The sequence below is a fragment of the Aquitalea sp. FG25 genome (assembly GCF_057809375.1).
In genome coordinates this window covers 1-57320 of sequence record NZ_JBMDJV010000006.1, presented here as the reverse complement: position 1 = coordinate 57320, position 57320 = coordinate 1, and the positions used below count along the sequence as shown (strand labels likewise).

Below are 57320 nucleotides of genomic sequence, written 5' to 3'. Positions count from 1 at the left end.
CTGGGCCTTGCGCCGGGCGAGCGCATCGGTATCTGGTCACAAAACAATGCCGAATGGGTGCTGACGCAGTTTGCCACTGCCAAGGCCGGGCTGGTGCTGGTGAATATCAACCCAGCGTATCGCCGTGCCGAGCTGGAATATGCGATTAACAAGGTAGGCTGCCGCGCCCTGATTGCCTCACCCAGCTTCAAGAGCAGCAATTACATCGAAATGCTGCAGGATTTGCTGCCGGAACTGGCTGTGAGCCAACCCGGCGAGCTTCGTGCCGCCCGCATGCCCAAGCTGGAATGGGTGATCCGCATGGGCCAGCAGGCCACGCCGGGCATGCTGGGTTTTGCCGAGTTGCTGACCGAACCGACCCCAGCCGAGCGCACTGCCTTGCAGCAGTTGGGAGATAGCCTGCAATTTGATGATGCCATCAATATCCAGTTTACTTCCGGCACCACCGGCAACCCCAAGGGGGCCACGCTTTCCCATCACAATATTCTCAACAATGCCTTCTTTACCGGACAGGCGATGCGCTTTACCTCGGCGGACCGGCTGTGCATCCCGGTGCCGCTCTACCACTGCTTTGGCATGGTGCTGGGCACGCTGACCTGCCTCACGCATGGGGCATGCATGGTGTTTCCTGCGGAAAGCTTCGATGCGCTCAGCGTGCTGCAAACCGTGCAGGAAGAACGCTGTACCGCGCTGCATGGCGTGCCCACCATGTTTATCGGTTTGCTGGACCACCCCCAGTTCGATCAATTCGACTTGTCCAGCCTGCGCACGGGGGTGATGGCGGGCAGCCCTTGCCCTATCGAGGTGATGAAGCGCGTCACCACCCTGATGCACATGGCGCAAGTCACCATTGGCTACGGCATGACCGAAACCAGCCCGCTCAGCTTCCAGAGCAGCGCCGACACGCCACTGGACAAGCGCGTGTCTACCGTGGGGCAAGTGCATCCGCATGTGGAAGTCAAAATTGTCGATAACGATGGCCGTATCGTGGCGCATGGCGAAACCGGCGAGCTGTTGACCCGTGGCTATTCGGTAATGCTGGGCTACTGGGACGACCCGCAGAAAACCGCCGAATCCATCGACAAATCCGGCTGGATGCACAGCGGTGATCTGGCGGTGATGGACGGGCAGGGCTACGTCAATATTGTTGGTCGGGTGAAGGACATGGTGATACGCGGTGGCGAAAACATCTACCCGCGTGAAGTGGAAGAGTTTTTCTACCGTCATCCCAAGATTCAGGAAGTGCAGGTGATTGGCGTGCCGGACGACCGCTTTGGCGAGGAGCTGTGCGCCTGGATCAAGCTGCGCGATGGCGAAACCGCCAGCATCGACGACATGCGTGCCTTTTGTCAGGGGCAGATCGCCCATTACAAAATTCCGCGCTATATAGAGTTCGTCGACAGTTTTCCCATGACCATCACCGGCAAGATCCAGAAGTTTGTCATGCGCCAGCAAATGAAGGAAAAGCTAGGCCTGGCTGACAGCCGCACTGCCTGAATGGCTGCAGATCAACGTTGTATGCAATGGCCCCGGCGAAGCGGGGCTTTTTTCGCTACAATGCGCCCATTCAATCTGACTTCAGGAGTGCACCATGACTGATATCGTATTCAATGACGCCGATCTGGCCCGGCTGGAACAGTTGCTGACGCCCCTGTCGATCAGTGGCAGCACCATGCGCCCGGACGAAGTACAAGGCTTCTTTGCCGCACTGGCCAGCGGGCCGGATGCAGCCGACCGCAGCATGTGGCTAGCCGAAGTGTTGGGCGATGCCCCGGCTTTTGAAAATGCCGAAGAAAAAACCGAGCTGGAAGCCCTGCTGCAAAAGCTGTTTGATGTCACCGCCCATGTGCTGGCCGATGGCCGCGAGCTGGACCTGATCCTGTACGCAGACGAAGACAGTGATGATGATGAAGCCGACTACTGGCCGTGGTGCAATGCCTATCTGTACGCGCTGGATGTGGTGGATACCGACTGGTTTGAAGCGGCCGATGACGAAGGCTTTGAAGACCTGCTGATGCCCATTCTGGTACTGGGCGGCATGTTTGAGGAAGAAGACGGCGAAGACCTGGTTACCTTTACCGACGAGGAAAAGGATGATTGCAAGGAACAGCTGCCCGAAGCCCTGATCTCCGTGTTCAACTACTGGCGCGCCAAGGCGCAGGCACCGGCAACAGTGCGTCGCGAAGGTGACAAGGTAGGCCGTAACGACCCCTGCCCATGTGGAAGCGGCAAGAAGTACAAGGCCTGCTGCGGTAGCAACTGAGTTTTCTGCCAGCCTGCGTGCTGGTGGATGCCATACCTGAAAGCCTCCATCCGGAGGCTTTTTCTTTTACTGCCATGTGGTGGCCATTGTTCAGGATGGATGAAGGTATGAAATGAAATCCTGTTGTTCCGCACTAAGTGGTTCATGCTTGCGCGTCAAGATGCCAAAAGGAGGGAGTGGGATGTTTACCTTGATTGGCAATATTTGCACGATACCCATGTCCAGATAGTCTGTCATGGCGGACTCCGCTAACAGCATCACCGCATTGGTGCGTTGAATCAGTTGCAGCATGGAGTAAACCGAATTGCTCTCGATGATATTGCCGGGCAAGGGTAGTGCGGCTTGCAGCAGATATTGCTCTAATGCCATGCGTGCCGGGCTGCTGGGGGCTTGTAATATCCACGGCCAGTTTCGTAGTAATACCGGCAATTCGATATGTTGCTGTTGTAATAATATATGGTTTTTAGCCACCACCAGTCGCAATATTTCATTGCCCAATGGCCAAAAATTAAAAGCTGCATCTTCAGTTTTCGGGCTGCGCCGGGCAATGGCCAGGTCGATGCGTCCTTGTTCCAGCAAGCTCACCACTTCGTCGCTGGTATCTCCCATCACGCGAATGCACAGGCGTGGTCTTTCCTGTTTCAAACGTGCAATTGCCGCCATGATCCGCTCGGGTGCAGCACCCATGATGGCACCCACTGACAAGTAGCCAAAGCCTTCTTTCTTCTGCAGCTCCAGCGTCTCCACGCAGCCTTCCAGATGATGCAGGCTGCGGGTGGCGAATTTGACCAGCTCCATGCCCAGTGCGGTAGGCAGCATGCCATGCGGCAGACGTTCGAACAGCCGGCAGTCAAACATATCCTCGATTTCCTGCAACATGCGGCTGGCCGCTGGTTGCGACATATACATGCCTTCCGCCGTCCGTTTCATATTCTGGCTGCTACCTAATATCACCAGCATTTGCAAATGCTTGTAACGCAGGCGTTGCAGTAAATGACGGTATTGTGGTGATGATCGGGTGGCTGTTTTATTCATAAGCAAAAGGTATTGCCTGTTAATTAAAAGTAATTGGATGGCTTGGTCAGTATGACGTAGTTTTGCTGTTGCCGCATTTTGCTGTCAGGAAGTAAATGATCTGATATTTATCAAGCTGATTTAAGGGCTTGCTTGTTGGATGGAATTCAGCCTGCTTGTATCGGATTTTTATTATTGGCTTAAATTAATTTCGTAAGATATTCCTGCTAATTCACTCTGGATCTTAGTTATTTCTGATCCGGATAAGTGGGGATATTCAATATCGGAGCAGTGCGCCATGAAGCAAATTCCAGTCATCAAACACGTCCGCGCTTTTACCTTGCGAGGTGGCGGTGCGGATTATCACGATCAGGCCGATGGCCACTGGATTGACGACCACATCGCCACACCCATGTCCAAATACCCTGCCTACCGGCAGAGCCGACGCAGCTTTGGCATCAATGTACTGGGCACGCTGGTGGTGGAAGTTGAGGACAGCGCCGGCAATGTCGGCTTTGCCGTGACTACAGGCGGCGAGCCGGCAGCTTTCATCGTCGAGCGCCATCTGGCGCGTTTCGTGGAAGGGGCCAAAGTCTGCGATATCGAGCGCATCTGGGACCAGATGTACTACGGCACCCTGTTTTACGGACGCAAGGGCCTGGTGCTCAATGCCATCTCCGGGGTGGATCTGGCCTTGTGGGATTTGCTGGGCAAGGTGCGGCAGGAGCCGGTGTACCAGTTGCTGGGCGGTGCGGTGCGGGACGAGCTGCAGTTTTATGCCACAGGTGCACGGCCAGACCTCGCCTGTGAAATGGGATTCATCGGCGGGAAAATGCCGCTGCACCACGGGCCAGCTGAGGGGGAAGACGGCCTGAAAAAAAACCTGGCCTTGCTGGCCAACATGCGCGAGCGGGTAGGCCCGGACTTTTGGCTGATGATCGACTGCTGGATGAGCCTGGACCTGAACTACGCCACCCGTCTGGCACAGGCTGCACAAGAACATGGCCTGAAGTGGATAGAAGAAGCACTGCCGCCAGACGACTACTGGGGCTATGCCGCCTTACGGCAGCAATTGCCTCCCGGCATGTTGTGCAGCACTGGCGAACACGAAGCCACACGCTGGGGTTTTCGCATGCTGCTGGAAATGGGCTGCTGCGACATCATCCAGCCTGATGTCGGATGGTGTGGCGGCATCACCGAGCTACTGAAAATCTCGGCACTGGCCGATGCACATCAGACGCTGGTGATTCCGCATGGCTCCAGCGTGTACAGCTATCACTTTGTCGCCACCCGTCATAACAGCCCGTTTGCCGAATTCCTGATGATGGCGCCGCAGGCCGATCAGGTAGTGCCGATGTTCAGTCCACAGCTGTTACACGAGCCGGTGCCGGAAAACGGCCGCATGCCGGTATCGCGGCTGGATCGTCCCGGCTTCGGCGTGGAGCTCAACCCGGCGTGCGCCTTGCATCGTCCCTACCTGCACACCCCGGGAGGCTGAGATGACGCATGGACAAGCAGTTTGCACCCTGGCTTTTCGCATGAAGTTGTTTCCGGGGCAAGCCGAGGAATATCAACGGCGTCATGCCGCCATCTGGCCGGAACTGCGAACCGCACTGCTGGATGCCGGCATTGTCGAGTACCGCATTTTTCATGATGACAATGATGACGCCTTATTTGCCGTGCTGTACTGCAGCCAGCCCGACAGGCTGGCAGAACTGCCCAGCCTGCCGGTGATGCAGCAATGGTGGGCCTATATGGCCGACATCATGGTGACCCGGTCGGACCTTGCGCCGGTACAGGTAGGCTTGCGCAGCATGTTTGTGCTGAGCATGGGGGAGGGGCCGCCATGCGCATCGTAGACGCCCATTGCCATTTCTGGTGGCTGGAGGGAGAGCAGTACCCCTGGCTGACCCGGCGCAAACCCAATCTGTTGGGTGATTACGCCGCGCTGGCGCGTGACTTCAGCCTGAAAGATCTGCAGCAGCTGGCCGAGCAGGCCGATATCGAGCTGGCGGGCGTGGTGCATATCGAAGCCAATGCGACGAATGCGCTGGAGGAAACCAGTCAACTGGAACGCATGCTCAACGAATCGGGTGAGCACTTCCCCCTTGCGTTGCTGCCCTTTGTTGATTTGTCCAGTCCACAGGCGGCGGATCAGCTTGCTCGGCAACTGGCAGCCTCCACCCGCGTGCGTGGCGTGCGCCAGATTCTGAACGTGCATGCCGACCCGCAGTTCGACTATGTAGGCCGTCACTACTTGCGCGAGGCGCAATGGCAGTGCGGGATGGCCTTGCTGGAGCGCCACGGCCTGATCTTCGAATTGCAAATCTACCCCTCACAAATGCAGGAAGCTGCCGCGCTGGCCAGGCGTTATCCGGCTGTGCGCTTTGCCCTGAACCATGCCGGCATGTATGTGGATCGGCATGCGCCTGCCGGCTGGCGCGCGTGGCGGGATGGCATGCGGGCGTTGGCAGCCTGTCCGAATGTGCAGGTGAAACTGAGCGGCTTTGGCATGCTGGACCACCACTGGACGGAGGACAGTTTGCGGCCGCTGGTGTACGAGGCCATTGACGCTTTTGGCAGCGCTCGCTGCATGTTTGCTTCCAATTTCCCGGTGTGCAGCTTGTACACCTCCTACCGCAGGCTGTGGCAGGCCTATGACAATTTGCTGGCGCAGGCAGCAGCACATGAGCGTCGTGCCATGTTTGCCGACAACGCCTGGCAATTTTACCAATTGGGAGACTAGCCAGATGGCCATCATTCTGTTGGGTCTGTTGTTTCATTTCATCGGCTCGTTTTCTTCCGCCAGTTTCTATCTGCCCTATCGCAGTGTCCGGCAGTGGTCTTGGGAAAACTTCTGGTTGCTGGGCGGCCTGTTTTCCTGGTTGCTGGCGCCCTGGTTGGCCATTTACCTGACCATTCCGGCTTTTGCTTCCATCCTTGAGGCGGCAGACAGCGGGACACTGGGCTGGACTTACTTCTTCGGCGTGTTATGGGGCATTGGTGGCCTCACCTTTGGCCTGGCCATGCGCTATATCGGCCTGTCGCTGGGCATGTCCATCATCATGGGTCTGACATCCGCCCTGGGTGCCTTGATGCCGCCGCTGTTCAATGACCTGTTTGGCCGCGAGGATGGTTTGCGCCTGAGCCAGATGCTGCTCAGCAGCGGCGGGCAGATGGTGCTGCTGGGCGTGCTGGGCTCGCTGATCGGCATCGTGTTGTGCGGGGTGGCCGGCATGCGCAAGGAGCGCGAAGTCGATCTGGCGACCAAGCAAAGTGCGGTTCAGAAATTCAACATGAAAAAGGGCATCGCCGTTGCGCTGGTGTCCGGTTGCCTGAGTGCCTGTTTCAGCTACGGCATCAATGCGGGCAAACCACTGGCGTTGGCCGCAGTGGCGCACGGTGCCAATTCCCTGTTCATGAACAATCTGACCTTTGCCGTCATCATGCTCGGCGGCCTCACCACCAATGCGCTGTGGTGTCTGCACCTGTCCTTGCGCCGTCGCAGCCTGGGCGAGTTCGTCAATCGCAACACGCCATTGCTGCGCAATTACCTGCTGTGCGCGCTGGGCGGCTTGCTGTGGTATCTGCAGTTTTTCTTCTACGGCATGGGCGAGAGCCGCTTGCATAACCCCACCAGCTCCTGGGTGCTGCACATGTCTTTCATCATCCTGATTTCCAATGTATGGGGCGTCTGCCTGGGGGAATGGCGCGGCACTGTGCCGCAAACACGCCGCATCCTGTTGCTGGGCATTGTGGTGATCATTGCCGCCATCGGCCTGGTGGGTTTTGGTAGTGCCAGCCATTAAGGGCGGCTGACAAAACGGGAATGGTCTTTGGGCCTGGCCAGTGCCGGTGGCAAGTGCAGGACCAAGGGATTGCTGTAGCACGTCGGGCTTGTATCGCCGGTATTTCTGAGGAGACAAAGCGATGTTGTTAGCAGGTAAGCGAGTGGTGATTACCGGGGCGTCCCGTGGCATAGGGCGGGCCATTGCACTGGGCTGTGCCCGCCATGGGGCGGATGTGATGCTGGGCCACAGTGACCGCAGCAGTGTGGATGACATCCTGACCCTGCGTCACCAAATTGAGGTCCTAGGGCGCAAGGTGGCTGATCAGGCGGGCGATATTGGCGACCCGGATACTGGTGCTGCGCTGATTGCCATGGCCGTGGAGCGCTTGGGCGGGGTGGATGTCTTCATCAGCAATGCGGGCATTTGTCCTTTCCACGCTTTTCTGGACATGCCGCACGAGACGTATTACCGCACGGTGAATATCAATCTCAACGGTGCCTATTTTGCGGTACAGGCAGCAGCAAGGCAGATGCAGCAGCAGGGTGAAGGCGGTGCCATTATTGCCGTCAGCTCCATCAGTGCGCTGGTGGGTGGTGGCATGCAAACCCACTACACCCCTACCAAAGCCGGTTTGCTATCGCTGATGCAGTCCTGCGCCATTGCCTTGGGGCCGTTTGGCATCCGCTGCAATGCCTTGCTGCCAGGCACCATAGAAACCGACATTAACCGGCAGGATCTGGCCGACCCGCACAAGCGCAGCTATATGCAAAACCGCATCCCGCTGGGGCGGCTGGGGCAACCGGAGGATCTGGTCGGCCCGGCAGTATTCCTGGCATCAGACCTGGCGCGTTACGTCACCGGTGCCAGCCTGCTGGTGGATGGCGGCATGTATGTCAATCTGCAATAGGAGTTGCCCATGCAGCTGCCAAGCAATCATTTCAAATCTGCCTTAAGGCAGATGTCCTCAACTGCACCGTTGTATGGCATCTGGGCCGGGATGGCCTCCGCCTATAGCGCGGAAATCCTGGCTACCACTGGTCATGACTGGATTCTGCTCGATGGCGAACATGCCCCCAATACCGTGCCGACACTGTTGGGACAGCTGCAGGCGCTGGCGGCCTATCCCGTTAATCCGGTGGTGCGGATTCCACATGGCGACCCGGCATTGATCAAGCAAGTGCTGGATATCGGCGCACAAACCCTGATGGTGCCCATGGTGGAGAGCGCAGCGCAGGCTGCCGCCTTGGTGCGGGCCATGCGTTACCCGCCAGCGGGGATACGTGGTGTCGGCGGCGGGCTGATTCGCGCCACCCGCTGGGATGCCGTGGCGGATTATATAGCGCAGGCCGATCAGGCGCTTTGCCTGGTGGTGCAGATCGAATCTTCACTCGGGGTGGAAAACGCGGCGCAGATCGCTGCTGTGGAAGGGGTGGATGCCATCTTTATTGGCCCGGCGGACTTATCCACCAGCATGGGCCACGCGGGTAATGCCAGCCATGTCGACGTCCAGCACAGCATCCGCCACATCATTGACAGCTGCCTGACGCAGGGCAAGGCCTGCGGCATTCTGGCACCTAATGAGCAGGATGCCCGCCGCTATGCCGAGTGGGGTTGCAGCTTCATTGCCGTCAGCATTGATATCCCGCTGCTGCGTCAGGCGGCACTTGCCAGCCTGGCACGTTTCCGCACGTCTCCTTTACCTGCCACCGGCAAGCAAGGCTATTAACTATCCCTCAGCCAGGCCCGTCGGTGGTGTGCGCCCAGCATGGCAACATGATTTTTCAGGAGCATTCCGATGTCTCAAATTCAGCAATTGCGTCATTACATCAATGGCCGTTTTATTGAAGGGGCCGATCATCATGTGGTGAGTAATCCGGCCAATGGCCAGATGCTGGCGCATTCTCCGCAGGCCTCCGCGCAGCTGGTGGCTGATGCCCTGGGCGCAGCCCGTGCCGCCCAGCGTGACTGGGCTGCGCGACCGGCCATCGAGCGTGCCAGTTTTCTGCGCAGTATTGCCACCCTTGTTCGTCAGCAAGTGGATGTGCTGGCTCATACCATTAGCGCAGAGCAAGGCAAAACCCTGGCGCTGGCCAAGGTTGAAGTGCGCTTTACGGCCGATTACCTGGACTACATGGCCGAATGGGCCAGACGCATCGAAGGAGAAGTCATCAGCAGCGACCGGGCAGGCGAGCAGATATTCCTGCTGCGTAAGCCCTTGGGCGTGGTGGCTGGCATCCTGCCCTGGAATTTTCCTTTCTTTCTGATTGCTCGCAAGATGGCGCCGGCCCTGCTGACCGGCAATACCATCGTGATCAAGCCCAGCGAGGAAACGCCGATCAACTGCCATCTGTTCAGCCAGCTGGTCGCGCAGTCAGGCTTGCCAGCCGGGGTGTTCAACGTGCTGTATGGCCGGGGACAGACCGGGGCTGACATGGCTGGCAGCGCGGACGTCGACATGATCAGCTTTACCGGCAGCGTGGCGACCGGCGCACGCATTGCCGCAGCGGCGGCCCCGCATATCACCAAACTGAATCTGGAGCTGGGGGGCAAGGCACCTGCCATCGTACTGGCCGATGCTGATCTCGATCTGGCGGTGAGGGCAATCCATGCCTCACGCATCATCAATACCGGTCAGGTTTGTAATTGTGCCGAGCGGGTCTATGTCGAGCGCAAGGTAGCGGCTGCCTTCATTGATAAGGTGGCCAGCGTCATGGCGGCAACCCGCTATGGCGATCCGCTGGCGGTGGCGGATATCGACATGGGGCCGCTGATCAACCGCCAGGCACTGGAAAGGGTGCAGGCAAAAGTGGCGCAGGCGGTGCAGGATGGTGCGCAGCTGATTACCGGAGGTCAGGTGGCGGATCTGGGGGCCGGCTTCCATTTTCAGCCCACGGTGCTGGCCGGATGCCATGAGCAGATGGACGTCATGCAGCAAGAGATTTTCGGCCCGGTATTGCCCATACAGGTGGTGGACAGTCTGGAGGAGGCGATTGCCCTGGCCAATGACTCTGCCTACGGCCTCACGTCTTCCCTCTACACCCGCGATCTGGCCAAGGCGATGCAGGCAATGCGTGAACTGGATTGCGGCGAAACCTATATCAACCGGGAAAACTTTGAAGCGATGCAAGGTTTCCACGCCGGGGTACGTCAATCCGGCATAGGTGGGGCCGATGGCAAGCATGGCCTGTACGAATACACCCATAGCCATATGGTGTATTTGCAGGCCTGACTTGTATCGGCTGCCTCAGGGCGTGGGGACTTTGTTCCCCGTCGGGACATGCAAAAAGCATGACAGGCCATGAAGGTTTTGATTAGAATGATTAATGAGAGTACGAGCTCTCTTTTTTTCATTCCTTTATTCATAAGCCCGGATTTCCGGGCTTTTTTTTGTTTTCCGGCAGCTGCTTAGCGGTCATTCGGTGCAAAAAAAACGGCCCGTATGGGCCGTTACAAAGGGTAGAGCCAGCAATCAATCAGAAAGCGAAGTGTTCTTCGTCCAGCGACATCAGCGGTGCCGCACCGCCCTTGATCCGCGCCAGCAGGGTATGCACTTCAGGGAAGAGTTTGGCCATGTAGAAGCGACCGGTGGCAATCTTGGCCTGGTAGAAGGCATCATCGCCCTTGCCCAGGCTGGCATGCGCCACTTCAGCCATGCGCGCCCACAGCCAGGCATAGGTCAGGTGGCCGATCAGGCGCAGGTAGTCGGTGGCGGCGGCACCGGCTTCGTCCTTGTTCTGCAGGCTGGCCATGCCCACGCCCATGGTGACCTCGCCCACATCCTTCATCAGCTTGGACAGCGGGGCAATGTAGTCGGCCAGCTTGTCGTTGCCCTCGTTGGCCTGGCAGAACTGGTGAATCTGTTTGGTGAACTTGCGCAGTTTCTGACCTTGATCCAGCAACACCTTACGCCCCAGCAGATCGATGGCCTGGATGCCGTTGGTACCTTCGTAGATTTGCGAGATACGGCAATCACGCACCAGCTGTTCCATGCCCCACTCGCGGATGAAGCCGTGGCCACCCAATACCTGCATGCCCATATTGGCGGCTTCATAGCCATTGTCAGTCATGAAAGCCTTGGCCACCGGGGTTAGCAGCGCTACCAGATCAGCGGCATCCTGGCGGGCTGCGGCATCCGGGTGCTTGTCTTCGATATCCAGTTGCAGGGCGAGCATGGCAGTCAGCGCACGGCCCGCTTCGGTATAGGCCTTCTGAGTCAGCAGCATGCGGCGCACGTCCGGATGCACGATGATGGGGTCGGCCGGCTTGTCCGGGTATTTGTTGCCGGTGAGCGCACGCATTTGCAAGCGCTCGCGGGCATAGGCCAGTGCACCCTGGAACGAGGCTTCGCCAATGCCCAGGCCCTGCATGCCGCAGCCCAGGCGGGCAGCGTTCATCATGGTGAACATGCAGGACAAGCCCTTGTTGGCTTCACCAATCAGATAGCCCTTGGCACCATCCAGATTGATGACGGCGGTGGCATTGGCCTTGATGCCCATCTTGTGTTCCAGGCTGCCGCAGGCTACCGGGTTGCGGCTGCCGTCTGCATGGTATTTCGGCACGATAAACAAGGAGATGCCTTTTACATCCTTGGGTGCATCTGGCAGGCGCGCCAGTACCAGGTGGATGATGTTGTCAGACATGTCATGTTCGCCGGCGGAGATGAAAATCTTGGTGCCGGTAATGCTGTAGCTGCCATCGGCATTGGGTTCGGCACGGGTTTTCAGCAGGCCCAGGTCGGTGCCGCAGTGCGGCTCGGTCAGGCACATGGTGCCGGTCCAGCTGCCATCCACCAAGCGGGGCAGGTAGGTGGCTTTCTGTTCTTCGGTGCCGTGGGCGTGGATGGCGGCATACGCGCCATGCGACAGGCCAGGGTACATCGACCAGGCTACGTTGGAGGAGCACTGCATTTCCATCACCGGGAAGGCCAGCGACTTGGGCATGCCCTGGCCGCCGTAGGCCGGGTCACAGTCCAGCGCCGGAAAGCCCAGCTCGCAATACTGCTTGTAGGCTTCCTTGAAGCCGGGCGGGGTGGTGACCGCCTTGGTGGTGGGGTCGAACTGGCAGCCTTCTTCATCGGCCTGACGATTTAGCGGTGCCAGCTCGCTTTCGCAGAACTGGGCTGCGGCTTCCAGATAGGAAGTAAAAATGTCCTGGGTGGCTTCTTCGTAACCGGGCAGCCCAGGGATGATGTCCTGTACCTTGATCAGTTCGTTGAGCACAAAGTCAAAGTCACGCAGCGGGGCTTTGTATGCGGGCATGAGGTCTCTCCTGTTGGTTGCGCTGCCCGGGTTTTCCGGGTCGAATAGCCATGGGTGGCCGGGCGTTTTTATTGATTTGCTTAATTCAAACGCTTGTTTAAATTATTCTGCGCCGTTTGACAACTTCTTTTGTCCGCTGGCTTCTGCCGGTGTGGCTTTACGACAACGGGAACCAAGTCCTGCCATGCGAACTTTCTTGCGTCGAGCCAGTGATTATCGCCATCAGCTGCTGTATCGCCCCGGACTGGGATGGCTGGGCCGCTGGCTGGATCAGCCTGCCTACTGGACTCTGAATCGCCGCAAGGTGGCGCGCGGAGTGGCCTTGGGCCTGTTTGCCGGATTGCTGCCTGGCCCGCCAAAGCGGCTGTCTACACTGATGTTGGCCTTGTGCTTGAAGGTGAATCTGCCGGCTGCCTTGTTGGCGACGCTGTATAGCAATCCGCTTACCATCCTGCCGATTTATTTTCTGGCGTATTCCTGTGGACTGCTGTTACTGGGCGACCCGGCTGCAGGTACAATGAGCCAGCCTCCAGCATGGGCGGAACAGGACTTGTGGCAGTGGGCACAGCAAGTGCTGAACTGGTTGCTGGCACTGGGGTGGCCGCTGTTGCTGGGCCTGCTGGTGCTTGGCATGACCTTGTCCACGCTGGGTTATGTGGCAGTCATGCTGGGCTGGCGCTGTGCCGTGGTCCGTAACTGGAAAAATAGAAAGGCAGCACGTGGATCTTGTTGAAAAGCAATTGCAGTCGGCTCTGGTGTACGAGGGTGGGTTTCTTCAGGTTCACAAGGACAAGGTGTTGCTGCCGGATGGTGCAGAGGCCAGCCGCGAGTACATTCTGCATCCTGGTGCGGTTGCCATCCTGGCCCTGACGGCAGACCGGCAGCTGGTGATGGAGCGCCAGTACCGCTATCCCGCCGGGCGCGTATTCCTGGAAATTCCGGCAGGCAAGATCGACCCGGATGAAGCCCCGGCGCTGACCGCCAGGCGCGAGCTGCTGGAGGAAACCGGCTATCAGGCTGCCAGCTGGCGTCATCTGGGTACGGCTTACCCCTGCATTGGCTATTCCAACGAGCAGATCAGCTATTACCTGGCTGAGGACCTGGTGGCCGGCGAGCGCCAACTGGATGAAGGAGAATTCCTGGAGGTGCTGACCCTGCCGTTGGAGCAGGTGATGCAGATGGCGCTGAGCGGAGATATCTGCGACAGCAAGTCCATCGTTGGCCTGCATTGGCTGGCAGCGCATCTTGACGGGAGACTACCCGGTGCCACCGTTTGATCCCTATCACGAGCGACGCGGTGCGCGCCGTCTGCAGATGGGCTGCAAGGCCCGCATCAAGTCCCTGCATACCGGCGAAACCCACTACGGCGAGTGCGTTGACCTGTCGGTAGACGGCTTGGCTTTTCGTAGTTCGTTTGTGCCGCAGCATGGCGAGCGCCTGTCTGTCATCGTGCTGGCACCCGCTGTAGGCGGCCTGCCTGGCAAGCCGCTGGAGGCTGAGGTGGAAGTGCGGCGCTGTAACGAGGTCAAACGTGGTCTGGTCTATGAAATTGGTACCCGTATCATCAAGCGCAAAAGTTGAAACAGTTGCTTGCAAATTGATACATAAAAACACCCCCAGTACTTTTAGTCGGGGGTGTTTTTTATGTTATTGATTTGAAAAGAAAAATTTTTACAAATGCAATGTGGAAAATTGGCGTCAGTAAATTTTCTTTAGTCATATTAAGAAAATTCTTCACTAAATTCAGTGGCTTAGTTAATTTGTTTGGCGTTTTCAATTGTTTCGTTGCTTTTGTTCTTGCTCTTCCCTGCATGTGCTATACCCAAAAAAAGAGAATCTGAAAGCCAGTCAGTACTCTAAATTTTGCAAGGGGATAGCGGGTGCACCATGCACGCCGTGCGCACCCCTGCAACCAGCCAGGAGAGAGCCATGCACCCGGATATCTTGAGCCACTACGCCTCCCGTTACGACAAGACGCGTGAAGAGGAATACACCATCCAGGAGTATCTGGAGATCTGCAAGCGCGATCATTCTGCCTATGCCACGGCCTCCGAGCGCATGCTGATGGCCATTGGCGAACCTGAGCTGGTGGATACCCGTCACGATCAGCGCCTGTCGCGCATCTTTTCCAACAAGGTCATCAAGGTTTACCCGGCTTTCCGCGAGTTCTATGGCACCGAAGAGGTGATTGAACAAGTGGTAGCCTATTTCCGCCATGCCGCCCAGGGGCTGGAGGAGAAGAAACAGATTCTCTACCTGCTGGGGCCGGTGGGTGGCGGCAAGTCGTCCATTGCCGAAAAGCTCAAAGAGCTGATGGAGCAAGTGCCGTTTTATTGCCTGAAGGGCAGCCCGCTGAACGAGTCGCCGCTGGGCCTGTTCAATGTGGAAGAAGACGGTGCCATTCTGGAAGAGGAATTCGGCATTCCGCGCCGTTATCTGAAAACCATCCCCAGCCCGTGGGCAGTAAAACGCCTGCATGAGTTCAACGGCGACATCGGCCAGTTCAAGGTGGTAAAACGCTACCCGTCGGTACTGCGGCAGATTGCCGTGGCCAAAACCGAGCCGGGTGACGAAAACAACCAGGACATTTCCTCGCTGGTGGGCAAGGTGGACATCCGCAAACTGGAAAAGTACGCCCAGGACGACCCGGATGCCTACAGCTACTCCGGCGGCCTCTGCCTGGCCAACCAGGGCTTGTTGGAATTCGTGGAAATGTTCAAGGCCCCGATCAAGGTGCTGCACCCGCTGCTGACTGCCACCCAGGAAAGCAATTTCAAGGGTACCGAGGGCTTTGGTGCCATTCCCTTCGATGGCATCGTGCTGGCGCACTCCAATGAGTCGGAGTGGAAACAATTCCGCAACAACAAGAACAATGAGGCCTTCCTCGACCGTATCTATATCGTCAAGGTGCCGTACTGCCTGCGTGTGACCGAAGAGATCAAGATCTACGACAAGCTGATCCGCAACTCTTCACTGGGCCACGCGCCATGCGCACCGGGAACGCTGAAGATGATGGCGCAGTTTGCCATTCTGTCGCGGCTGAAAGAGACAGAAAACTCCAGCTTGTTCAGCAAGATGCAGGTATATGACGGCGATAACCTGAAAGACACCGACCCCAAGGCCAAATCGCTGCAGGAATACCGCGACTACGCCGGAGTGGACGAAGGCATGAACGGGCTTTCCACCCGTTTTGCCTACAAGATCTTGTCCAAGGTGTTCAACTTCGACAATCAGGAAGTGGCCGCCAACCCGGTGCATCTGCTGTATGTGCTGGAACAGCAAGTGGAGCGTGAGCAGTTTCCGGCCGAGCAGGAGCAAAAGTACCTGACCTTCCTGAAGGAGTATCTGGCACCCAAATATGTCGAGTTCATCGGCAAGGAAATCCAGACCGCTTATCTGGAAAGCTACTCCGAGTACGGGCAGAACATTTTCGACCGCTATGTCACCTTCGCCGACTACTGGATTCAAGACCAGGAATACCGCGATCAGGACACCGGCGAAATCTTCGACCGTACCTCGCTCAATGGCGAACTGGAGAAGATAGAAAAACCGGCCGGGATTTCCAATCCCAAGGACTTCCGCAACGAAATCGTCAATTTCGTGCTGCGGGCGCGGGCCAATAACGGTGGCAAGAACCCGACCTGGACCAGCTACGAAAAACTGCGCACGGTGATCGAGAAGAAGATGTTCTCCAATACCGAGGAGCTGTTGCCGGTGATTTCCTTCAATGCCAAGGCCAGTGTCGAAGACGCCAAAAAGCATGAAGACTTCGTCAACCGTATGGTGGAAAAAGGCTACACCGCCAAGCAGGTACGCCTGTTGTGCGAATGGTATCTGCGGGTACGCAAGTCCTCCTGACCATGCAGCGGCAGCCTGGGATTATTCCGGGCTGACCGGCACCGATTTCTGCCCAGCCTGTCTGACACTAGACAGGCTGGCCAGGCCAGGCTTGCCGTGTTTATGCAAACCGGGCCGCAGGAGACAACAGCGAGGTTGCCATGTCCCACATCATAGACAGACGCCTGAATGGCAAGAACAAGTCCGCAGTAAATCGCGAACGCTTCTTGCGCCGTTTCAAGGCGCAGATCAAGGAAGCTGTCTCTCGTGCGGTGAAGGGGCGCAGTATCACCGACATCGAGAGTGGCGAGAAAGTCTCCATCCCGGTCAAGGATATTTCCGAACCGGTATTTCATCACGGCCAGGGAGGGATACGCGAACAGGTTCATCCGGGCAATGAGGAGTTTATTCGTGGAGACCGCATTCCGCGTCCGCAAGGCGGAGGAGGGGGCGGAGGCGGCGGCAAGGCCAGCCAGGATGGCGAGGGCGAGGACGATTTTGTCTTCGAACTGTCGCGCGAAGAATTTCTCAATGTGTTTTTTGATGACCTGGCGCTGCCCAACCTGATCAAGACCCAGCTGATGGGCGTGGAAGAGCTTAAGCAGGTGCGCGCTGGCTACACCAATGACGGCACCCCGGCCAATATCAGCATCGTACGCTCCTTGCGCGGCGCGCTGGCACGGCGTGTGGCCATGGCCGCACCAACGCTGGCCCGGCTGGGCGAGGCCGAAGAGGGGCTGGATGAACTGCTGGAATCCGACGACGAAAGTACGCAGGAAGTGCGCGAGCAGCGCAAGCGCATTCATCTGCTGCGTGAGAAGCTGGCCAGCATTCCCTTTATCGATCCCTTCGACCTGCGCTACAACAACCGCATCCAGCAGCCCAAGCCCACCAGCCAGGCGGTGATGTTCTGCATCATGGACGTGTCCGGGTCCATGGACGAACAGAAAAAGGATATGGCCAAGCGCTTTTTTATCCTGTTGTATCTGTTTTTGCAGCGTAATTACGACAAGATTGAAGTGGTGTTCATCCGTCACCACACCAGTGCGGTGGAGGTAAATGAAGAAGACTTCTTCCACTCGCGGGAAAGTGGCGGCACCGTGGTGTCCTCCGCGCTCAATCTGATGGCCGATATCGTGAAGAAGCGCTACAACAGCAGCGAGTGGAATATCTACGCCGCCCAGGCTTCCGATGGCGATAACTGGGACAGCGATTCGGCCAACTGCGGCCGCATCATGGAAGAACAACTGCTGCCCTATTGCCAGTATTTTGCCTACATCGAAATCACCGAAGGGGAGCCACAAAACCTGTGGTACGAGTACCTCAAGGTCAAGGAACGCCAGCGCCACTTTGCCATGCAGAAAATCCGCTCGGCCTCCGACATTTATCCGGTATTCCGGGAGCTGTTCAAACGCCAGCCAGCCACGCGCGCCTGAATGCCGGGGCGGCCAGCCAAGGGGAAAACAGCATGACACCGATTTCCACTGGGTCTGAATGGACCTTCGACCTGATCGATGAATACGACCGCGAAATCCGCAAGATCGCGGTGGATGAATTCAAGTTGGACGTGTATCCCAACCAACTGGAAGTGATTACTGCCGAGCAGATGATGGACGCTTACTCCTCGGTGGGCATGCCGGTGAATTACCACCACTGGAGCTTCGGCAAGCATTTCGTTTCCACCGAAAAAAGCTACAAGCGTGGCCAGATGGGACTGGCCTACGAAATCGTCATCAATTCCAGCCCCTGCATTGCTTACCTGATGGAAGAAAATTCCATGACCATGCAGGCGCTGGTGATCGCCCATGCAGCGTATGGCCACAACAGCTTCTTCAAGGGCAACTACCTGTTCCGCGCCTGGACCGATGCCTCGGCCATCATCGACTATCTGGTGTTTGCCAAGTCCTATATCAGCAAATGCGAGGAGCGCTATGGCATTGATGCTGTGGAAGAATTGCTGGACTCCTGCCATGCCTTGATGAACTACGGCGTGGATCGCTACAAGCGACCGCAAAAACTGTCACTGGCCGAAGAACAAGCCCGGCAGGAAGAGCGCGAACAGTATCTGCAAATGCAGGTGAACGATCTGTGGCGTACCATCCCGCGCCGCGACAAGGATGATGCCAACCGCGAGCCGCCGCGTTTTCCCGCCGAACCGCAGGAAAACCTGCTGTACTTCATCGAAAAGTCCGCGCCTTTGCTGGAGCCGTGGCAGCGCGAGCTGGTGCGCATCGTGCGCAAGGTGGCACAGTATTTCTACCCGCAACGTCAAACCCAGGTGATGAACGAAGGTTGGGCTACGTTCTGGCACTACACCATCCTCAACCGCCTGTACGAAAAAGGCCTGGTAACTGATGGTTTCATGATGGAGTTTTTACAGAGCCACACCAATGTGGTGTACCAGCCACCGGTGACGGCGCGCTGGTATAACGGCATCAACCCGTATGCACTGGGTTTTGCCATGTATCAGGACATCAAGCGCATCTGCGAGAACCCCACCGAGGAAGACAAGGCCTGGTTCCCGGATTTGGCTGGTACGGACTGGCGTGCATCGCTGGAGTTCGCCATGAAGAACTTCAAGGACGAAAGTTTCATTTCGCAGTATTTGTCCCCCAAGCTCATCCGTGAATTCCGCATGTTTTCCATTCGCGATGATGATCAGGAAGACAAGCTGGAGGTTTCAGCCATTCATGATGAAAACGGCTATCGCGACATCCGCAGCAAGCTGGCCGAGCAGTACAACCTGGGCTCGCGCGAGCCGAATATTCAGGTGTGGTCGGTCAATGTGCGTGGCGACCGTAGCCTGACCTTGCGCCATACCATGCATAACCGCCGCCCGCTGGACGAGGGCAGCGCGCAGGAGGTGCTAAAGCATGTGGGGCGGCTGTGGGGCTTTGATGTGCGTCTGGAGAGTGCGGACGGTGATGGCAGCATCACCCAGCGGTTTGAAGTGAAATCCAGCCTGGAACTGCAACGGCTGTAGCATCCAGCAATCAGGAGAAGAGGGGCCTGTTGCAAAACAGGCCCCGGCAGGTCTTAGCGCAGGCCCAGAACATCCTGCATGTCGAACAGCCCGGCAGGCTTTTCAGCCAGCCACTTGGCAGCACGTACGGCACCATTGGCAAAGGTGGCACGGCTGGAGGCCTTGTGCGTGATTTCCACACGCTCGCCCAAGGCGGCAAACAGCACGGTATGATCGCCCACCACATCGCCTGCCCGTACGGTGGCAAAGCCGATGGTGTTGGGATCGCGTTCGCCGGTTACGCCTTCACGGTCATAAACGGCGCACTGCTTCAGATCACGGCCCAATGCGTCGGCAATCACCTCACCCATGCGCAGGGCAGTACCGGACGGTGCATCCACCTTGAAACGGTGATGGGCTTCGGTGATTTCGATGTCGTAACCTTCGTTCAGCACGCGGGCTGCCATGTCCAGCAGCTTGAAGGTGAGGTTGACACCGACACTGAAGTTGGAGGCAAACACGATGCCGATTTTTTCAGCCGCAGCCTTGATGGCAGCCTTGCCGGCATCATCAAAACCGGTCGTACCGATGATCATCTGCACCGCATGCTGCTGGCACTGTTCCAGATAAGCCAGTGTTGCTTCCGGGCGAGTAAAGTCAATGACCACATCGGCACCGGGCAGGGCGGCAGCGAAGTCGCTGGAAATCTTTACGCCGGTCTGCTGTCCGATGAACAGGCCGGCATCCTGGCCAATGAAATCCGAGCCCGCACGATCCACTGCAGCGTGGAGGCGCGTACCGGGTGTGGCCAGCACCGATTCGATCAGCGTGCGGCCCATACGACCGGCAGCACCAACAATGATGACTTTCAGTTCGCTCATTGTTTCTGGCCTTCCTGCACGACGGGCTGTGCCTGCTGAGCCGGAGCCGAGGCATCAACCGGCAGGATTGCGCGCTCGGCCGGCTGCGCCGAACCTTCCACACGCACCATGGTGTCGCCTTCAAAGAATACGGTCAGCAATTTCTTGTCCACCAGCGTGCCCTGCTTGGTATCCTGATAAGGATAGTCCCAGCGGTTGCTGTGGAAGGCATCGGTCAGCAGCGGTGTACCCAGCAGAAAGCGGACCTGCGAGCGCGTCATGCCGGGTTTGAGTTTAGCCACGGCATCTTCCGTGACATAGTTGCCCTGCTGGATTTCCATTTTATAGGGAGAAATCCAGTGGACGGGATTCATGGAAGTGCAGCCGGAGAGGGCAATGACGGCAGCGATGATCAGGGCGCGCATGAGACTCCGATGAGCTGAGTAATAATTAACTGGTGATGTTAGGCAAAGCCGCAAAAAGGCTTTATCATGCTTCAAAAATCGACCCAATTTATATCACGATGAGCAAAGCCAGTCACCTTAAAGATATCGGCCTGAAGGCTACCGGTCCACGTCTGAAAATTCTCGACCTGTTTGAGATGACAGAAGACCGCCATATGTCTGCCGAAGATGTCTACCGCAAACTGCTGGCCGAAAATATCGACATCGGCCTGGCCACCATTTACCGCGTGCTCACCCAGTTCGAACAGGCGGGCATTCTGGTGCGCCACCATTTCGAGTCCGGCAAGGCTGTTTACGAACTGAACCAGGGCGGCCATCACGATCACATGGTATGTGTGAAGTGCGGCAGCGTAATGGAGTTCTTCGATCCGGAAATCGAAGCACTGCAGGATCGTATCGCCGAGCAGCATGGTTTCCGCATTGCTGAACACGCACTGTACCTGTACGGCGAATGTGTCGAATGCCAGGGCAAGTCCGGCAGTAAATAATGATTCCCTGGCTTGGCCAAGAACTGGTTTTTCCGCCGGTTCGTACCGCACTGGCCGAGCCTGATGGCCTGCTGGCCGCAGGTGGCGACCTGTCGCCTGCCCGCCTGCTGCTGGCTTACTCCCAAGGTATTTTCCCCTGGTTTTCCGAAGGCGAGCCCATTTTGTGGTGGTCGCCATCCCGGCGCATGGTGCTGTTTCCCGAGCAGTTGCATGTTCGGCGCTCACTGGACAAGGTGCTGCGCAATCGCCGTTTCCACGTAAGCATAGACACGGCGTTCCGACAGGTGATTGAGGCATGTGCCGCCCCGCGCGATGGCGAGGCCGGCACCTGGATCATCCCTTCAATGGTCGAGGCATACTGCAGGCTGCATGCGCTTGGTGTGGCGCACTCCTTTGAAGTGTGGATGGATGGCGAACTGGCCGGTGGCCTGTACGGTGTTGGTCTGGGGCGGATGTTCTATGGCGAATCAATGTTTTCGCATCGTACCGATGCCTCCAAGATTGCCTTTGTCCACATGGCACGTCATCTGGCATGTCATGGGGTGGAGATGATCGATTGCCAGATGCACACCCCACATCTGGAAAGCCTGGGCGCAACACTGATTCCAAGAGCCTTATTTCTTGCTAAGCTGAAGCAGAGTACGCTTGAACCCCAGGCGGACAGCATGTGGACCTATCGCTTCGACAATGAGCCATCGTGATGCCCCATCGGCGGTTGCTATCCATTTTTACGCGACTGCACCCTATCCATGTAGCTATCTGGACGACCACCAGGCGCGGTCGCAGGTCGCTATTCCCGCCGAGGCGATTGACGCGGCGGTGTATAGCCAGTTGGTCAAGCTAGGATTCCGTCGTAGTGGCCTGTATACCTATCGTCCCTACTGTGACAGTTGCCAGGCTTGTGTGCCGGTCAGGCTGCCGGTGGCCGATTTTCAGCCTAACCGGAGTCAGCGTCGCAGCTGGAAACGTCTGCAGCAAATGGAAGTCAGGCTGTTGCCGCTGGAGTTCCACGAAGACCATTACCAGCTTTATCACCGCTATCAGCAATCTCGCCATGCCGGTGGTGGCATGGCCGAAGACAATGTGCAGCAGTATTCCGAGTTCATCTTGAAGAGTGGTGTGGAGAGTGTGCTGGCGGAGTTCCGTCTGGAAGGGGCGCTGAAAATGGTCAGCCTGATCGACCGCTTGTCCGATGGCTTGTCTGCGGTCTACACCTTCTACGACCCAGATGATGCCCAAGCTGGCTACGGCGTATTCAATGTAATGTGGCAGATTGAGCTGGCGCGCGTGTGGGAGCTGCCTTATTTGTATCTGGGTTACTGGATTGCTGATTGCCGCAAGATGGCCTACAAATCGCAGTATCGACCCCTGGAGTGCTTGCGTAATGGGCGTTGGGTAAAGATGACGGTAACGCCATAAAGGGGATCAATGCCAAACAGGCTGACCATGGTCAGCCTGTTTGGTTGATGGCGCTGGTAATCTGCAATCAGAAGGGCACGACACGATCGTCGCCGCTGCCCGTCAGCACCCGCACTCGCTGGCCGGCAGCCAGCGGGATATCGGCATCCTGGACGATGGAAATCATGCGTCCACTGCCATCAAGTTTCACGGTGACTTCCAGCGCATTCTTGGTACCCATGCTTCGTTGGGCTGCCTGTGTACCAAAACCGCCAGCCAATGCACCAACGATGCCACCGGCAATGGAGCCACGGCCGCCACCCAGTTCGCTACCTGCCAAGCCACCTAATGCGGCACCGCCCAGAGTCAGCAGTTCGTTGTTTTTGCCTTCCATCTTGACGTTGTTTACCGAAACTACCGTGCCGAGTTCAACGGTTTGTGCGCGGCGCATCTGGCCTTGCGAATAGACTGCAGCCGAGTCTGAGGTGGCGCAGCCGGCCAGCAGGCCGAGTGAAAGGCTGCCCAGCAAGGCCAGGCGGGTCATCTTGTAGAACATGATGGGCTCCTTGTAATCAGTTTCGAGTTTGTTGCTGCAAGTACTGCGCAATGGCTTGGCTACACTGGGAAATCAGCGGCGGGCCTTGATAGATCAGGCCGCTGTACAACTGTACCAGTGTGGCACCGGCTTGCAGTTTTTCCACCGCATCTTCTCCGCTGAGAATGCCGCCTACACCGATGATGGGCAGGCTGCCGTCCAGTTCACGGGCCAGTTTGCGGATCAGTTGCGTAGAGCGCTCGCGTACCGGCGCGCCAGACAGGCCACCAGCCTCGTCCTGCAACGGGTGGCCGGCAATTTCAACGCGTGACAGCGTGGTATTGGTGGCAATCACGCCATCAATTTTGTTGACGGTCAGCAGACGGGCGATGTCGGCAATCTGTTCGTCGTCCAGATCCGGGGCGATTTTCACCGCCAGTGGTACATAGCGGCCATGCTGATCAGCCAGTTGCTGCTGTCGCGTTTTCAGGGCGGCTAGCAGGCGGGACAGCTCATCCCCCTGTTGCAGTTGGCGCAGGTTCTTGGTGTTGGGGGAGGAAATGTTAACGGTGATATAGCTGGCATAGGCATACACCTTGTCCAGGCAGATCAGGTAGTCGTCCACCGCATTTTCGATCGGGGTAACGGCATTTTTACCGATATTGATGCCCAGTACGCCGTTGAAGTGGCAATTGCGCACATTGTCCAACAGTACATCGACACCACGGTTGTTGAAGCCCATGCGGTTGATGATGCCCTGGTGCTCCGGCACGCGGAACAGACGTGGCTTGGGGTTGCCATCTTGTGGGCGTGGCGTGATGGTGCCGATTTCCAGAAAACCGAAGCCCAGTGCCGCCAGCGCATCGATATGATCGCCGTTTTTATCCAGCCCTGCCGCCAGGCCAACTGCATTGGGAAAGGTCAGCCCCATGGCCTTGACCGGTGCGCGTGTTGCTGTCGGTGCTGCCAGCGACAACAGGCGCATCTGGTGTGCCTTGTCCAGCAGGTGCAGGGTGTGTTCGTGGGCAGTTTCTGCGTCAAATCTGAACAGCAGAGGGCGCAGAAGGGGGTAGAGCATCGGTCTCTCCGGAGTGAATATGCCCGCTAGTATAACCGCGCAAGGGGGCTAAACCGAAGTTTTGCCAGTCGGGGAGGGGACGAGCCGACCGGCAACAGGCTGCTCAGCGTATCTGGCAGGCGTCGGCAAAGTCGAAACGTGGTGAGCGTGGGTGCAGTTTCTCCACATCGCCGTAGCCCAGATTGATCAGGAAGTTGGATTTGAACCGTCCGTCCGGGAAAAAAGCCTGATCCACGCCGGCATTGTCAAAGCCTGACATCGGACCGCAGTCCAGTCCCAGCGCGCGCGCCGCCATGATCAGGTAAGCACCTTGCAGGCTGCTGTTGCGTGCGGCAGTGGATTCAATCGCCGCAGCATTGCCTTCAAACCAGCTTTTGGCATCGGCATGCGGGTACAGGCGCGGCAGGTGTTCGTAGAATTGCATATCCTGGGCCACGATTACGCATACCGGTGCGCTGAGGGTTTTTTCCACATTGCCTTCCATCAGGAAGGGGCGCAGCTGTGCCTTGGCTTCGCTGCTCTTGAGGAATACAAAGCGTGCCGGGGAGGCATTGGCACTGGTGGGGCAAAGCTTGAGCAGGTCAAACAGCTGCTGCAGGGTTTCATCACTGATGTCGCGCTGCTGCCAGTGGCTGTGGGTGCGGGCATTGTGAAACAGTTGTGCCAGTGCGGCTGCCGGTAATGGGGTGCTCATGTGGGTGTCCTGTCGTTTGTTGTGGGCTACTTGCCGGCAGGCGCAGCGGCTGCCGGAGCGGGCATCGGGGCCGGGGTGGTGGAGGGCTGCGATGGCAGCACTTCTGCCTCGTTCTGGTCTTCGGCCAGCACGGTGATCGATACGCGGCGGTTGGTGGCGCGGCCATCCGGCGTGGCATTGTCTGCTACCGGCAGGTTTTCACCACGCCCAACAGCAACCAGGCGTGAAGGGCTGATCCCGTTCTCCTGGAACAAGCGCACCACGCTGCCGGCGCGGGCGGCGGACAGCTCCCAGTTGGACGGGTAGGTGCTGGTTTTGATCGGCACGTTGTCGGTAAAGCCTTCCACCCGGATCTGGTTGCCCACCTTGGACAGCAGGGCGGCCATGCCGGCCATGATCTGGCGCGACTGGTCGTTGGGCGAAGCCTGACCTACCGGGAAGAGGGCGGTGTCGCGGATGTCCACGGTAATACCCTTGGGGCTTTGGGTGATATTGACTTGTCCGCCCTTGACCAGTGGATCCATCACCTTGGCCATGTCGGCTGCCAGCGAGCCCAGCTTGGCGTTGGGTTCGACGTGGTGATCCCCGGTGACGGCCTTGGCAATAGGCTTGGTCTGGGGGATTTCTATCATGGTATTGGCCCCGCCGGTGGGCGGGGTGGTGTTGATATTGATGGTGGAGCCACTGCGGAAGGCGTCGACAATGGCCGAGGACAGTACCCGGTACTTGCCCTCATTGACCGAGGAAATGGCATACATCACCACGAAAAAGGCAAACAGCAGGGTGATGAAGTCGGCGTAGGAAACCAGCCAGCGCTCGTGGTTCTCGTGCTCTTCTTCCTGCCGGCGTCTTCTGCGTGCCATTTCGTGCTCCGTGGCGGTATGAGGTGGTCAGAACAGGCGAGTATTGAACAGGCTGCGTACGCCGCCAGCAAACTCCACGCCAATCTTGCGCGCCACGCGGCTGGACAGGTCATCCTGCTGGGTGTAGTCCACTGTTTTTTCTGCCTTGATCACATCGCGGGCTACCGAGCGGGTATTGCCCAGGCCATCAGCCAGCCCCAGCGGAATGCCTTTTTCGCCAATCCATACCATGCCGGAGAACAACTGCGGGTCGTTTTTAAGCCGACTGCCACGACCATCCTTGACGGCCTTGATGAATTGCTGGTGGATGTCATCCAGCAATTGCTGGCGGATGGCGTCCTGTTTGGGATTGACCGGGGAGAAGGGGTCACCCATGGCCTTGTTTTCGCCAGCGGTTTTCAGGCGGCGCTCCACGCCCAGCTTGTCCATCAGGCCGGTAAAGCCAAAGCCGTCAGACAGTACGCCGATGGAGCCGATGATGCTGGCCTTGTCCACAAAGATCTTGTCTGCGGCGGCGGCAATGTAATAGCAACCGGAGGCGCATACCTCTTGCACCGTGACGTAAACCGGAATGGCGGGGTGTAATTTCTTCTGGCGGCGGATTTCATCATAGGCCATGCCGGACAGTACCGGGCTGCCGCCAGGGCTGTTGGCCTCGATGATGATGCCACGGGTGCCACTGTCGCTGTAGGCATCTCCCAGTGCGGCGCTCAGTTTTTCAGCCGTATTGTTTTCGCTGTCGATTACGCCATCCAGGCTGATGACGGCGGTGTGGCCGCTGCCGGTGAGTGCCTCGGCTGATTTGTCTTCATTGCGCAGGAAGGCGGTGGCCAGCAGGCCGACGATAATGCCCAGCCACACCAGACGGAAGAAGATTTTCCAGCGCCGGGCGCGGCGTTGTTCCACCACGGCGGCCATGGCCAGTTTTTCCACCAGTTGACGTTCCCAATTTGGAGTGTCGTTCATTGCAGTTGCCCTGATTGCGGATGTCGGCAGTCTAACAAAATTCAGTCTGGCATGACATTCAGCCATACCTTGCCATCAGCTTCGACCAATGAAAGGGCCTGCAGGCTTTGGCCGCGACAGGGGCCGCCAACGCAGCGGCCATTATTGGGCAGGTAGAGCGCGCCGTGCATGCTGCACACCAGGTATTGGCCGGATAGATCAAAAATATTGCCGTCTTCCAGATCCAGTTCGATCGGGATATGCCGGCAGGCATTCACATAGCCGTAAACCCGGCCCTGATAGCGCAGGGCGATGGCGGATTGCGGCTTGCCGTCCCGGCCTGTGATTTCAAAGCGCACCGCGCGGCCACTATCCAGCAGGGCGGTGCTGTCGCAGATCAGTCTAGCCGTGTCAGCAGCCATTGCTGCAACTCCGCAAAGCTGTGGACGATGGTCTGCGGCTGGCAATCCTGCAGCAGTCCCACGTCGTGCGCGCCATAGCTGACCCCCACGCCATGGGCACGGGCATTCAGGGCCATGTTGAGGTCGTGGCTGGTGTCACCAATCATCACCGTGCGCGCCAGTTCCACACCCAGTTCATCGCTGATTTCCTGCAGCATGGCCGGGTGCGGCTTGGAATGGCATTCGTCCACGGTGCGGGTGGCATCAAACATTGGCCCCAGGCCGGTTTCTGCCAGCAGGCGATTAAGACCTACCCGGCTGTTGCCCGTGGCCACCGCCATGAATACGCCACGCTCGCGCAGCGCGTGCAGACCTTCGCGCACGCCGTCAAACAGCGTTACGCCCTCGTCGCTGCTGCGGTAATGGCGGATAAAGCATTCGGTCAGCGCCTTGTGCTGGGCATCATCGAGGCCGGGGCAGGCCAGATGCAGGGCCTGATCCAGCCGCAGACCAATCACATGACTGGCGGCCTGACGGTCAGGTACGGGCAGTCCCAGCTCGCGGCAGGCATTCTGGATGGAATGGGTGATGTGCGCGGTGGAATCCATCAGCGTGCCGTCCCAATCGAATACCAGCAGGTCGTAGTGGCGTGCCATCAGTTTCTCAGCTTTTTCAGAAAGCCCTCCAGCTCGGCTGGCAGCGGCGCTTCCAGCTTCAACGGCTCGCCGGTGAGCGGGTGGGGCAGCGTCAGGCTGCGGGCATGCAGGAACATGCGTTTCAGGCCGCGCTTGGCCAATTCTTTATTAAAGGCAAAATCGCCGTATTTTTCGTCACCGGCAATCGGGCAGCCGCTAGCCTGCATATGTACGCGGATTTGATGCGTACGGCCGGTGCGCAGATGGGCTTCCACCAGGGTGAAGTCGGCAAAGCGCTCCACCACGCTGAAATTGGTGTGGGCAAACTGGCCATCGTCGCCCTCGGCCACCTTGACGCGACGCTCGCCATCGGCGGTATGGAACTTGAACAAAGGCAGCTTGACGCTTTTGTTGCTCGGGTCCCACGAGCCCAGGCCCAGCGCCAGATAGCGTTTGTCCGGCACATTGGCACGCATCATGTCGTGCAGCTTGACCAAGGCAGAGCGCTTCTTGGCCAGCATCAGCAGGCCGGAGGTTTCCCGGTCCAGCCGGTGTACCAGTTCCAGATACTTCCAGTCCGGGTGCGCCTTGCGCAGTTGCTCGATCACGCCAAACGACACGCCACTGCCACCATGTACGGCCACGCCGGCGGGCTTGTCGATCACCAGCAGGGCATTGTCTTCGTATACCACCGGAAAGCTGCCCGGCGGCACATCATTGACCGGGCGTTCGGCCACGCGAATGGGCGGGATGCGGATCTGGTCGCCAGCCTGGATGCGATAGGACGCGTCGATCCGGCCCTTGTTCACCCGGACTTCGCCCGAGCGCAAGATGCGATAAATATGGCTTTTGGGCACGCCTTTTAGGATGCGTACCAGGAAGTTGTCCAGCCTTTGGCCGGAATCTCCATCGTCCACGTCAAGAAACGTGACGGAGTCTTTGCGAATGTCAGTCATATTGCTTATACTTCGTGCGCTCGACCGCACATTTCAGTGCGATGACAGCGTTCCGGAAAGCCATGGTCACAGGCAGTATTGCCGCGTGATGCTGCTGCGGGAAAGTGAACCGGCCGGCAGGGTGTTGACCCTGACCTGATGCCGCGTCAACCGGCCGCAGCCAAGGTTAACTCGCTCACCAAAAAGCAGCGATGGTAATGCATTTAGTCGCATAACGCACTCACGAGTATTCCATTTCCTGATGCAGAGCCAGTCAGGAGATCTTGCAGCAAAGTTTGACCCGGCACGCAGCCCTCCAGTTTGTCCAGCTCGCCCGCGATGGCGGGCTGGGAGAAAATTTCCGATGCGCTAATGCGCTCAAACCCCCGGGCACGTGTGAATTTAGTCAGGAAGTAGGCTTGATATCTCGGTTGTAATGATCTTTATACCAACACTTCTTTCGGAAAGCGCCCATCAATAGCCTCTGGGCCGTCAAATACTGGCTGCATCCCTTGCGTGAGTGCCGCGCAGGGAACGTTTATGAAACGCATGTTGTTTAATGCAACGCAGGCTGAAGAGCTGCGCGTTGCCATCGTCGACGGGCAAAAGCTGGTCGACCTCGATATCGAAACCGTTGGCAAAGAACAACGTAAAGGGAATATCTACAAGGGCATCATCACCCGTATCGAGCCCTCCCTCGAAGCGTGCTTTGTCGATTACGGCACCGAACGTCACGGCTTTTTGCCGTTCAAGGAAGTTTCCCGCTCCTATTTCCAGGGCTATGACGGCGGTCGTCCGCGTATTCAGGACGTGCTGCGCGAAGGCATGGAAGTGGTTGTTCAGGTAGAAAAGGACGAGCGTGGCAACAAGGGTGCCGCCCTCACCACCTATATCAGCTTGGCTGGCCGCTATCTGGTATTGATGCCCAATAACCCGCGTGGTGGTGGCGTTTCGCGCCGCATCGAGGGTGAAGAGCGTCAGGAGCTGAAAGACCTGCTGGCCCAGCTGGAAGTCCCCAATGGCATGAGCCTGATTGCCCGTACCGCCGGTATTGGCCGCAATCTGGAAGAACTGCAATGGGACATGGGCTATCTGATGCAGCTGTGGCGTGCCATTGAAGGTGCGGCCGGTTCGCAAAGCGCGCCTTTCCTGATTCTGCAGGAAGGCAGCTTGGTGATTCGCGCCATCCGTGATTACTACCATCCGGATATCGGCGAAATCCTGATCGACACCGACGAAATCTACGAACAGGCCCGTCAGTTCATGAGCCACGTGATGCCCAATATGGTGCACCGCGTAAAACTGTACAAAGATCACGTACCGCTGTTCTCCCGCTTCCAGATCGAACACCAGATCGAAACCGCCTTCTCGCGCAGCGTGCAGCTGCCGTCCGGTGGTGCCATCGTGATCGACCACACCGAAGCGCTGGTCTCCATCGACGTCAACTCCGCCCGCTCCACCAAGGGTGCGGACATCGAGGAAACCGCACTGCGTACCAACGTTGAAGCCGCCGAAGAAATCGCCCGCCAGCTGCGTCTGCGCGACCTGGGCGGTTTGATCGTGATCGACTTCATCGACATGGAAAACCCGAAAAACCAGCGTGAAGTGGAAAACAAGCTGCGCGATGTACTGAAGCACGACCGTGCCCGCGTACAAATGGGCAAGCTGTCCCGCTTTGGCCTGCTGGAACTGTCGCGTCAACGCCTGCAACCGTCGCTGGGTGAAACCAGCCACGAGCCTTGCCCGCGTTGCCATGGCATCGGCTTCATCCGTGGTACCGAATCCTCCGCCCTGCACATCCTGCGCATCATCCAGGAAGAGGCAATGAAGGAAAACACCGGTGCGGTACACGCACAGGTGCCGGTAGATGTCGCCACCTTCCTCTTGAACGAGAAGCGTGCCGAAATCCACTCCATCGAAGAACGTCTGGATGTGGATGTGGTGTTGATTCCCAACATCCATCTGGAAACCCCGCACTACAAGATCGCCCGTATCCGTCACGACGATCTGGCCGAGCTGGGTGATGGCCCGAGCTATCTGCGCGTGGAAGTGCAAGAAGAAGACATCATCACCAACTTTGGTCTGGAAAAGCCCAAGGTTGAACGCCAGGAAGCCGCCGTCAAGGGAATCACTCCGCAGCAGCCGGCTCCGGTATCCACTCAGCCTGTCGCTGCAGCCGCCCCAGTCGTGGCCGAGCAGGGCGTGGTCAGCCGCTTCTTTGGCTGGGTGAAGAGCCTGTTTGCCGAGCCGGAAGCAGCACCGCAGGAAACCGAAAAGAAAAAACCAGCCACTGCTGCTGGCCAGCGTGACAGTCAGCGTAACGGCAACCGTCAGCGCAATAACGAACGTCGTCCGGGTAGCCAGGCGCGTCGTGACCATCACGACCGTCGCCAGGGCGAAGAAACCGGCAAGCGTCCGGCCGAAGCACGTGCCGATGGTGAGCGCCAGGATGGCCGTCGCCCGTCGCAACGTGGTGAGCGTGCTGACCGTCAAGAACGTCCAGAGCGTGTAGAGCGCCAGGAACGTGCCGAGCGTCCGGAGCGTGCTGAACGCAGTGAACAGCCGCAGCGCGAGCCGCGTCAGCGTCGTGAGCGCGAGCCGCGTGAAAACCGCGAAGCGCGTGAACAGAATGCCCGCCCGCAGACTGAAGAGCGTAACGAGCAAGCTGCACCGCAAGCCGCTGAAAAGCCGTCCCGCCGCCGCCAACAGACCGAGCGCAACGAGGCTGACAAGCCGGTAGCTGCCGCACAGGAAGAACTGAACCTGAACAGCGCCGAAGGCGTGGAAGCTGCCGCCGAGTCTGCCGAGCAGCAAGAGCGTGGTGAACGTGGTCGTCGTCGTCGTGGCCGTCGTGATCGCCGTCGTGACAACGTCGAAGGTGATAACACCGCTCAAGTGGCTGAAGCCGCCGCAGGCGATGTGACTGCCGAAGTGGCTGTTGCTGGTGTGGCTGCCGCTGCTGCCGTTGCCGTGGCTGCAGAAGCTACTGTTGCAGTGGACGCCGTGGAAGTTACCGTGGCCCCGGTCGAGGTCGCACAAGAAGTTGTTGCTCCGGTGGCTGCACCGGTCGAGACGGTCGCTGTTGAAGCTGCACCCGAACCGGCTGCCCAGGCAGAGCAAGTGGTTGTAGCCGAGCTTGTAGCGCCTGCACCGGTTGTCGCTGCCGAAGCACCTGTTGCTGTCGAGACTGCTGAAGTTGCCGAAGTGGCTGCCCCGCTGGAGCAGGTCAGCACGGTGGTGGAAACCCAGGTTGCAGCAAGCGAAGCGGTCATCGCCGAAGTGGCAGCCGTTGCCGAGGTACCGGCCCAGGCTGAAGTAGTAGCTGCTGCCGTGACTGAGGTGGTGGTTGAGCAGGCTGCTGTCGCAGAAGCGCAGGTCCAGATCCAGACTCAAGTCCAGCCGCAAGCAGAAGCTGCATTGCCGGCCGATCTGGGTGGCCTGGTCATGGTAGCAACCAAGGCTGTCTCTGTAGCGGAGGTTCCGCAGGTGGAAGTGCCGGCTGGCCCGCGCCGTCGTGACGTGGTCCGTCAGGCAGAAGAGCAGCATGTGGCTATCGAGCTGAAGCAAGTGGAAACCCGCAACAACTGATGCATGAATCGCCCCTGCAAAAAACGCTTGCAGGGGCTTGACGATTCGCTCAGGTATTTATAAAATAGCTTTCTCTTTAGGCGATTCCCTGATAGCTCAGTTGGTAGAGCGACGGACTGTTAATCCGCAGGTCGCAGGTTCGAGCCCTGCTCGGGGAGCCAAGCATTCAAAGCCCAGTCAGCAATGACTGGGCTTTTTGCATTGTGCTGTCAGTACCGGCTGTGCTCGTGCACAATCTGTCAGATAACAACAAGTGGCAACTGAAAGGGGTTGGGGTGTCGATCACGCTGAAAAACGTGCGCTATTTTGTTGCCGTGGCTGAAATGGAATCCATTTCCCGTGCGGTGCAGGACTTGAATGTGTCGCAATCGGTGGTGACCGAAGCCATCCGTGCCTTGGAAGATGACCTGGGCGTGCAGCTGTTTACCCGCCACGCGCGTGGCATGAGTCTGACCCATGCCGGTTACCAGTTTCTGCGCCATGCCCACCAGATTCTGGCCTCAGTGCGCCATGCCCGCGAGGCGCTATCTACGCGGCCGGATGCCGTCACCGGCCAGCTTAATATTGGCGTCACCAGCCTGGTATGCGGTTACTTCCTGCCCTATCTGCTGGAGCGTTTTCGCAGCACCTTTCCGCAAGTGGAAGTGCGGGTGGTGGAAGATCAGCGAGATTACATCGAACACTTGCTGGTTAATGGCGAGCTGGATGCAGCCGTGTTAATCGTCTCCAATGTGCAGAACCGTCAGGCGCTGCATACCGAGGTATTGCAGCAATCCAGCTATCGCTTGTGGCTGCCTGCCGGTCATCGCTTGCTGGATGGTGGCATGGTGATGCTGTCCGAGCTGGCGGATCAGCCACTGGTGGCCTTGAAACTGGATGAGCTGGAAGACGTTGCCACTGCCTTGTGGCGGCAAATTGGCCGCAAGCCACAACTGGCGGTGCGCACCGCATCGGTGGAGGCCATGCGCAGCCTGGTGGCTACCGGGGCTGGTCTTGCCATCATGCCGGATGTGCTGTATCGCCCCTGGTCGCTGGAAGGGGACCGGCTGGAGGTGCTGCCCTTGCAGGAGGAGACGCCGACGCTGGAGGTTGGGGTGGTGTGGCGGCGCGGTATGCAGGTTTCTGACAACACGCATAACTTCCTTACCCTGGCCAGAGAATACAGTCGCAGCCACAAACAGACCTTCTCCTGATATCTGTTTAATAGATAATTAATCACTACTGATCGTAAATCTGGATATCTTGCTCAATGTCATCCAGCAGGCTCGGCCTGCTTGGTGGCCAAGTGCCGTTTCTGCTGACCGTCTTATTCCCATCTGCTTGCATCTGGCATGGGCTATCTGTTTTTCCAATTGCTGTCATTGGCCACACTGGCTAGGGACTGTGGTGAACACTGCCTAGAATCGGCTGACACATTCCCAGACGCACAATGCGCAGTCCTTGGAGAAGGAGAAACGTGATGCAAAGCAGCCTGATTCGCCTGACCGCCGCCCTGGTCAGTTCCAGCCTGATTGCCCCCGCCGTGCTGGCCGCACCGCTGACCAGCCTGGGCAAGCCGGAAGGCAAGCTCAATATCATCGCCTGGCCCGGCTATATCGAGCGTGGCCAAAGCGACAAAAACTACGACTGGGTGACCGGCTTTGAAAAAGCCACCGGTTGCCAGGTGAACGTGAAGACTGCGGCGACCTCGGATGAAATGGTGTCGCTGATGAATTCGCCCAATTACGACCTGGTGACGGCATCGGGTGATGCCTCGCTGCGGCTGATTTATGGCAAGAAGGTGCAGGAAATCAATCCGGCGCTGATCCCCAGCTGGAACACGCTGGACCCACGGGTGAAAAACGGCAACTGGTTCACCGTGGCTGGCAAGCCTTATGGCGTTCCCTACCAGTGGGGGGCCAACTTCCTGATGTACAACAGCAAGATCTTCCCCAAAGCGCCGACCAGCTGGTCGGTGGTGTTTGAGCCAGGCAATCTGCCGGACGGTAAGCCCAACAAGGGCCGGGTGCAGGCCTACGACGGTGCTATCTACATTGCCGACGCTGCACTTTATCTGATGCACAAGAACCCCAAGCTGGGCATCAAGGACCCGTATGAGCTGAACGAAGCCCAATACGCCGCCGTGCTGAAGCTGCTGCGCCAGCAAAAGGGCCTGACCCATCGTTACTGGCACGATGTCACGGTACAGATGAACGACTTCAAGAAAGAAGGCGTGGCGGTTTCCAGTGCCTGGGGTTACACCATCAACACCCTGCAGGCCGAGAAATTCCCGGTAGCCGGCACCATTCCGCAGGAAGGGGCCACCGGCTGGGCCGATACCACCATGTTGCATGCCCAGGCGCAGCATCCGGTGTGTGCCTACAAGTGGATGGAATGGTCGCTCAACAAGAACTTGCAATCAGGACTGGCCGAGTGGTTTGGTTCCAACCCGGTGGTGGCCGATGCCTGCAAGACCAAGGCCCCAGGCGGCAGCAACTTCTGCCAGAGCAACGGTTTTGACCGCTTCGGCCAGATCCGCTTCTGGCGCACCCCGGTGGCCAAGTGTGGCCAGGGTAGCTGCGTACCTTATAGCCGCTGGACTGCCGATTACATTGCCATCATGGGCGGTCGCTGACCGCATGCAGAACATGCTGTCTGCCGGTGTGGTGCCGGTGGACAGCCGGGAGCTTTGTTCATGAGCCTTGCCGTCCGTTTTCAACAGGTCAGCCGCCATTATGATGCCGTGCGCGCGGTAGACCAGATCGACCTGGCCATTGCCGAGGGCGAATTCTTTTCCATGCTGGGGCCGTCCGGCTCCGGCAAAACCACCAGTTTGCGGCTGATTGCCGGTTTCGAGCAGCCCAGCAGTGGCTCCATCCAGATATTCGGTCGCGAAGCCGCCGGGCTGCCGCCCAATCTGCGCGACGTGAATACCGTGTTCCAGGACTACGCACTGTTTCCGCACATGAGCGTGCTGGACAACGTAGCCTATGGGCTGATGATCAAGGGTGTGGCCCGCGCCGAGCGTCACCGCCGTGCCGAAGCCATGCTGGAAATGGTCAAGCTGGGGCAGTACGGCAGCCGCCGCCCGTCGGCCCTGTCCGGTGGCCAGCGTCAGCGTGTGGCGCTGGCACGGGCGCTGATTCTGCAGCCGCGTGTACTGCTGCTGGATGAACCGCTGGGCGCGCTGGACCTGAAGCTGCGCGAACAGATGCAGACCGAGCTGAAGGCCCTGCAACGCAAGCTGGGCATTACCTTCATCTATGTCACCCATGATCAGGGCGAGGCCTTGTCGATGTCGGACCGGGTGGCGGTGTTCAACAAGGGCCGTATCGAGCAGATTGCCGCTCCGCAAGAGCTGTACACCCGCCCGGCTACCGCCTTTGTGGCGGACTTTGTCGGCACCTCCAATGTATTCGATGCTGCCTGGGCTGCCAGCCTGACCGGCCAGCAGCAGGCCTTTGCGGTACGACCGGAGCGCATCCGTCCGGCGCAAGACGGCCAGGATGGAGACGGCATCCGCCTGCCCACCCGCCTGCTGGATGTGCAGAACCTGGGGGCAGTGAGTCGTTACGAACTGGAAGCCGGCCCTGAGCGCATCATCAGCATGGTGCTGCCCAATGACGATGCGGCTGCCACCCTGGCGCTGACACCGGGCCAGGCGGTCACCATCTGGCTGCCGACACAGGCCATGCATGCACTGGCCGGTTGAGGAGGACAAAATGATGACTGCTTCGCTGCCGCAAGGGCAGATACCGACCTCCCGGCAGGGCCTGCTGGTGCGCCTGGGCATCACCCTCTACCGTCACCCCGGCTTGCAGCTGGTGCTGCTGCTGGCACTGCCGCTGCTGTGGTTCGTGCTGGTTTATTTGGGGGCGTTGTGCACGCTGCTGGCCCAAAGCGTATTCACTTTTGACGACTTCACCATGTCGGTCAGCCGGGAACTGACGCTGGATAACTACCGCCAGCTGCTGTCACCGGCCAATCTGGACGTGGTGCTGCGTACCCTCAGCATGGCCTCGCTGGTGTCGCTGGCCTCGGCGGTGCTGGCATTTCCGCTGGCCTATTACATGGTGCGTTATGCCCGTGGCTGGCAGAAGGGCTTCTTTTATGTGGCGGTAATGCTGCCGATGTGGGCCAGCTATATCGTCAAGGTCTATGCCTGGACAGTCTTGCTGGCCAAGGGCGGCATTGTGTACTGGGCTTATCAGTCGCTGGGTTTGCAGGGCATTGTCGACTGGCTGATGACGCTGCCGCTGCTGGGGGGCAATTCGCTCACCACCTCCAACCTGGGCCGCTTTACCGTGTTCACCTATATCTGGCTGCCCTTCATGATCCTGCCGATTCAGGCTGCGCTGGAGCGGGTACCGGCCAATCTGCTGCAGGCCAGCAGCGATCTGGGAGCCAGCGGCGCGCAAACCTTCCGGCATGTGATTTTGCCGCTGGCCTTTCCGGGGGTGGTGGCTGGTTCCATCTTCACCTTTTCACTGACCTTGGGCGATTACATCATCCCGCAGCTGATCGGCCCTTCCGGCCTGTTCATCGGCTCGATGGTGTACACCATGCAGGGTTCCATCGGCAATATGCCGCTGGCTGCCGCTTTTACCGTGGTGCCGGTATGCATTATCGGGCTGTACCTGCTGGGTGCCCGCAAACTGGGAGCGTTCGATGCACTCTGATCAATCCGACCGCGCCCCGTGGTGGCTGCGCTTGCTGGCCTTTGGCGGCATCGGTTTCCTGTTTCTGCCCATCGCGGTGATTGTGCTGTATGCCTTCAATGCGGAAAGCTCCGGTTACAGCTTTCCACCACAGGGCTTTACCCTGGGCTGGTTTGCTGCTGCTTTCGCCCGTGATGACGTACTGGCGGCCATCGGCCTGTCGCTGCGGCTGGCGGCACTGGCCACCGTGCTGGCGCTGCTGCTGGGCACGCTGGCTGCCGCTGCGCTGTACCGGCGTGATTTTCTGGGCAAGGACGCCATCACCATGATATTGATTTTGCCGATTGCGTTACCTGGCATCATCACCGGCATTGCCTTGCTGTCGGCTTTCCGCCTGGCAGACATCACACCCGGTTTCTGGACCATTGCCATCGGCCACGCCACCTTCTGCGTGGTGGTGGTGTACAACAACGTGATTGCCCGCTTTCGCCGCATCAGCACCAGCTTGCTGGAGGCCTCACAAGACCTGGGTGCCAATATGTGGCAGAGCTTTCGCTACGTCATCCTGCCGCAGATTGCCACCGCGCTGCTGGCGGGCGGCATGCTGGCCTTTGCCTTGAGTTTTGACGAGATTATCGTCACCACCTTTACCGCCGGTAACGAAGTGACGCTGCCCATCTGGATGCTGAACCAGCTGACCCGGCCGCGCGATGTACCCATTACCAACGTAGTGGCCCTGTGCGTGATGCTGATGACCGCACTGCCCATTCTGGCCGCTTATACCCTGACCCGTGGCACGGAAGACATTGCCGGCAGCGGCAAATAGACGAGGACTGAGCATGGACAAGACTCTGCAATGCAAGATGCTGATCAATGGTGAATTCGTGGCCGGGGAGGGCGATGCGGAAGCCATTCTCAACCCGGCCAGCGGTGAGCTGATCGGCAAGATCAACGAAGCCTCGCTGGAACAGGTACAGGCAGCAGTGGCTGCCGCCCAGGCCGCTTTTCCTGCCTGGGCCGCCACCACCCCGCGCGAACGGGCCGAACGGCTGCTGCAGCTGGCCGATGCCATCGAAGCGCGCGGACCGGAATTCGCCCGGCTGGAATCGCTCAACTGCGGCAAGCCCTATCATCTGGCGCTGAATGATGAAATTCCCGCCGTGGTGGATGTGTTCCGCTTCTTTGCTGGCGCGGTGCGCGCCCAGACCGGCATGCTGGCCGGTGAATATCTGCCCGGCCATACCAGTATGATCCGCCGCGACCCGCTGGGCGTGGTGGCATCGATTGCACCGTGGAACTACCCGCTGATGATGGCCGCCTGGAAAATGGCCCCCGCACTGGCTGCAGGGAATACCGTGGTACTCAAGCCGTCCGAGCAAACCCCGCTGTCCACGCTGAAACTGGCCGAGCTGGTTGCCGGGCTGTTTCCTGCCGGGGTGTTCAACCTGGTGCTGGGCCGGGGCGAAAGCGTGGGCAGCCCGCTGATCTCCCAGCCGCAGGTGCGGATGATTTCCATCACCGGCGATGTATCCACCGGCCAGCGCGTACTGGAAACCGCCGCCCGCTCGGTCAAGCGCACCCATCTGGAGCTGGGCGGCAAGGCTCCGGTCATCATTTTTGATGATGCCGACCTGGCTGCCGCAGTGGAGGGCATCCGCGCCTTCGGTTACTACAATGCCGGTCAGGACTGTACTGCGGCCTGCCGCCTGTATGTGCAAAAAGGGGTGTACGAACGCTTTGCTGCTGATCTGGCCAGTGCCGTGGGCAGCATCAAGGTGGGCCACCAGCATCTGGAAGGTGTGGAAATGGGACCGCTGATTTCCGAGCGCCAGCGCAACCGGGTGGCCAGCTTTGTCGAGCGCGCTCAGCAGCAATCGCATGTCGAGGTACTGACCGGTGGCAAGCTGGGCGAGGGGCCGGGCTTCTTCTATCAGCCCACGGTGATTGCCGGTGCACGGCAGCAGGATGAAATTGTCCAGCGCGAGGTGTTTGGCCCGGTGGTGTCCATCACCCCGTTTGATGATGCCGAGCAGGTAATCCAGTGGGCCAATGATTCTGACTATGGTCTGGCCAGCTCAGTATGGACAGCCGATGTAGGCCGGGCGATGCAGGTGAGTGCCCAGCTGCAATACGGCTGCACCTGGGTTAACACCCACTTCATGCTGGTGAGCGAAATGCCGCACGGCGGCATGAAGCGCTCCGGTTATGGCAAGGATATGTCGATGTATGCGCTGGAAGATTACAGCTGCGTGCGCCATATCATGCTGAAGCACTGATCCACAGCGTCGGCCATCCCAGACAGCCCGGTTGCTTTCCTGCGAAAGAGCCGGGCTGTTTCACTTGCCCCGGTATTCCACCCGCTCCAGCATTTCCTCCACCGCCAGCTGCAAAGCCTGGGCTGCGCCATCCGGACCAGGGCGGTCGGCAAAGTCAGTCCACTCGCCATAGCGCAGCTGCCAGCCACTGAAGTCAGCCTCATCCACGCGCAGGACAAACTCCGGCACAGAAAACGCGGTCCCGGCAGCCGTGCTGAGCTGGCGGTAGGCAATACTGCTGCTGTTCTCGATAAACATGGCAATGATGTTTCCGTGCAATGCAAACAAGGTGGCTACACAAAGAATGAAGCCAGAAACATCGCGTTCCTGGCTATCTCCCTTAACCGCTGACGCCAATGGGAGGGTGACGGCGTCTGAAAGTGTGATTTGCATTCTGCCGTACCGCCATTTCTGAGCTGCTGGCAACCCAGAAATGGCGGTTTTACACTTTCTGCATCCTATTACTTCTCGCCACCATCCTCGCCAGCGGCGGCATCGCGGGCCTGCTGCTGGGCTGCACTTCTGGCGTCGTAATACTCTTTGTTATCCAGATAGTGCTGACGGCGGGCTTCCTTGGCAGCGGCTTTTTCCGCCAGTTCCGCCTGTTTACGGGCTTCTGCCTCGGCTTCCTGCTGCTTGCGGGCCTGACGCTTGGCTTCGCGGATGGCTTCTTCCGCCGCTTCCATGTCCGCCACTTCCTTCAGGCTCTTGGCCGGGCCGGTTTTTTCGAACCAGGCAACGGACTCCACGTGGGCGGTGTGCGGGAACATGTTAGCGACTAGGATAAGTTGCTTTAGATGGTTGTGTACGCTGTTACCTCAGTGGTCAGGCCAATTAGTCTGGGGTTCATTGGGGGGATAGGCTTTTATATTAGCAAAGACAAAGATAAAAACCAAGCGTGAGCAAAGATGATGCTGCAGCTCTACTCTTGTTATTGTTAATATACTAAGGTCTAGATGATAGTTATATCAACTAATAATGATAAATCCTCATTGTTTCTTTTAGAGAGTCAATGATGATTCTTTTAAATTTAGCTTCTTCTCTTTTTTGTTCTAAAGAGAGATTTTTTAGATCCCTTCTTCTACTCATAATTAGCTCTTCTTGGAGTTGTAGGATTGGCCTTACTACTTCAATGTGAGTAAATTTTGACTTTGCTTGTGGCATTGAAAAATTGATTTTTTTTGATCTTTCTATTGGAGTAAATTTTTCTCCATGTGATACAAATATTTTTCCGACACCATTTTCATAATCATAAGAATTTTCCTTGATGTATTCATGCTCATAATATCTAGGTAGATTTTTAGCTATGTCTTTGAAAATTGGCTGTGCAATTTCAATTTTAGGATTGTATGTTTTTGTATTGAAAATTTTCTTTTGCGTCTGTCTGTTTGGCATCGAAAGTTGAAAGTCAGTTGTATGTTTTGTTGGATGTGGTATCTCATATAAAACATAAGGAAAGCCAAGTTGTTTTGAAACTAAAAACTCGGAAGAGTAATTTACAAATACGAGATTATTAACCCTTAAGCTAAACGCTGTAGGGCTTACCATAAATGCTAATGTGTTAACACCTGACCAATTTAGTGTCTTTTCATCTTTGTATGTATTAGTGATCGAAAGGTAGCGATCTTTCAATCCTACACGGGAATTTATGTAGTATTTAGGTTCCATTAGAAATACATCCTTATTCATGTATTTCACACCTAACCATGCACTAATTCTGACTTTGTCAAACCAGTCTAAGAGTAGTTCAAGTTCTGTTGCTTCAATATCTTCATCGTGTAGAAGTTTGTGAAATATTAGTTTAACTTTAGATTCAATTTTGCTAAATGCGTCATTGCAAGACTTGCAAGATGGGAATGTGTAGGACAATGAATTAAAAATTATCTCTTCACCAGTTTCCCAATTTGTACCCACTGATATTTTTTTCTTATCAAACCCGGTTAATTTTAACAACCATTGTGGAAATATGTGCTCTTTATTTTTCTCTTTTGGTTGTTGACCACAAAATACGCATGCCGGTTTCATAGTTATAGTTGACTCTAAGATATTTGCTTTGTAGTATGGAATGCAATGCTACTCTTGTAGAGTTATTTATTATGCAAGTAATCTTATTCTGTAATTAATAGGGATAGCTTCTGCTTTACTATTGGAAATCAGTTCAGACATGTTGTGAATGATTTGCACACTTATTTCGCGTGATTTACAACCAGCAACAAGGTATATGTGGTACGAGGAAGTTCCTTCTAGCATACAGCTCAGTTCGTTGGCAGTGATTTCAAAATTCTGAAAATTTTTGCATGTTGTTCCTTTGACTTCGACACGTATTAAATTACCATTCTGATCAGTGTATTGAATGTCCCAGCCAAATTTTTGATTGGCTACATGTTGAACATTTGTTGCATCAACGCCTGGAATTTTTCCCTGACGCAGCAAGTCAAGAACAAGTAATTCAGCTTCATCGCCTACTGCTTTTGAGTGTTTTGAATGTCTTATTGCATGTTTATTATTGGTTGGCCCTATGGCCTTAGAGTGAGTCTTGATTAGGTTGTCAACAAAATTCACTGTAATTAATTCTGACTGTGGTGTTTTATACAGTTCTTCAATTGTGGATTCTTCAGGTTCTTCTTGAGCATAGTCTTTTAGTATTTTTAGAAGAAATCCTTCTGGTGAAATGTAATTTTCTAAAACATATTCAAGTGTTTCAGTGTCAGTTATTGATGCAAACCCTTTAGGGGCATCACGGTATTTTGCACCAGATGGTGAAAGTAATCCGGCTAGTTCTGATGTTGTCAGATATATCTGAACTGGTGTATCGAGAAAATAAATTAAAGGAAATGATACATTATCTTCTCCTGGTGGCCATATTTTATTGCTTAATGATTCATCATTAATTTTATCTTTAATACGTGCTATCCATCGGTAGGCCTTTGGTAGGCCAGATGTCAAGTCTAAATCAGCAGTATAGAACAGGCAAATATCGCCGGAATTCATTTTCGCATATTTATTATAATTATTACTTCCTTTCCCTAATTTTGCACCCCATGCAAAATCGTATGGTAATCCCTTTTTAATCAATTCTTGACGTATATCAACATCAATTTTTTCAGCCATTGAACGAAAGAGATTCTGGGTTGAATTAGGGTTCGATGCGGGAATTAACCAGATATTTGTCATATATGTCTCTCAGTGATTATATTTTCTTGAGCTACCCTTGAAGTTTTCAATGGGATATTTTTCTGCATTATCGCTAATTTTTTCTAGTAAAGATTTTTCTAAATCTACTTTGAGCTTATCGGCTACAAGTAGTAAATATGCAGTAATATCGGCTAATTCATCACGCACCCTTTTCGCCTTTTGTGGGTCGTTCATTATATTTGCTGACTCAGTTTCATTAAGCCATTGGAATTCTTCTACTAATTCACTACATTCTACTGAAAGTGCCATTACTAAATTCTTTGGGTTGTGAAATTTTACCCAGTCACGTTCTATAGTAAATTCTTCTAATTTTTTCTGTAGACTCTCGATATTCATTTCTGTTCTCACTGTCGATTTTTAGATGTAAATCATTCATCTGCTTTGCTGGCTGATGCTCGTAATATTCCATCTACCCAAATTACTTTTGGGCAATTATCTTGTGTATCAGCAATAATCTTCCTGAATGAATTAATTCGTGCCGTTGAAGCTCCTCCGTTATCTATTACAAGATATATCCCGCGTGTTTCTCTTTCTGCTTTTTGATAAATAGGTAATTGCTTCTGAAAGCCATGAATAAGCTGAGGATTACTTGTAAGTTTGATTTCCACAAGAACTTTTCCTTTAAATCCTCTGCTGACCTTAAAATCTACTGGTCCCCGACCAGAGTCACATTCAGGTGATAGGTCTAGATTGTTTGCTTCACAATAAGCTGCTGCAATCCCAAAGAATAATAATTGTGCAGCAGATTCATGCTTCCGATAACCATCCTTGTCATAAAGGAGGCGGGCTAGTTGATTATCTTCTATCAAACGTTGGAAATGGATGCATATCGCAGTTGCAAGGGCTTCAACCTCATCTAAATCAGGATTATTTGAAAGCACTAAAGAGAGTGGTGCAGCTTTAGCTACATTCTTTGACACTCTATACCAAATAACTTCCCCTGCTGGGTCATCATCAAAGTCATAATTTTTGGCTTCAGTTCCTCTGTATGAAGCTATAACTTTTTGTAAAACATCTGGATAATCAACAAACCATTCTCGTATTATTTTTTTCTGTTCACTAAGTGTTGCTTTTCTCCATGTTATACCTATTAGTGCATTTAATTCATCGCGAAGTGCCTGATTTTTCTCAGCAATCCACCTGATGTCAGCAAATGACTCTGCTACTGGTAGGTTCATTAAGATTTCTTTGGGAACTAAAATGATCGGATTGTCTGTTATGGGGTTGAATGGAAGGTCTTCTTCAATACCCATTTTTTCAACACGATGTGCTTTCATAGGGATGCCGCAATCGCTACACACGCGTTGTGTAAAGCAAATTAAATCTGTAACTATAATCTTTGCAATCATATCACTTATTCGATCTGGACCTATGTTGTCTTCGAAAATACCGACAAGTTCAAACAATGCAGGGTCGGTATTACCAGATCGAACAATTTCAATCACTGTTTCTAGTAGTCTTTTCCGTAGTGATGGTCCCATCCCGCTACCATTCACACCTTTGTTGGAATATCCAATACATAAACCCTTAACTTCAGGGAAGGTCAGCATTTTATCTGCTTGACGCCACATTCTGTCGCCAATTTCTTTAATATTTCTGACTATCTTAAGAACATCTGAAAAATGATCTGTCACTTTTTGGTAGCTAGTTTGTAGCTCTGGAACTTTATTAGTACGCAATAGGCTTGGATCAATAAAAAGACGAGTATCCACATCTAAAATTGGGTCAAGCGCACCACTGGCTTCAAATCGTTCTATGTCGACTTTGAAATGATCAACTAAGCTTGTAGACATGACAGATTTCTCCTGTTGTTGGAATTGCAATATGTGGGTTTACAGTGTGCTTGACGGCTTACTGTGGCCTACCGAGTTTGCGTACAGAGGACTGCATCAGAGATGCTACTGTAGTTGCTGTATGTCACATACATAAATTACGGAAAAATTTGCTATTTGTCAGATTATTAAGTGACCATCTTTAAAGTACTTCACTTGATGAACGAATAGGCTAGAGAGATGTCTGTTTCCCCATGTTTAATTTAATTTAAAAATAATAATATTCTAATAAAATATTTTATGGTCGCCTATGTCCATAGTGCGTTTTCATTTCCCATGCGATGAAAGCTTGCATACAATGACTACATATTAAATGAACGTACTTTAATGTAGTCAATGGTGATTTCTGATGGCTTCCGGAAAATTCATAGCTTACTACCGTGTGTCTACCGTCAAGCAGGGTCTAAGTGGTTTGGGGTTAGAAGCACAGCGTTCTGCTGTGGCTGTATACCTTAATGGTGGGGAGTGGATTGTACTTGCAGAATATCAAGAAGTAGAAACCGGCAAGGGAAGTGATCCCCTGGATAAAAGGCCACAACTACGCGCTGCACTAGCTGCATGTAAGAAGAGTGGTGCAACACTTATCATTGCAAAGCTAGATCGGCTTGCTCGCAATGTACACTTTGTATCTGGTTTGCTGGAAGCTGGAATTGATTTTGTTGCTGCGGATATGCCCCATGCAAATAAAGTTATGATCCAGATGCATGCTGTTATGTCAGAGTGGGAGCGTGACCAAATTAGCACTAGGACTAAGGCTGCGCTGTCCGCAGCTAAGGCAAGGGGGGTGGTGCTCGGCAAAGCCGGTCCTGAAAATCTGCGCCCTAACATTGAAGAGCGTAAACTAGCTGCGAAAGCCTTTGCAGAAAAGCATCGCAGCATATTACTGGCGATGAAGAGTCAAGGACTGTCACAGCGGATGATGGTTAAAGAGCTTAATGTACTTGGCATCAAAGCGACTAAAGGGGGGCAGTGGTCGCTCCTGCAGTTGCAGCGAGTACTAAGTTTGTTAGATTAGTTGCCTTTCTAGAGCCTTCTAGAAGGGAAAAATCCGTCTAAGATGGGGCGGATTAAGACCTAGATATTTCAAATTTCCGACCCGGAATGTCGTCCCTGGTTGGTATCCCGCTCAGCACGGCCTGCAATTTTGTTGTGCCTGAAATTTAAATATGTTCCATAAGTGCAACATATTAACTTTCTGATTAATAAGGTATTTCTGCTTTTCACACCAGCCTAATGCCCGGTCTGGTTGACATTTTTCAGAAAAAATTGGCAACATTCAGCAAAAATCAAGAACGATCTTGTACCGATCTTTAACATTTTGAACTTGGCTTGTGTTGAAATCAAGCTGAATTGCGCACTGTTGCGCAAATGCGCACTAGAAGTGTTGTGTAAATGTGTCACTTCCCACCAGAGGGCGGGGCGCTAAGGGGCACGTTAGGTCTACCGGCCTGCACAGGTTGCTTTGTGCAAGGGTGAACTGTTTGGGTTGCCATCATGTAGAGAGTGATGTGCTGAAGATAATACCTTGATCGTGCATTCATTCAACATGCGGGAGATATTGATTGGAATGTTCTGGCTGATTTCTTGTGAAATACTGATTCAGCTATATGCAAATTTCTCTATATGTTCTTAGTGATTTCTGCAATTTCATAAAGGGGAAACTATGAAGGCAAAACAAGTTTAAAAGGGTAAAGATAAAAATTGGCAACTGTAATCAAAGCTATCACGGGGAATGCTGGTGTAGGGAAATCATTTGCCTATAAGGCTTACATTGCTAGTAGTTATATGCAGCAAAAATTTATTGTTGCAGTTCCAACTAGTGATCTTGTTAATCAAACTTATCATGATTTGAAAGGAATAGTCCAAAGCCTGCACTTAGTTAAGCTACTGAGTGAAGACAATGTTTTTGTCCATGCGGAACTATTAAAATGCCTTGCTCCTAGTTCATGCGCACGTGTTGTCGTTATTACACACAAAGCCCTAGAAAAACTAGGAAAGCAGCTGCTGCTAGATTCATCACTCCAAGCAGTTTTGGCTAAATATATCGTTATTGTAGATGAGCTTCCTGCAGCTGTTATTCAGTCTAAGGTAAAAATAAATTCACTTGGAAATCACATGTGGACTGAATTCTTCACCACCAGCCCTAGGGTAGTAGGTGAGTCCGGCGAGTATTTAAATTTATCAAAATTTGAAAGAGCAAAAAGCTTCTATCAAGATTCACAGAATGGTGACGAGCATACGAAAAATGCCTTATGGTCCGCCTTGGCTGGGTACCCACTTATAAAGAATAGGGTAAGTTCAGGTGGATTTACTATATATGCTTACAGTCATAGTCCTGTTATGGAAATCATTAAGACGGTGCGTGAATTTTATCTGGCTTCATCAAATGTTTTGATGTCACCTTTTGTAAAGGTGGCTAAGCTTTGGTGTGGGATTGATAGTGAAATGGCACCGGCTGAACTGCAACCCGTAGATGCTGTGCATAATTCGTATCGAGTTACATGTCATGCGCTATTGGATGGCAGGGCTAGTCTTTCTATATTGTCAAAATTTAATTTCTTTGAAAGGGTTTGTGCTGCAGTTGTAAGTTTGTTAAATGATAGTTTCATTTATGCTACTAATGGTAATAAAAGCGGTGCTATTTCTTGTAGGTTTAAAGATATAGCAGATGATGTTTTTAAGGATATAGGTGTCCGTGTTCCATTTATATCTCACGGGCTTAACTTGTATGGTGGCCAGGAGGTGCATAAATATACCGATGATGATTTGATTAATTTGGGAGTTAATGATTTAGAGTTATACAAGAATGGTTTTGCTAAAGCAGCATGGTTAGGAGTCGCAAGGCTTAATGGTGAAGTAACTACCCACATAAATGAAATATCAAAATTGATAGATGCTGATGGTGAAGAGATTGTTTCAGCATTGGAAACCTTTGCTAGTTGTGAAGCTGCGTATCAATTTGTACTTCGATCTAGGCTGCGTAATAGAAACGACGATACACCAGTGGTGTTTGTTTTCATTGATTACCATAGTATGAAGTACTTTGTTGACGTCTATGGAGGAAATTCAAAGATTGGCAAGGTAGGAGTAATTGCCTTTGAAACTAAAAAAGATAGATCAATAGCTGCTGTTCAGCAGTGTAAGAGATCGGGAATGACTAGAGCTGAAACTATTTCTGTGACTGGTTTTAGTAAAAGAACGGTTGATGAATACTGGTGATTTATTCGGCCAATTATTAATTAGATAGGAGTTTAAATGCTATACATTCACGATGAACGAAAAAATAAATATGGAAGTTATGCAAAATTGATTGAAGTTATTGATGAAAATAACGTTCTTGTGGAATATTCTGATCCTGCATTTGTTGAAGTTGGTAGAGCGGTGCTATCAACGAATAAATTTATTGCTGGCGTATTTTCATCACCATTTGATCGCAGGATCGCAGGTGTTGGATATGTAGGTGTAGGTAAATATAAACCTTCTGAGCATCCTAAGTGTTACGCCTCTTGGAAGTCCAGGGTTGTATTGGGGTGGGTTGAAGATTTTAAAAATAGACCTGCATATGTTGGTGTAAGTATTTCCGATGACGTCCTTGAATTTCAAAAGTTTGCTGAATGGTGGTATTCGCAGAAGGGGCACGATGAAGCAGATTTTCAAGTCGATAAGGACTTGATAGGTAAGAAAAAGGGGCGTTGGTATAGCTTTGACACAATGTGTCTTGTACCGGCTATTATTAATCAAGCATTGCGTCGCAGCTATTCTGCTAAAAATGATGCGTACCTTATTTCTTTGGCTAATGAATATCGGCATAAAATTGAAGAGAAGGTTTTTGATGCCTTGCTTGATTTTTATGCAGATGAACGATGTTAGTAGGAGGGAGGGGGAGTCCCCCCCTTTTTTCATCGAATAGGTATTAAACGTAATTTTGATTGTGAAAATACGTCATTTGCTTAGCCGTATCTATAAAACCTACTCTTGATGTATTTTGCAGATTAAAGCTGTAAAATATATTTAAAATGGCTGCTTAGATTTTCCATGGGCTGTTTTAGGTCATCTGTCGTTAGTCTAATGTAATGAAGTTGAGTTACATCTGCATTGGCATGGTGGTTAAGTAGCGCCTTTATTTGATATGTGTTTAATCCAATTCGTGCTGCTTGTGATGCGAATGTTCTTCGCAGGGTGTGTGCACTGAATTTGATATTTAGCTGTTCTGATACTGATGAGCACCAATTTTTTGCTTGCGCTGGAAATATAAATTCATTACTTCTTTTGTATTGGCATAGCTGAAGTAAGATATTTTTTAATTCATTACTTATAGGCAATTGGTGTGGTTTCCCATTTTTAGTTTCACTAATAGATAGTATTTTATTTTTTAAATCAATACAGCTTGGTGTTAGCTTTAATAGTTCGGATAGTCTTAGCCCAGTATGTAGAGCTGTTAAGATGAATAGAGATTTCTCCCTTCTTATTTTTGAAACTGACAATCCAAGTTGATTAATCTGGCTTTCATTCAAAACATCATCTTTTGCCCGTGAGCGCTGCTTTTCACCCGAAGCGGTAAGGGCTGTGAAAACATCGGGTAGTTCAACTTCCTGTGTAGCACCCCACCAGCGCCAGATTGCTTTCAGCAAAGTTACTGCTGAGTTTGCTTTGGCTACCGAAATCTTGTTTTTCAGCCCTGCATATATCTTCCGTACAAGCTGAGAAGTGAATCCGGTAAGAGGTTTTGCTGTGTACTCAGAAAGGTACAGCCTAAGTGTTTTGCTGTAGGTGGCTACAGAGGCTGGCCTTAGCTGCTTCGCTTTGATGTACTGGTCGTACACCTCTTGCAAGGTAGGAGAGGGGATAGGCTGATTAACGGCCCTGGAAGGGGCATTGCCGCTGTCTACCGTGTAGGTATCACGGTTGTGCTGTAACCAGTGTATACAGCGTGCTCTGGCCATTTCTGCGTTTACTACAGGCCATGTACCTAGTTTGATACTTACCCGTTCGCTGCGTACTGTGCTGCGGAAGTACCACACCTTAGCGCGCTTTCCTACGCGCAAAGTAAACCCCGGTATCCGCGTGTCCTTGACTTCAACACGTGAATCCGGGGTTTTGATTCTGGATATATAGCTGTCGGTCAGGTGCGCCTGCATGGTTCGCTCCGGGGTGACAACTGGGGTCGAGCGTTACAGGCAAACACCTAAAACAGCTTATTCTTTGCTGGAAACATCCTCGCCAGCGGCAGCGGCATCACGAGCCTGCTGCTGGGCTGCACTTCTGGCGTCGTAATACTCTTTGTTATCCAGATAGTGCTGACGGCGGGCTTCCTTGGCAGCAGCTTTTTCCGCCAGTTCCGCCTGTTTACGGGCTTCTGCCTCGGCTTCCTGCTGCTTGCGGGCCTGACGCTTGGCTTCGCGGATGGCTTCTTCCGCCGCTTCCATGTCAGCCACTTCCTTCAGGCTCTTGGCCGGGCCGGTTTTTTCGAACCAGGCGACGGACTCCACGTGGGCGGTGTGCGGGAACATGTTAATGATGCCTGCCGCCTTGAGGGTGTAGCCCTTGGTGTTGACCAGTACATTGGCGTCGCGCGCCAGCGTGGCGGGGTTACAGGATACGTAGACGATGCGTTGCGGCGCGGTGTCGTCGGTCATGGCCTTGAGCAGCTGGATGGCACCGTCGCGCGGCGGGTCTACCAGCATCTTGTCGAACTTGCCCAGTGCGGCAAAGCTTTCCGGTGTGACTTCAAACAGGTTGGCCATTTCATAGCTCACCTTGTCCTGCAGGCCGTTGTGGGTGGCGTTTTCCACCGCGCGCTTTACCAGCGCCTGGCTGCCTTCCATGCCGTGTACCTTGGCTCCGGAGCGGGCAATGGGCAGGGTGAAGTTGCCAATGCCGCAGAACATGTCGGCAATGCGCTCGCCCGGTTGCGGGTCGAGGAAGCCCAAGGCACGCGACACCATTACCGCATTGATTTGCGGATTCACCTGGGTGAATTCGGTAGGGTAGTAAGGCATTTCCACGCTGTACTGCGGCAGGCTGTAGGTCAGGCGCGGGGCATCCAGCGGGTAGATGGGGTAACAGGTGTCCGGGCCGGACGGTTGCAGCCAGATTTGTACCGGGCGATCGGGCTGGCGGTGGGTGTCGGCAAATTGCTGCAGCAGCTTTTCATCGGCGGCTGTGATGGCATCCATATTGCGGAATACCAGTACGTCCACCTTATCGCCTACGGCCACTTCCACTTGCGGCATGCGGCTGTTGATCGACAGCTTGGCGATCATGGCGCGCAGCGGCATGATCATGGCGGAAATGTGCTGGGGCAGGATATGGCATTCACGCATCTCGGCAATGTAGCTGGAGTTCTTTTCGTGAAAGCCCACCAGTACGCCACCCTTTTTCGGCACCATGCGTGCCGACAGGCGGGCGCGGTGACGGTAATGCCAGGCGGGGCCGGCAATCGGGGTGAGAATACGCTCGGCCTTTACCTTGCCGATGAACTTGAGGTTGTCTTCCAGCACGCGCTGCTTGATGGCCACCTGGGCGGTAAATTCCACATGCTGCATGGAGCAGCCGCCACAGGTGCCGAAGTGCGGGCAGCGCGGTGTGGTGCGCATGAAGCTTTCCTTCAGCACGCTGGTGGTATCGGCATTCTCGTACGTGGGTTTTTTACGGTATGCGCTGTATATTACCTTTTCATAAGGCAATGCGCCGTCGATGAAAATGGTCTTGCCGTCGACGTGGGCGACCCCGCGGCCTTCGTGGTCAAGGGATTCGACCAGAGCAATGGTCTGTTGCTGAGTCATTATATTGGTGTGGGAAATCAGGCGGAAAAGCGTGATTTTCTCAAAATATTCCGCGCCGCGCAGGGGTTTTTGCCGAGGTGGCGGATAAGGTGTTTCTGTTATGATGTCATCAATCGAAAACGACTGGTCTGGTGCGCAATGAAGGTGTCGGCTTTTACTCTTGTTCCTGGTGCGGTTTTGCTGATGACGGCAATGGCCGGATGGGCTGCTGTCATGCCGGAGCCGGATATCCTGCTCAATCAGAATGGGCAACATCTGGTGGTGAATCTGCCGCAGGCACGGCTGTTTTTTTATCAGGATGGCCGACTGCAGAAAATCTACCCGGTTGCTGTTGGCAAAATGCTGACTCAGACGCCGATTGGCAGCTACGCCATTACCGGTGTTTATCGCGATCCTAGCTGGCATGTACCCAAATCGATTCAGGAAGAACAGAAAAACCAGGGCAAGCCGGTGCTAACCGTGGTACCGCCCGGACCGGATAATCCGCTGGGGCCGGTCTTCATCCGCTTTGGCGAAGCCAAGCTGGGCCTGGGCTTTCATGGCACCAACGCACCGGCATCGGTGCCGGGTTTCCGCAGTCATGGTTGTATCCGTCTGAAAAACCCGGATGCCCTGAGCCTGGCGGATGCCGTGCAGAAAGGGGCCGCCGTCACCGTGGCCTATCAGACGGTATTGCTGAACGAAGATGCTGCAGGCGAGTTGTGGCTGACTGCCTACAAGAATCACTACAAGCAGGATGATCCTTCCTTTCCGCATCTGGCGGACAGCCTGCTGGAATGGCAGCGCAGTCACGGCCTTGCCGTGGTGGGGCGGCGTGTGGATCAGGCGCTGAAGGAACGCAGTGGCAAGCCGGTATGCCTGACCTGCAAGGGCAGCGCCGGTTCACCAGCCGAGCTGGCTGCCGTGCGCTGGCTATCGCTGCCGCCCAAGGATGGTTCGCCGGCGGAGCAGCAGCAGGCCGAACCTCAGACCATCCCGCCGGCACCGCAGTCCTACAACTCTGCCGGTGGCAAGCTTAAGCCGGTACGCAAGCCCGCCGTGGTGTTGTAAGCGCCCTTGGGGCAGATGGATAGACAGGCCGACGCAAGTCGGCTTGTTGCATTGTGGCGCTGCAGACTTGTTTTTTTGCCATGCGGCCCTATATTAGCCCCTTCCCTTGCAAGCAGGCATATCCGGCAATGACAACCATTGTGGCAGTACGCAAAGGCAATCAGATTGCGATTGCCGCCGACAGTCAGACCACCTTTGGCGACGATCAGAAACTCCTTGCGGGCTACGATTGTTTTCATGACAAGATATTCCGCCATGGCGACAGTTATCTTGCCATTTCCGGTTCTGCCGCCCACGACCTGGTATTGCAAGGTGCTTTGAAAGAGCTGAAGAAAAAGGATTTTTCCAGCCGCAAAGGTATTTTCGATACCTTCCGCAAGCTGCATCCCAAATTGAAAGACGGGTTTTACCTGCGTCCGGAAGAGGACGAGGAAGATCCATACGAATCCAGCCAGATGATGGTGGTGATTGCTAATGCCCACGGTATTTTCGGTGTCTATCCCATGCGTGAGATCTACCAGTTCTCACGCTTCTGGGCGATAGGTTCGGGGCGCAAGTTTGCCATGGGCGCGATGCATGTGGCCTACGAGCAGAACCTGAGCGCGCGTGAAATCGCTGAAATCGGCGTCAAGGCTGGTTGCGAGTTTGATGTTAATTCCAGCCTGCCGATGACTGTCTATACCGTAGAAGTGGCTGACAATACCGCCAGGAAAGAAACAGCATGAGTCAACACGATACCCTGCAACGCTTTTTATTTGATGGTGCGCCGGTGCGCGGTGCACTGGTACGTCTGGATGCAGCCTGGCAGCAAGTGCTGGCACGTCGCAGCTATCCTGCTTCGCTCAAGACCATTCTGGGGCAGATGATGGCTGCTGCGCAGCTGATGTCGGCAAATCTGAAATTTGATGGTGCCATGATCCTGCAACTGCACGGCAGCGGGCCGCTGCGCCTGGCCGTGGTGGAGTGCAATCACGACCGCACCGTGCGTGCTACCGCCAAGTGGGATGGCGATCTGCCGGATGCCCCCATTCTGGATCTGCTGGGCGGTGCCGGTCAGTTTGTCATCACCCTGGAACCCAAGCTGGACAAGGCGCAAACCTGGCAAGGCATCGTGGCGCTGGAAGGGGATACCATCGGCCAGATGCTGGAAAACTACATGCTGCGGTCCGAACAGCTGGAGACCTGCCTGGTACTGGCGTGCGATGACAGCACTGCCGCCGGCATGCTGTTGCAACGCCTGCCCGAGGGCCATGGCGAGCCGGAAGGTTGGGATCGCATCCGCATGCTTGGTGGCACCCTGGAGGCTGATGAGCTGCTGACACTGCCGGCAACCGATATCCTGCACCGCCTGTTCCACGAAGAAACCGTCAGGGTATTCGAGCCGGAAGCCGTCAGCTTTTCCTGCAATTGCAGCCGCGAGCGCGTGGGCAATATGCTGAAGATGCTGGGCGGCCAGGAAGTTGGCGAAGTACTGGTGGAGCAGGGCAGTGTGGAAATCGTCTGCGATTACTGTAATCAACACTATGTGTTTGATGAAGACGATGCTAACGAGCTGTTTGATTACGACCTGGTCGCCGCTGTGCGCGAGGCGCGTCATTAGCCTGTTTGGATAGTGCCCATTTTGCTTGTCGAATGACATGAAAGCCGCCAAATTGTGCGGCTTTCAGCATTTTTGCGGCGCAGCATCCGGTATGATGAATGGCTGCTGTTTAAGGAAATGGTAGATTTGATCACAAATGTACTGATATCCTAAACGGGCAAGCAGCAACAAAACCTGTACCAAAGGAGTTGGGAAACAATGAAAAAAATCATCGTAGGCGGCCTGCTGGCTGCATCTGCACTGGCTGCTCAGGCTGGCGCACCGGTTGTCAACATCTACAACTGGTCTGACTATATTGCACCAACCACCGTGCCGGACTTCAGCAAGAAGACCGGCATCAAGGTGCGTTACGATGTCTATGACAGCATGGAAACGCTGAACGCCAAGCTGGTAACCGGCCACTCCGGCTACGACATCACCGTACCGTCCAATAATGTACTGGAAGTGGGTATCAAGGGCGGTCTGTTTCAGCCGCTGGACAAGAGCAAGATCCCCAATTACAAGAACCTGGACCCGGCCCTGCTCAAGCTGATGGAAGCATCCGATCCGGGCAACAAGTTTGCCGTGCCGTACTTCTGGGGTGTGATTACCCTGGGTATCAACGAAGACAAGGTAAAGAAGGCCCTGGGTGGCAAGCTGCCGGCCAATGAGTGGGACCTGCTGTTCAAGCCGGAATATGCGTCCAAGCTGAAGTCCTGCGGTGTCAGCATTCTGGACTCCGCCTCCGATGTCCTGCCCAAGGTGCTGCATTACTACGGCAGGCAGCCGGGCAGTAATAACGAGGCTGATTACAAGGCCGTGGCACCGCAGCTGGCCGCCATCCGCAGCAGCATCACCCAGTTCTCCTCCTCGGGCTATATCAATGACATCGCCAACGGCGACGTCTGCCTGGCCATGGGCTATGGTGGCGACCTGAATATTGCCAAGCGCCGTGCCGAAGAAGCCAAGCGTGGTATCCACATCAAGGTGCTGATGCCGTCTTCCGGCGTTGCCTTCTGGGTGGATAGCATGACCATTCCGAAAGATGCCGCCAATGTGGCCAATGCCCTGGCCTTCATCAACTACACGCTGGACCCGCATGTCGCAGCTGCCAATGCCAATAAGGTGACTTATGCACCGGGCAGCCTGGCTGCACGTCCGTTCATCGACAAGCAATACCTGGCGGATCGCAGCATCTTCCCGACGGCAGATGATGTGAAGAAGGGCTTCATCATGAAGTCAGTCGATCCGAAAACCCTGCGTATCTACTCCCGCCTGTGGCAAAACTTCAAGCTGGGCCGTGCCAGCTGACCTGATTGCCAGCCTGCATGTCAAAGCCCCCGCACGGGGGCTTTTTTGTTGCCGCATCGGGCTGGGGCCTGTTATCCCGCCACCTTATCTGGCGGGGCTGCCAGCTCGCATGGGCGTGTGTTTTGCGATCGGGAAGGGCGACTTTTGCCTGTGGTGTTGGTATGCTTGCGAGTTTTACCCGCAAGGCCTGCCAGCAGGCAGCTTGCGTGTGTTCATGGTAATGCCAGGAGTGTTGATGATACCTACCCGCCAGCTTAACGACTACGTGCGCGAACAGGGCCTGAAGCTTGATCGTACCGAATTGCAAATTGCCGTCATGACCCTGCAAGCAGTGCTGGAGGTGGAAAAGCAGCCGCTGCAGCGTGATTTGTTCCGTTATCCGGTACCCAAGCTGAGTGATGATGGTGCTTGCTCGCTGGTGGAAGAGCTGGCTGATGAGCCGTATGACTTGTCGGTGTGGTTTGGCGGCGAAACCGAAGAAGCCCGTGCCTTGCTGACCAATTTCAATGCGCTGGTCGATTCGGTCAACCACAAGATTGGCGCTGATTGGCTGGGCATTTACCGCCGTGCTGGCGAAGGCAAGCAGGCCCAGCTGGTGAAACTGGCTTATCAGGGCCTGCTCAGCCGGGCAGAATTCCCGCTGACCGAAGCGTTTGCCGAAGGCAGCAACAACAGCCGGGTGGGCTTGACCGGCTGGGGAGTATTGATTGACGACGTGTCCGCCTGGCGTGCTGAAGGCGGTGGCTATTACGAGTGCGATCCCAAAGTGAAGAGCGAGGTCTGCCTGCCCATTGTGGATGAACATGACCGCGTGCTGGGTATTCTCGATGCAGAATCGGGCCAGTTGGCGCACTTTGATGAGAACCGGCTGGTGTGGCTGGCGGCGTTGGCCATCGTGCTGGCCGGCCCGTTTGCTGCCATGCAGCCGCTTGAAAAGTCGTAATCTGCCCTCAGTTACCGAATATTCCCCACCATATGGCTTCGCATAGCAAGCGCGAAGCTTCCTGAACAGATTCCGGAGCAAGCATGGCCGTGCAATACCCCAATCCGCAGATTGAACCCGTTGTCGATTATGTGGCCAGTTGCCAACTGCCCACGCCTTGGGGGGTGTTTACCATGCACGGCTTCGAGGAAAAAGATAGTCGACGCGAGCATGTGGTGCTGACCATGGGCGAGGTGGCCGATGGCCAGCCGGTGCTTGCCCGCCTGCATTCGGAATGCCTCACCGGGGATGCGCTGTTTTCCTTGCGCTGCGACTGTGGTTTCCAGCTGGAAGCCGCATTGGAGGCCATTGCCAAGGAAGGCCGGGGTGCCTTGCTCTATCTGCGTCAGGAAGGCCGTGGTATTGGTCTGATCAACAAAATTCGCGCCTACAAGCTGCAAGATGGCGGCGCCGACACGGTAGAAGCCAACGAGCAGCTGGGCTTTCCCGCCGACATGCGCGACTTCCGCGTGGCACGCCACATGCTGGATGCGCTGGGTATCAAGAGTGTGCGTGTGATGACCAATAACCCGCGCAAGCTGGAAACCCTCAAAACCGCCGGCATCGAAGTCGTGGAGCGGGTGCCGCTGATGGTAGGGCGCAATCCGCATAATGATCGCTATCTGGACACCAAGGCCGCCAAGCTGGGCCACATGCTGTTTTCCTGACCTGCAATTCAGCTTGATGACCCCTCCCAAAGCCAGCCAGTGTGCTGGCTTTTTCATGCCCGCCACCAACTGATGACCAGGCTCAAGTTCCCATCGGACTGGTCGATAAATTTAAAATAAATCAAGAATGTTTTGAAAGTGTCGTGGGCAGCCCCTTGGATGAGGCGTCATGATGAAAATTACCGCAATGCAGAATGTCTGGCTGAACAACACGGCCTGGACTGGGCCGCAGCTTCGGCGCGGCAAACTGCTGCCTGCCGTGGCCGTAAGGGATGAGGTTCTGGGAAGTGCCGAACTGGGCGAATACCTTGACTGGGTGGCCTGGCTGGACGACCTGGCACGTCGTGCTAGCGACGGGCAGGATGAAGAGGCCCGCCAGCTGGCGCTGGCCAAACTGCGCTTTCTGCTACGACGAGCCCAGCAATTGCGCGAGCAGATGATGCAAGGTGGCAGAGGGCAGGCCAAAGCCGGCCTGGAGCAATTGTCGCGCCTGGTGGAGGAGTGGGTGCAGGTGGTGCAGGAACTGACCGGACGTCAGCCTGCCGCAGTGGATGACTGGCCGCTGCCTTATCGCTTGTACAGCAGGCAGGCTGCAGTAACGCCGCGTTTGCCTGCACCGCTAACGGTTGAGCGCCGCAGGCAGCCACGTGCCGGTGGCAATATGTTGCTGCCGCAGGAGCAGCAGGCCGCTTGGCTGGTATTGCATGCCATCCGTTTTGTGCTGACGCTGGTGGGTGAGGGTTTTGGCATGACACAGCACCCTTTGCTGTTGCAGCTGAATCTGCGGCTGGCGCAAGTGGAGCCGCTCATCGGCGCAGAAGTGGCGGCAACGGGCTGAGCGGGTGCCGCAGGCCAAAGAAAAAGCCGGAATCGCAAGATTCCGGCTTTGGTATTGGTGGAGATAAGCGGGATCGAACCGCTGACCTCTTGCATGCCATGCAAGCGCTCTCCCAGCTG

At 55.2% G+C, this 57320-nt stretch carries 55 protein-coding genes and 1 tRNA gene (1 of these 56 running past the window's edge); 36 read left to right on the top strand and 20 right to left on the bottom strand.

Annotated elements, in window-relative coordinates; genetic code table 11:
• Both ACODR9_RS07290 and ACODR9_RS07285 read left to right on the top strand, forming a co-directional pair.
• Positions 1-1497: the 3' portion of an AMP-binding protein gene (locus ACODR9_RS07290; protein WP_488808495.1), read on the top strand. 192 nt of this gene lie to the left of the window's left edge; the window shows 1497 of its 1689 coding nt (coding positions 193-1689); the start codon falls outside the window, past its left edge; it ends in the stop codon at positions 1495-1497.
• A gap of 94 nt (positions 1498-1591) precedes the next feature.
• On the top strand, positions 1592-2263 hold the full coding sequence (locus tag ACODR9_RS07285) for a UPF0149 family protein (RefSeq protein WP_488808494.1): 672 nt from the start codon (positions 1592-1594) through the stop codon (positions 2261-2263).
• Between the two features lie 90 nt (positions 2264-2353).
• Here ACODR9_RS07285 and ACODR9_RS07280 read toward each other — a convergent pair whose 3' ends face one another.
• Positions 2354-3223: a LysR family transcriptional regulator gene (locus tag ACODR9_RS07280; protein ID WP_488808493.1), complete on the bottom strand. Its 870-nt coding sequence runs from the start codon at positions 3221-3223 to the stop codon at positions 2354-2356.
• Positions 3224-3575: 352 nt separating this feature from the next.
• Here ACODR9_RS07280 and rhmD point away from each other — a divergent pair, with 352 nt between their 5' ends.
• From rhmD to aldA, 7 genes are all read left to right on the top strand, one after another.
• Entirely contained in the window at positions 3576-4775 is a 1200-nt protein-coding gene (rhmD, locus tag ACODR9_RS07275; RefSeq protein ID WP_488808492.1) for an L-rhamnonate dehydratase, read from the top strand.
• 40 nt (positions 4776-4815) lie between these two features.
• Positions 4816-5136 carry an L-rhamnose mutarotase gene (locus tag ACODR9_RS07270; protein WP_488808491.1) on the top strand — a complete coding sequence of 107 codons (321 nt, stop codon included), beginning with the start codon at positions 4816-4818 and terminating at the stop codon, positions 5134-5136.
• Positions 5124-6023 (top strand): amidohydrolase family protein, encoded by a 900-nt coding sequence (locus ACODR9_RS07265; RefSeq protein ID WP_488808490.1) that lies wholly within the window; start codon positions 5124-5126, stop codon positions 6021-6023. Before ACODR9_RS07270 ends, ACODR9_RS07265 begins: the two co-directional genes overlap by 13 nt.
• A 4-nt stretch (positions 6024-6027) precedes the next feature.
• A complete protein-coding gene (gene rhaT, locus ACODR9_RS07260; protein ID WP_488808489.1) occupies positions 6028-7086 on the top strand; it encodes an L-rhamnose/proton symporter RhaT in 1059 nt (352 codons plus the stop codon).
• Positions 7087-7207: 121 nt separating this feature from the next.
• Entirely contained in the window at positions 7208-7975 is a 768-nt protein-coding gene (gene lra1 / locus ACODR9_RS07255; protein ID WP_488808487.1) for an L-rhamnose 1-dehydrogenase Lra1, read from the top strand.
• Between the two features lie 9 nt (positions 7976-7984).
• Positions 7985-8794, top strand: coding sequence for an HpcH/HpaI aldolase family protein (locus tag ACODR9_RS07250; protein WP_488808486.1), 810 nt, complete (start codon positions 7985-7987; stop codon positions 8792-8794).
• A 78-nt stretch (positions 8795-8872) separates the two neighbouring features.
• A complete protein-coding gene (gene aldA / locus ACODR9_RS07245; protein ID WP_488808625.1) occupies positions 8873-10297 on the top strand; it encodes an aldehyde dehydrogenase in 1425 nt (474 codons plus the stop codon).
• 244 nt (positions 10298-10541) lie between these two features.
• On the opposite strand, the gene ACODR9_RS07240 is transcribed toward aldA, so the two are convergent.
• Positions 10542-12326, bottom strand: a complete 1785-nt coding sequence (locus ACODR9_RS07240; RefSeq protein ID WP_488808485.1) for an acyl-CoA dehydrogenase C-terminal domain-containing protein — start codon at positions 12324-12326, stop codon at positions 10542-10544.
• Positions 12327-12510: 184 nt separating this feature from the next.
• Here ACODR9_RS07240 and ACODR9_RS07235 point away from each other — a divergent pair, with 184 nt between their 5' ends.
• From ACODR9_RS07235 to ACODR9_RS07210, 6 genes are all read left to right on the top strand, one after another.
• Positions 12511-13059 (top strand): DUF2062 domain-containing protein, encoded by a 549-nt coding sequence (locus ACODR9_RS07235; RefSeq protein ID WP_488808484.1) that lies wholly within the window; start codon positions 12511-12513, stop codon positions 13057-13059.
• Positions 13046-13603 carry an NUDIX domain-containing protein gene (locus tag ACODR9_RS07230; protein ID WP_488808483.1) on the top strand — a complete coding sequence of 186 codons (558 nt, stop codon included), beginning with the start codon at positions 13046-13048 and terminating at the stop codon, positions 13601-13603. The genes ACODR9_RS07235 and ACODR9_RS07230 overlap by 14 nt, the downstream gene beginning before the upstream one ends.
• A complete protein-coding gene (locus tag ACODR9_RS07225; protein ID WP_488808482.1) occupies positions 13590-13907 on the top strand; it encodes a PilZ domain-containing protein in 318 nt (105 codons plus the stop codon). Before ACODR9_RS07230 ends, ACODR9_RS07225 begins: the two co-directional genes overlap by 14 nt.
• A gap of 348 nt (positions 13908-14255) precedes the next feature.
• A complete protein-coding gene (locus tag ACODR9_RS07220; protein WP_287878781.1) occupies positions 14256-16184 on the top strand; it encodes a PrkA family serine protein kinase in 1929 nt (642 codons plus the stop codon).
• Positions 16185-16324: 140 nt separating this feature from the next.
• Positions 16325-17599, top strand: coding sequence for a YeaH/YhbH family protein (locus ACODR9_RS07215; RefSeq protein ID WP_488808480.1), 1275 nt, complete (start codon positions 16325-16327; stop codon positions 17597-17599).
• Between the two features lie 32 nt (positions 17600-17631).
• Complete coding sequence (locus ACODR9_RS07210; protein ID WP_488808479.1) at positions 17632-19146, top strand: SpoVR family protein; 1515 nt, start codon at positions 17632-17634, stop codon at positions 19144-19146.
• 53 nt (positions 19147-19199) lie between these two features.
• Here the strand turns inward: ACODR9_RS07210 and dapB are convergent, their stop codons facing one another.
• Both dapB and ACODR9_RS07200 read right to left on the bottom strand, forming a co-directional pair.
• Positions 19200-20006 (bottom strand): 4-hydroxy-tetrahydrodipicolinate reductase, encoded by an 807-nt coding sequence (gene dapB, locus ACODR9_RS07205; RefSeq protein WP_488808478.1) that lies wholly within the window; start codon positions 20004-20006, stop codon positions 19200-19202.
• Complete coding sequence (locus ACODR9_RS07200; protein WP_488808477.1) at positions 20003-20410, bottom strand: outer membrane protein assembly factor BamE; 408 nt, start codon at positions 20408-20410, stop codon at positions 20003-20005. The genes dapB and ACODR9_RS07200 overlap by 4 nt, the downstream gene beginning before the upstream one ends.
• 98 nt (positions 20411-20508) lie before the next feature.
• Here ACODR9_RS07200 and fur point away from each other — a divergent pair, with 98 nt between their 5' ends.
• From fur to ACODR9_RS07185, 3 genes are read left to right on the top strand one after another with little or no spacing between them, the layout of a single operon-like run.
• Positions 20509-20937 carry a ferric iron uptake transcriptional regulator gene (fur, locus tag ACODR9_RS07195; RefSeq protein ID WP_159878473.1) on the top strand — a complete coding sequence of 143 codons (429 nt, stop codon included), beginning with the start codon at positions 20509-20511 and terminating at the stop codon, positions 20935-20937.
• Positions 20937-21638 carry a leucyl/phenylalanyl-tRNA--protein transferase gene (gene aat / locus ACODR9_RS07190; RefSeq protein ID WP_488808476.1) on the top strand — a complete coding sequence of 234 codons (702 nt, stop codon included), beginning with the start codon at positions 20937-20939 and terminating at the stop codon, positions 21636-21638. Before fur ends, aat begins: the two co-directional genes overlap by 1 nt.
• Entirely contained in the window at positions 21625-22356 is a 732-nt protein-coding gene (locus ACODR9_RS07185; protein ID WP_488808475.1) for an arginyltransferase, read from the top strand. The genes aat and ACODR9_RS07185 overlap by 14 nt, the downstream gene beginning before the upstream one ends.
• A 67-nt stretch (positions 22357-22423) precedes the next feature.
• On the opposite strand, the gene ACODR9_RS07180 is transcribed toward ACODR9_RS07185, so the two are convergent.
• The 8 genes from ACODR9_RS07180 to ACODR9_RS07145 form a co-directional block, all read right to left on the bottom strand.
• Entirely contained in the window at positions 22424-22891 is a 468-nt protein-coding gene (locus tag ACODR9_RS07180) for an outer membrane lipoprotein (RefSeq protein WP_159878467.1), read from the bottom strand.
• A 16-nt stretch (positions 22892-22907) separates the two neighbouring features.
• A complete protein-coding gene (locus tag ACODR9_RS07175; RefSeq protein WP_488808473.1) occupies positions 22908-23948 on the bottom strand; it encodes a quinone-dependent dihydroorotate dehydrogenase in 1041 nt (346 codons plus the stop codon).
• Positions 23949-24051: 103 nt separating this feature from the next.
• Positions 24052-24642, bottom strand: a complete 591-nt coding sequence (locus ACODR9_RS07170; RefSeq protein ID WP_488808472.1) for a malonic semialdehyde reductase — start codon at positions 24640-24642, stop codon at positions 24052-24054.
• A gap of 26 nt (positions 24643-24668) precedes the next feature.
• The gene (gene motD, locus ACODR9_RS07165) at positions 24669-25505 is read right to left on the bottom strand and encodes a flagellar motor protein MotD (RefSeq protein ID WP_488808471.1); all 837 of its coding nucleotides are present in this window, start codon (positions 25503-25505) and stop codon (positions 24669-24671) included.
• 27 nt (positions 25506-25532) lie between these two features.
• The gene (locus ACODR9_RS07160) at positions 25533-26471 is read right to left on the bottom strand and encodes a S49 family peptidase (RefSeq protein ID WP_488808470.1); all 939 of its coding nucleotides are present in this window, start codon (positions 26469-26471) and stop codon (positions 25533-25535) included.
• Between the two features lie 41 nt (positions 26472-26512).
• Entirely contained in the window at positions 26513-26872 is a 360-nt protein-coding gene (locus ACODR9_RS07155) for a Rieske (2Fe-2S) protein (protein WP_488808469.1), read from the bottom strand.
• The gene (locus ACODR9_RS07150) at positions 26848-27507 is read right to left on the bottom strand and encodes an HAD-IA family hydrolase (protein WP_488808468.1); all 660 of its coding nucleotides are present in this window, start codon (positions 27505-27507) and stop codon (positions 26848-26850) included. Before ACODR9_RS07150 ends, ACODR9_RS07155 begins: the two co-directional genes overlap by 25 nt.
• Entirely contained in the window at positions 27507-28442 is a 936-nt protein-coding gene (locus tag ACODR9_RS07145) for an RluA family pseudouridine synthase (RefSeq protein ID WP_488808467.1), read from the bottom strand. Before ACODR9_RS07145 ends, ACODR9_RS07150 begins: the two co-directional genes overlap by 1 nt.
• A 519-nt stretch (positions 28443-28961) precedes the next feature.
• On the opposite strand from ACODR9_RS07145, the gene ACODR9_RS07140 reads away from it, so the two are divergent.
• The 8 genes from ACODR9_RS07140 (at position 28962) to ACODR9_RS07105 (ending at position 38922) form a co-directional block, all read left to right on the top strand.
• Positions 28962-32009 (top strand): Rne/Rng family ribonuclease, encoded by a 3048-nt coding sequence (locus ACODR9_RS07140; RefSeq protein ID WP_488808466.1) that lies wholly within the window; start codon positions 28962-28964, stop codon positions 32007-32009.
• An 85-nt stretch (positions 32010-32094) separates the two neighbouring features.
• Positions 32095-32170: transfer RNA gene (locus ACODR9_RS07135), tRNA-Asn, on the top strand.
• A 66-nt stretch (positions 32171-32236) separates the two neighbouring features.
• Positions 32237-33202: a LysR family transcriptional regulator gene (locus ACODR9_RS07130; RefSeq protein WP_488808465.1), complete on the top strand. Its 966-nt coding sequence runs from the start codon at positions 32237-32239 to the stop codon at positions 33200-33202.
• A 266-nt stretch (positions 33203-33468) separates the two neighbouring features.
• Positions 33469-34623, top strand: a complete 1155-nt coding sequence (locus ACODR9_RS07125; protein ID WP_488808464.1) for an ABC transporter substrate-binding protein — start codon at positions 33469-33471, stop codon at positions 34621-34623.
• A gap of 60 nt (positions 34624-34683) precedes the next feature.
• The gene (locus tag ACODR9_RS07120) at positions 34684-35700 is read left to right on the top strand and encodes an ABC transporter ATP-binding protein (protein WP_488808463.1); all 1017 of its coding nucleotides are present in this window, start codon (positions 34684-34686) and stop codon (positions 35698-35700) included.
• Between the two features lie 10 nt (positions 35701-35710).
• Positions 35711-36667, top strand: a complete 957-nt coding sequence (locus ACODR9_RS07115) for an ABC transporter permease (protein WP_488808462.1) — start codon at positions 35711-35713, stop codon at positions 36665-36667.
• The gene (locus tag ACODR9_RS07110; RefSeq protein ID WP_488808461.1) at positions 36657-37472 is read left to right on the top strand and encodes an ABC transporter permease; all 816 of its coding nucleotides are present in this window, start codon (positions 36657-36659) and stop codon (positions 37470-37472) included. Before ACODR9_RS07115 ends, ACODR9_RS07110 begins: the two co-directional genes overlap by 11 nt.
• Positions 37473-37485: 13 nt before the next feature.
• Complete coding sequence (locus ACODR9_RS07105; RefSeq protein WP_488808459.1) at positions 37486-38922, top strand: gamma-aminobutyraldehyde dehydrogenase; 1437 nt, start codon at positions 37486-37488, stop codon at positions 38920-38922.
• A gap of 60 nt (positions 38923-38982) precedes the next feature.
• On the opposite strand, the gene ACODR9_RS07100 is transcribed toward ACODR9_RS07105, so the two are convergent.
• The 6 genes from ACODR9_RS07100 to ACODR9_RS07075 all read right to left on the bottom strand — a co-directional run bounded on the left by ACODR9_RS07100 (position 38983) and on the right by ACODR9_RS07075 (position 43949).
• Positions 38983-39219: a hypothetical protein gene (locus ACODR9_RS07100; protein ID WP_488808457.1), complete on the bottom strand. Its 237-nt coding sequence runs from the start codon at positions 39217-39219 to the stop codon at positions 38983-38985.
• A gap of 203 nt (positions 39220-39422) precedes the next feature.
• A complete protein-coding gene (locus tag ACODR9_RS07095) occupies positions 39423-39731 on the bottom strand; it encodes a hypothetical protein (RefSeq protein ID WP_488808455.1) in 309 nt (102 codons plus the stop codon).
• 202 nt (positions 39732-39933) lie between these two features.
• Positions 39934-40986: a hypothetical protein gene (locus ACODR9_RS07090; RefSeq protein ID WP_488808453.1), complete on the bottom strand. Its 1053-nt coding sequence runs from the start codon at positions 40984-40986 to the stop codon at positions 39934-39936.
• A gap of 69 nt (positions 40987-41055) precedes the next feature.
• Entirely contained in the window at positions 41056-42135 is a 1080-nt protein-coding gene (locus ACODR9_RS07085; protein WP_488808452.1) for a protein NO VEIN domain-containing protein, read from the bottom strand.
• Positions 42136-42144: 9 nt separating this feature from the next.
• The gene (locus ACODR9_RS07080) at positions 42145-42492 is read right to left on the bottom strand and encodes a nucleotide pyrophosphohydrolase (RefSeq protein WP_488808451.1); all 348 of its coding nucleotides are present in this window, start codon (positions 42490-42492) and stop codon (positions 42145-42147) included.
• Between the two features lie 32 nt (positions 42493-42524).
• Positions 42525-43949, bottom strand: a complete 1425-nt coding sequence (locus ACODR9_RS07075) for a hypothetical protein (RefSeq protein WP_488808450.1) — start codon at positions 43947-43949, stop codon at positions 42525-42527.
• Positions 43950-44337: 388 nt separating this feature from the next.
• On the opposite strand from ACODR9_RS07075, the gene ACODR9_RS07070 reads away from it, so the two are divergent.
• The 3 genes from ACODR9_RS07070 (at position 44338) to ACODR9_RS07060 (ending at position 47858) form a co-directional block, all read left to right on the top strand.
• A complete protein-coding gene (locus tag ACODR9_RS07070) occupies positions 44338-45003 on the top strand; it encodes a recombinase family protein (RefSeq protein WP_488808449.1) in 666 nt (221 codons plus the stop codon).
• 686 nt (positions 45004-45689) lie between these two features.
• Complete coding sequence (locus ACODR9_RS07065) at positions 45690-47207, top strand: DEAD/DEAH box helicase (RefSeq protein ID WP_488808448.1); 1518 nt, start codon at positions 45690-45692, stop codon at positions 47205-47207.
• 36 nt (positions 47208-47243) lie between these two features.
• A complete protein-coding gene (locus ACODR9_RS07060) occupies positions 47244-47858 on the top strand; it encodes a hypothetical protein (protein ID WP_488808447.1) in 615 nt (204 codons plus the stop codon).
• A 122-nt stretch (positions 47859-47980) separates the two neighbouring features.
• On the opposite strand, the gene ACODR9_RS07055 is transcribed toward ACODR9_RS07060, so the two are convergent.
• Together ACODR9_RS07055 and rlmD are read right to left on the bottom strand one after the other, a co-directional pair.
• Positions 47981-49126, bottom strand: a complete 1146-nt coding sequence (locus ACODR9_RS07055) for a site-specific integrase (RefSeq protein WP_488808446.1) — start codon at positions 49124-49126, stop codon at positions 47981-47983.
• A gap of 57 nt (positions 49127-49183) precedes the next feature.
• The gene (gene rlmD, locus ACODR9_RS07050; RefSeq protein ID WP_488808445.1) at positions 49184-50773 is read right to left on the bottom strand and encodes a 23S rRNA (uracil(1939)-C(5))-methyltransferase RlmD; all 1590 of its coding nucleotides are present in this window, start codon (positions 50771-50773) and stop codon (positions 49184-49186) included.
• Positions 50774-50956: 183 nt separating this feature from the next.
• Between rlmD and ACODR9_RS07045 the strand changes: the two genes are divergently transcribed.
• The 7 genes from ACODR9_RS07045 to ACODR9_RS07015 all read left to right on the top strand — a co-directional run bounded on the left by ACODR9_RS07045 (position 50957) and on the right by ACODR9_RS07015 (position 57201).
• Entirely contained in the window at positions 50957-51823 is an 867-nt protein-coding gene (locus ACODR9_RS07045; RefSeq protein WP_488808444.1) for a L,D-transpeptidase, read from the top strand.
• Positions 51824-51951: 128 nt separating this feature from the next.
• The gene (locus ACODR9_RS07040) at positions 51952-52548 is read left to right on the top strand and encodes an MFS transporter (protein WP_488808443.1); all 597 of its coding nucleotides are present in this window, start codon (positions 51952-51954) and stop codon (positions 52546-52548) included.
• Complete coding sequence (hslO, locus tag ACODR9_RS07035; RefSeq protein WP_488808441.1) at positions 52545-53423, top strand: Hsp33 family molecular chaperone HslO; 879 nt, start codon at positions 52545-52547, stop codon at positions 53421-53423. The genes ACODR9_RS07040 and hslO overlap by 4 nt, the downstream gene beginning before the upstream one ends.
• A 198-nt stretch (positions 53424-53621) precedes the next feature.
• The gene (locus tag ACODR9_RS07030; protein WP_488808440.1) at positions 53622-54713 is read left to right on the top strand and encodes a polyamine ABC transporter substrate-binding protein; all 1092 of its coding nucleotides are present in this window, start codon (positions 53622-53624) and stop codon (positions 54711-54713) included.
• Between the two features lie 235 nt (positions 54714-54948).
• Positions 54949-55656 carry a GAF domain-containing protein gene (locus ACODR9_RS07025; protein ID WP_488808439.1) on the top strand — a complete coding sequence of 236 codons (708 nt, stop codon included), beginning with the start codon at positions 54949-54951 and terminating at the stop codon, positions 55654-55656.
• Between the two features lie 83 nt (positions 55657-55739).
• Positions 55740-56363, top strand: a complete 624-nt coding sequence (gene ribA / locus ACODR9_RS07020) for a GTP cyclohydrolase II (protein WP_488808438.1) — start codon at positions 55740-55742, stop codon at positions 56361-56363.
• 169 nt (positions 56364-56532) lie between these two features.
• Positions 56533-57201, top strand: a complete 669-nt coding sequence (locus ACODR9_RS07015; protein ID WP_488808437.1) for a hypothetical protein — start codon at positions 56533-56535, stop codon at positions 57199-57201.
• The last annotated feature ends 119 nt before the right edge of the window (positions 57202-57320 follow it).

Excerpts from the sequence above, each read along its gene's own strand:
- ACODR9_RS07285 (WP_488808494.1), top strand. The coding sequence starts at position 1,592 with ATGACTGATATCGTATTCAATGACGCCGATCTGGCCCGGCTGGAACAG.
- ACODR9_RS07280 (WP_488808493.1), bottom strand. The coding sequence starts at position 3,223 with ATGCTGGTGATATTAGGTAGCAGCCAGAATATGAAACGGACGGCGGAA.
- rhmD (WP_488808492.1), top strand. The coding sequence starts at position 3,576 with ATGAAGCAAATTCCAGTCATCAAACACGTCCGCGCTTTTACCTTGCGA.
- ACODR9_RS07270 (WP_488808491.1), top strand. The coding sequence starts at position 4,816 with ATGAAGTTGTTTCCGGGGCAAGCCGAGGAATATCAACGGCGTCATGCC.
- ACODR9_RS07265 (WP_488808490.1), top strand. The coding sequence starts at position 5,124 with ATGCGCATCGTAGACGCCCATTGCCATTTCTGGTGGCTGGAGGGAGAG.
- rhaT (WP_488808489.1), top strand. The coding sequence starts at position 6,028 with ATGGCCATCATTCTGTTGGGTCTGTTGTTTCATTTCATCGGCTCGTTT.
- lra1 (WP_488808487.1), top strand. The coding sequence starts at position 7,208 with ATGTTGTTAGCAGGTAAGCGAGTGGTGATTACCGGGGCGTCCCGTGGC.
- ACODR9_RS07250 (WP_488808486.1), top strand. The coding sequence starts at position 7,985 with ATGCAGCTGCCAAGCAATCATTTCAAATCTGCCTTAAGGCAGATGTCC.
- ACODR9_RS07240 (WP_488808485.1), bottom strand. The coding sequence starts at position 12,326 with ATGCCCGCATACAAAGCCCCGCTGCGTGACTTTGACTTTGTGCTCAAC.
- ACODR9_RS07235 (WP_488808484.1), top strand. The coding sequence starts at position 12,511 with ATGCGAACTTTCTTGCGTCGAGCCAGTGATTATCGCCATCAGCTGCTG.
- ACODR9_RS07220 (WP_287878781.1), top strand. The coding sequence starts at position 14,256 with ATGCACCCGGATATCTTGAGCCACTACGCCTCCCGTTACGACAAGACG.
- ACODR9_RS07215 (WP_488808480.1), top strand. The coding sequence starts at position 16,325 with ATGTCCCACATCATAGACAGACGCCTGAATGGCAAGAACAAGTCCGCA.
- ACODR9_RS07210 (WP_488808479.1), top strand. The coding sequence starts at position 17,632 with ATGACACCGATTTCCACTGGGTCTGAATGGACCTTCGACCTGATCGAT.
- dapB (WP_488808478.1), bottom strand. The coding sequence starts at position 20,006 with ATGAGCGAACTGAAAGTCATCATTGTTGGTGCTGCCGGTCGTATGGGC.
- ACODR9_RS07200 (WP_488808477.1), bottom strand. The coding sequence starts at position 20,410 with ATGCGCGCCCTGATCATCGCTGCCGTCATTGCCCTCTCCGGCTGCACT.
- fur (WP_159878473.1), top strand. The coding sequence starts at position 20,509 with ATGAGCAAAGCCAGTCACCTTAAAGATATCGGCCTGAAGGCTACCGGT.
- aat (WP_488808476.1), top strand. The coding sequence starts at position 20,937 with ATGATTCCCTGGCTTGGCCAAGAACTGGTTTTTCCGCCGGTTCGTACC.
- ACODR9_RS07185 (WP_488808475.1), top strand. The coding sequence starts at position 21,625 with ATGAGCCATCGTGATGCCCCATCGGCGGTTGCTATCCATTTTTACGCG.
- ACODR9_RS07180 (WP_159878467.1), bottom strand. The coding sequence starts at position 22,891 with ATGTTCTACAAGATGACCCGCCTGGCCTTGCTGGGCAGCCTTTCACTC.
- ACODR9_RS07175 (WP_488808473.1), bottom strand. The coding sequence starts at position 23,948 with ATGCTCTACCCCCTTCTGCGCCCTCTGCTGTTCAGATTTGACGCAGAA.
- ACODR9_RS07170 (WP_488808472.1), bottom strand. The coding sequence starts at position 24,642 with ATGAGCACCCCATTACCGGCAGCCGCACTGGCACAACTGTTTCACAAT.
- motD (WP_488808471.1), bottom strand. The coding sequence starts at position 25,505 with ATGGCACGCAGAAGACGCCGGCAGGAAGAAGAGCACGAGAACCACGAG.
- ACODR9_RS07160 (WP_488808470.1), bottom strand. The coding sequence starts at position 26,471 with ATGAACGACACTCCAAATTGGGAACGTCAACTGGTGGAAAAACTGGCC.
- ACODR9_RS07155 (WP_488808469.1), bottom strand. The coding sequence starts at position 26,872 with ATGGCTGCTGACACGGCTAGACTGATCTGCGACAGCACCGCCCTGCTG.
- ACODR9_RS07150 (WP_488808468.1), bottom strand. The coding sequence starts at position 27,507 with ATGGCACGCCACTACGACCTGCTGGTATTCGATTGGGACGGCACGCTG.
- ACODR9_RS07145 (WP_488808467.1), bottom strand. The coding sequence starts at position 28,442 with ATGACTGACATTCGCAAAGACTCCGTCACGTTTCTTGACGTGGACGAT.
- ACODR9_RS07140 (WP_488808466.1), top strand. The coding sequence starts at position 28,962 with ATGAAACGCATGTTGTTTAATGCAACGCAGGCTGAAGAGCTGCGCGTT.
- ACODR9_RS07125 (WP_488808464.1), top strand. The coding sequence starts at position 33,469 with ATGCAAAGCAGCCTGATTCGCCTGACCGCCGCCCTGGTCAGTTCCAGC.
- ACODR9_RS07120 (WP_488808463.1), top strand. The coding sequence starts at position 34,684 with ATGAGCCTTGCCGTCCGTTTTCAACAGGTCAGCCGCCATTATGATGCC.
- ACODR9_RS07115 (WP_488808462.1), top strand. The coding sequence starts at position 35,711 with ATGATGACTGCTTCGCTGCCGCAAGGGCAGATACCGACCTCCCGGCAG.
- ACODR9_RS07110 (WP_488808461.1), top strand. The coding sequence starts at position 36,657 with ATGCACTCTGATCAATCCGACCGCGCCCCGTGGTGGCTGCGCTTGCTG.
- ACODR9_RS07105 (WP_488808459.1), top strand. The coding sequence starts at position 37,486 with ATGGACAAGACTCTGCAATGCAAGATGCTGATCAATGGTGAATTCGTG.
- ACODR9_RS07100 (WP_488808457.1), bottom strand. The coding sequence starts at position 39,219 with ATGTTTATCGAGAACAGCAGCAGTATTGCCTACCGCCAGCTCAGCACG.
- ACODR9_RS07095 (WP_488808455.1), bottom strand. The coding sequence starts at position 39,731 with ATGTTCCCGCACACCGCCCACGTGGAGTCCGTTGCCTGGTTCGAAAAA.
- ACODR9_RS07090 (WP_488808453.1), bottom strand. The coding sequence starts at position 40,986 with ATGAAACCGGCATGCGTATTTTGTGGTCAACAACCAAAAGAGAAAAAT.
- ACODR9_RS07085 (WP_488808452.1), bottom strand. The coding sequence starts at position 42,135 with ATGACAAATATCTGGTTAATTCCCGCATCGAACCCTAATTCAACCCAG.
- ACODR9_RS07080 (WP_488808451.1), bottom strand. The coding sequence starts at position 42,492 with ATGAATATCGAGAGTCTACAGAAAAAATTAGAAGAATTTACTATAGAA.
- ACODR9_RS07075 (WP_488808450.1), bottom strand. The coding sequence starts at position 43,949 with ATGTCTACAAGCTTAGTTGATCATTTCAAAGTCGACATAGAACGATTT.
- ACODR9_RS07070 (WP_488808449.1), top strand. The coding sequence starts at position 44,338 with ATGGCTTCCGGAAAATTCATAGCTTACTACCGTGTGTCTACCGTCAAG.
- ACODR9_RS07060 (WP_488808447.1), top strand. The coding sequence starts at position 47,244 with ATGCTATACATTCACGATGAACGAAAAAATAAATATGGAAGTTATGCA.
- ACODR9_RS07055 (WP_488808446.1), bottom strand. The coding sequence starts at position 49,126 with ATGCAGGCGCACCTGACCGACAGCTATATATCCAGAATCAAAACCCCG.
- rlmD (WP_488808445.1), bottom strand. The coding sequence starts at position 50,773 with ATGACTCAGCAACAGACCATTGCTCTGGTCGAATCCCTTGACCACGAA.
- ACODR9_RS07045 (WP_488808444.1), top strand. The coding sequence starts at position 50,957 with ATGACGGCAATGGCCGGATGGGCTGCTGTCATGCCGGAGCCGGATATC.
- ACODR9_RS07040 (WP_488808443.1), top strand. The coding sequence starts at position 51,952 with ATGACAACCATTGTGGCAGTACGCAAAGGCAATCAGATTGCGATTGCC.
- hslO (WP_488808441.1), top strand. The coding sequence starts at position 52,545 with ATGAGTCAACACGATACCCTGCAACGCTTTTTATTTGATGGTGCGCCG.
- ACODR9_RS07030 (WP_488808440.1), top strand. The coding sequence starts at position 53,622 with ATGAAAAAAATCATCGTAGGCGGCCTGCTGGCTGCATCTGCACTGGCT.
- ACODR9_RS07025 (WP_488808439.1), top strand. The coding sequence starts at position 54,949 with ATGATACCTACCCGCCAGCTTAACGACTACGTGCGCGAACAGGGCCTG.
- ribA (WP_488808438.1), top strand. The coding sequence starts at position 55,740 with ATGGCCGTGCAATACCCCAATCCGCAGATTGAACCCGTTGTCGATTAT.
- ACODR9_RS07015 (WP_488808437.1), top strand. The coding sequence starts at position 56,533 with ATGATGAAAATTACCGCAATGCAGAATGTCTGGCTGAACAACACGGCC.